Source organism: Mesonia sp. HuA40 (assembly GCF_008017835.1).
In the GTDB taxonomy this organism is placed as follows: Bacteria; Bacteroidota; Bacteroidia; order Flavobacteriales; family Flavobacteriaceae; genus Mesonia.
In genome coordinates this window covers 115,343-173,013 of sequence record NZ_VRLT01000029.1, presented here as the reverse complement: position 1 = coordinate 173,013, position 57,671 = coordinate 115,343, and the positions used below count along the sequence as shown (strand labels likewise).

Here is a 57,671-nt window from a genome sequence, read left to right as displayed (position 1 = left end):
TCTAATAATTTAGAACGAATGGCCATTTCTTCTTTTACAATTTTGTTTAAATGAACATAATCTACGGTATCGCTAAGTTCATCGCTTAAAGCGGATGGAGCTAAATCTGCTTTCACTTTTAAATCTACTCTATAATCGCTCCCTATTTTACCTTCTTCTGTTAAACACCCGTGATGTGCGTAAACGCGAATGTTATTTAATTTTATAATCCCCACAATATTTTTTTTACGAAGATACAAGCATTTATTTTTTCAACTTATTTTTAAATGAAATTATTCTTTTAAAGAATGTTCTTCCAGTTAGGATGATGTTTTTTTTAGAATATTTGTATTTTAAATTATTTTGGATAATAAATTAGAAGCCATTTTATGAAAATTAATGAGGCGTTAGATAAATTACTTTTTAATAAATTCACATTTATATTTTATTTAATTTAATTATAACACCATTTAATTTATATGGATTATATGTTTTTATAAAAGATCAAGAATATAGTCATTACCATATAATCGATTGGATAATATTTACAATAGTAATGCTTATATTAATACTATATCCAATAGCCTATTACAAAAGATCTAAAACAATCGAATAGCTTACCTCAATATCTTTGGGTTTAATTAAACTATCAACTACCAATAGGTAATCTACAAGTAATTTAGTTCCAAAATATAATCGGTCTAAAACAAGTGAAGGCATTAAAGACTAAATTTTTAAAATACTTTCATGAGAACAATCTAGTACGTTTTAATTTTTGATAACTTTGCTACTTATCATTTTAAAGATTATGACAGAAGAAAAAAAATCATTGAATTTCATAGAGCAAATCATAGAAGAAGATCTTCAAAACGGATATAAAAAGGAGGAGTTAAAATTTCGTTTTCCACCTGAGCCAAATGGTTATCTTCACATAGGTCATGCCTCATCCATCAATCTAAATTTTGGGTTAGGTTTACGTTACAATGCACCCGTAAATCTACGGTTTGATGATACCAATCCCATTAAAGAAGAAAGCGCTTATGTAAATGCCATAAGAAAAGATGTAGAGTGGTTGGGTTTTAAATGGGAAAAGGAATGCTATGCATCAGACTATTTTCAGCAATTGTATGATTGGGCGGTAAAGCTTATTAAGGCCGGTAAAGCTTATGTAGATAGTCAGACATCTGAAGCTATGGCGCAACAAAAAGGAACCCCAACCCAAGCGGGTACTGCGAGTCCATATAGGGAGCGTAGTGTAGAGGAGAATTTAGAACTTTTTGAAGCCATGAAAAATGGTAAAACCAAAGAGGGCGAGCACGTATTACGCGCTAAAATAGATATGGCTAGTCCAAATATGCTTATGCGCGATCCCGTTATGTACAGAACACTACATAAACCACACCACCGTACTGGAGATGCTTGGAAGATTTATCCTATGTACGATTGGGCGCATGGTGAAAGCGATTTTATAGAAGAAATTTCGCATTCTTTTTGTACGCTTGAGTTTCTTCCGCACAGAGAATTATACAATTGGTTCTTACAACAAATCAGTACAACCAATGATTTTGTACCAAAGCAGAGAGAATTTGCTCGTAGAAATTTAAGTCATACAGTAGTAAGTAAGCGTAAATTAGCCCAATTGGTAGAAAAGGGTATTGTTACGGCCTGGGATGATCCTCGTATGCCTACTATTTCTGGTTTGCGTCGTCGCGGATATACACCTAACTCCATTCGAAAATTTGCCGAAACTATAGGAGTAGGTAAGCGCGAAAATGTAATTGATATGAGCCATTTAGAATTTTGCGCTCGAGAAGATCTTAACAAAACCGCAACTCGTGTAATGGGTGTTCTAGATCCTTTGAAATTAGTTATTACCAACTATGATGAAGCGAAAGAAGAATGGTTAGAAACAGAGAATAATCCAGAAGATGAACAAGCAGGAACACGTACTATACCTTTTTCTCGTGAAATTTACATCGAAAAGGAAGATTTTAGAGAAGAAGCTAACCGTAAATTCTTTAGGTTAAAATTGGGCAAAGAAGTGCGTTTAAAAAGTGCTTACATCATTCAGGCCAACGAAGCAATTAAAGACGAGAATGGAGAAATTGTAGAGGTGCATTGTACGTATGATCCAAAAAGTAGAAGCGGTAGCGGTACGCCAGAATCAAAACGAAAGGTTAAAGGTACTTTACATTGGGTTTCTATAGAACATGCGGTACCAGCCGAAATTCGATTGTATGATAGACTTTTTACCGATGCCACTCCAGATGCTCATAAAGAAAAAGACTTTTTAGAATTTATAAATCCTAAGTCTTTAGAGAAAATTACGGGATATGTAGAGCCGGCGCTTCAAAAGGCAAAAGAACTAGAGCATTATCAATTTCAACGCATAGGTTATTTTTGTGTTGATCAAGATAGTTCAGAAAACCAATTGATTTTTAATAAAACGGTTGGTTTACGAGACTCTTGGGCTAAGATTGATAAGTAAATAATTTATAATAAATTTTAAACTATTAACCCATCATTAACACATAAATGATGGGTTTTCTGTTAAATTTGAGCAATTATAAATTTTAAATCTAATCATCATGGCAAATACAGGAAATACCATTTTAGCATTACTTACAGGAGCAGCGATAGGAGCAGGCTTAGGTTTACTTTACGCACCAGATAAAGGGGTAAACACCCGTAAAAAGATAAATAAAGAGGCCAAAAAAGCTAAAGCAAAACTAGATAAGCAATTAGAGGAAACTTCTAAGAATTTAAGTGAATCTGCTCAAAAAGCTAAAACTAATTTTGAAACTCGCCTAGAAGAAACATTGTCTTCTGCTAGTTATAAAGCCGATGATATTTTGGTTGCTATGGAAGCTAAATTAGAAGAATTGCGCAAAAAAAATGCTCAGCTTCAAAAAGAAGTAGGAGGTAAAAAAGCCAACGCCTAATTATGGGGGTAAACCATTTATCTGATCATATTAATGAACTCAACGAAAATATTAAGAATTATATAGAGAGCCAGATTGCTTACTATAAATTAGATATTTTTAAAAAAATGAGTAGAACATCCGCTATGCTGGTTAAATTGCTGGTGGTAGGTGGTATTGGTCTACTTTTTTTATCTTTTTTCTCTGTGGCTGTAGCTATACTAATTGGAGAAAGTATGGGTGCTCTAAGTCTTGGTTATTTTATTGTTGCGGCTTTTTACGCCCTTGTGGTACTTTATTTTCTAACCCTAGGAAAAAACCTCTTTGATAAATTGATTCTTAAAAAATTATCTAAAGAGTTTTTTAATGACGATAATTTAAAACAAACAGTTGATCAAGCATTAGAAAAGGAATTGAGTCAAACTAACGAAAAAGAGCTATGAGAATTTATACCGATTATAATCAAATAGACGAGGATCTTAAAATTTTAAAATTACAGACACAGATTGATAAAGAAAAAGTTAAGCTCAGTGTCAACGAAATTAAAGAAGATCTTTCACCCGTATCTTTGGTTACTTCTTTATTCTCTGCGGTAGTTAAAAGAGCTTTTATTATAAAGGCGGCTAGTAAACTTTTAGGTAGATAGGCTGATCCGTTAAAATAAGAAAAAACCGATTGAAAATTTTCAATCGGTTTTTTTTTGAGATTTAATTTTCGTTGTCTTGATTTTTATCTCGTTTTTTATTGGTAATCCCTTTGGCTTTATTCTGTTCCTTCATTTTTTCACCAATTTGGTTCGAGGCTACAAAAGAAGCAATCATATTATTTAACATATCGCTACCTGCTTGAGGTGAATTAGGTAATAAAATCAAGTTGGTATTGGTTTCACCACCTATAGATTGTAAGGTATCATAATGTTGAGTAACCACAATCAAAGCCGAAGCTTCTTGCGAATTTATTCCTACATTATTTAGCACGTCTACAGACTCCTCTAAACCACGTGCTATCTCTCTTCTTTGATCGGCTATACCTTGACCTTGCAAACGTTTACTTTCGGCCTCTGCGCGTGCCTTAGCAACAATTTTAATTCTATCAGCTTCAGCTTCATACTCAGCTGCTACCTTTTCGCGTTCAGAAGCGTTAATACGGTTCATAGCCTCTTTTACTTTAACATCAGGATCAATATCGGTTACTAAGGTTTTAATGATATCATAACCATATTCAACCATAGCATCATTTAGTTCACCTTTTACGGCAATGGCAATATCATCTTTTCTTTCAAAAACATCGTCTAACTTCATCTTTGGTACCTCTGCACGCACTACATCAAAAACATAAGAAGTGATTTGATTTTGCGGATTTTCTAACTTATAGAAGGCATCATAAACTCTATCGCGTATAACTTGAAATTGTACCGATATTTTTAATAATACAAAAACATCATCTTTTGTTTTGGTTTCTACAATTACATCTAGCTGCTGTATTTTTAAATTAATTCTTCCTGCAATTCTATCAATTACAGGTATTTTTATTTGTAAACCAGAGTTTCTTACGCTCAAAAATTTACCAAAACGTTCAACAATTGCAGCGCTTTGTTGTTTTACGGTGAATATTCCGGAAATAAGAATTATTAATCCGAAAAAGAATAAAAAGCCTAGTAAAAATGTTCCCATTGTAATAATTTTTTAATTTAGTTAAATATAAGTTTATTTTCTTTTACTTTAACCTATGAAAAAATTTTTATTTGCCTTTTTCTTGTTTTCTTCAGCAGTGTTTTATAGTCAAGAAAACATAGAAAAACCAAAAGATTCAATCTCCCAATCTACCGATAAATTAGGACTTAAAATTGGTTTAAATTACTTTGGTTTACAGGGAAATCAATTTGAAACCCAAGACGAGCTCGGCTTTAATGTAGGACTTATTTTTAAAACTGATCTAAGTGAACATGCAGGATTTCTTTATGGAATTGATATTTACAAACAATATTTTTCTGTAGAAGCTATTGATCTTTTAGGAAGGAAAGAAAACGTAAAAAACGAATTTTTAGCAGGTCAAATACATTTTTCTTTTAACTACAGTTTAATAGCCAACCACTTAAGTATTTTTGCAGGTCCAGCAGTACAGTTCAACTCAAAATTAGATTATGACAACCGCTACAAAAATCATCAATTGGTTGCTCAACCCAGCTTAAGTATTACAGAATTTAAAGAAGTTAATCGTTTTAATTTTATCGCTCAAGGCGGAATTATGATGGGATTAAAAAACATACAAGTGTTTCTCAATTACCAATATGGTCTTTCCAATTTTATGGCTCCAAGCAAAGACCAACAAAACCCTGATAAGGATTTTAAAGCCAACGGGAGTACTATTACTGCAGGCTTAGTATTTTTCATTAATTAAATAGCTCCTTTAAAAAACTTGATTCAGTTTTTTAAAAGAGCTATGAGAATAGAGTAGTAGGAATTTATTTTAGTTGTTGAATAGCAAATTGAATGCGATCAATAGCTTCTTCTTTTCCTATAAAAGCCAAAATATGGAATACTTCTGGACCCATCATATCTCCCACTAGGCTTAAGCGTAAAGGTTGCATAATCTTTCCAAAGCCAATGCCTTTATCAGTAATGAATGCCTTTATTTCAGTTTGTAATTCTTCTTGTTTTTCTGCCTCTGTTCTTTTCAATAACTCAATAAGCTCTTGCATCAAAACAGGTGTATCTTGTTTCCAAGCCTTTTTAGAAGCTTTTGCGTTAAATTCGACTGGAGCCTGAAAATAATAATGACTTAAGTCCCAAAAATCTTGAACAAAAGTAGCGCGTTCTTTTACTTCATTGACTACATTTTCAATCGTAGACAAATCGGCTTCAATTCCTTTTTGCAAGAGTATTCTTTGAAAATCTTCAGCTAATTTTTCAGTAGTTTGTTTTTGTAAGTAATGATGCTGAAACCATTTGGCTTTATCTGGATCAAATTTGGCACCAGACTTAGATACGTGAGATAAACTAAAGGCTTTAACCAATTCTTCTAGTTGGTATAATTCTTTTTCAGAACCTTCACCTTCATTCCAACCTAAAAAGGCCAGCATATTTATTACCGCTTCTGGTAAATAACCATCTTCACGATAGCCATTAAAATACTCACCGGTTTTAGGGTCTTTCCAACGTAACGGAAATACGGGGAATCCCATTTTGTCTCCATCGCGTTTACTCAATTTCCCCTTACCTGTAGGTTTTAAAATTAAAGGTAAATGAGCAAATTTAGGAGCTTTCCAACCAAAAGCTCGGTATAATAATACGTGAAGCGCTAAAGACGGTAACCATTCTTCACCACGAATTACATGTGTAATTTGCATTAAATAATCATCTACAATATTGGCGAGATGGTAGGTGGGCATGCCATCACTTTTAAAAAGTACTTTATCGTCTAATACTTTTGTATTTACTTGTATCTCTCCGCGAATTTCATCGGTTAGCTGTAAGGTTTCATCCTCTGGTGTTTTAAACCGAATTACATAAGGATCGCCCGCTTCTAATTTTTGCCGAACTTCGTCGGCTGGCATAGAAAGCGAATTTTTGAGTGATTGTCTATTGCTCCAATTATAAATGAAGGTTTCTTTTTTTGACTCGGCTATCGCTCTCGCTTCGGTTAATTCTTCGGCAGTGTCAAAAGCGTAATACGCCTTATTTTGTTGTATTAAAAGCTCGGCATATTCCTTGTACATCGATTTGCGTTCGCTTTGGCGGTAGGGACCAACATTTTTTTCTTTTTTAGGCCCTTCGTCATAAGGAATGTTGAGCCAATTCAATGCCTCAATAATATAGTCTTCTGCGCCAGGTACAAATCTATTTTGATCGGTATCTTCTATGCGTAATATGAATTCACCTTGGTGTTTTTTAGCAAATAAATAGTTATATAGTGCCGTTCGCACACCGCCAATATGTAAAGGGCCTGTTGGGCTGGGTGCAAATCTTACTCTTACGTGGTTTGACATAGCTTTTATTTTTTGGCAAAGATACAACCTATATTGATTTTAAGAAATGCTCGAGCATACTTGTGCGTTAAAAGCCTAGTGCATGTCATGAAAAAAATATATTTTTATACGTTATAAGTATAGGTAACAATGGAGCACTTTAGGGTAATTGAAAAGAAACTGACTCAATTTATTAGGCGGTATTATACCAATGAATTGATAAAGGGAATTTTATTGTTCTTTAGTATTGGAATCCTTTATTTTTTAGGTGTTGTTTTTTTAGAATATACACTTTGGTTAAATCCGTTTATACGGAAGTTTTTATTTTGGATTTTTATAGGTGTCGAAGCTATTTTATTGTTTAAATTAGTAGGTATTCCTTTACTTCAACTATTTAGGATTCGTCAAGGAATTAGCTACGAAGAGGCTTCTCGATTAATAGGAAAACACTTTACCGAAGTAGATGATAAACTGCTCAATCTTCTGCAGTTACAAAATAAATTAAGCAAAGAGGACTCTAAGTTATTGATTGCTAGTATAGAGCAAAAAGCAATTGAACTTAAGCCAATACCATTTCAACAGGCTATTAGTTTTAAAAGTAGTTTAAGTTACGCTAAGTGGGCTATTTTGCCCGCCCTTATTTTTACAATAATCTATGTTACAGATTCTCTAGATTCATTCAATCAAAGCTATGCCAGGGTAGTGCAGTATAACCAAGAATTTACCCCACCAGCACCTTTTGAATTTAGCATAGATAAAAATCAGTTACAACATTTTGAAAAAGAGAGTTTTACTTTAGAAGTTAAAGTGCACGGTAAGTTTTTGCCAGAATCAGTTCATTTATTAGTTAAAGATAAAAAACAACTACTAAAAAAAATAGATCAAAATACCTTTACATTTCATTTTGATAATCTTACAGAGAATTTATCGTTTAAACTCGGAGCCAATGGTTTTTATTCAAAAACTTATGACTTGCTGGTGCGTCCGGTACCCAAGTTAATCGATTTTAAAATGCAGTTGCAATACCCTGCATATTTAAATAGATTGGATGAAACGATAAATGGAACGGGAAATGCTAAAGTACCAGAAGGTACTAACGTAAAATGGCTGCTAAAAACGGAGAATACAGAAAATGTTGGTTTAAAGACCAAAGATACTGTTGTTTCTTTGGCTAATGATGCTCATCTTTTTCATTTTAATAAAAGAAATATTAAAGCGGCTTTATCTTATGAGGTCTTTACCAGTAATGCTTTTATAGAGGCATATGAAAGAATGAATTATAAGATTGAGGTTGTCAAAGATGAGCTTCCGCGGATTAAGATGCAACGACAAATAGACAGTTTAGAAACAGATATTTGGTATTTTAAAGGCAGTATTCAAGATGATCATGGTTTGACCCAATTGGCGCTGGTTATATATCCTATAAGCCAAAGAGAAGAGATAAAAGCTATTCCTATTGCCTTTACCGGAGAGAACTTTGCCGAGTTCTATTATGACTTCCCTAATGGATTGGACTTAACACCTGGAACGGCTTATCAATTTTATTTTGAAGTTAAAGATAACGATGAAGTAAACGGTTTTAAAAGAGCAAGGAGTGAAGTTTATAACTATAGGGTACAATCTGATAAAGAGAAGGAAAAACAGTCCTTAACGGAACAAAAGCAAGCGATATCGGGAATGAGTGAATCCTTAAACGAAATGCAAAAACAGCAAGTTAATTTGAATAATCTGAAAGATGATCAAAGAGAAAAAGCTCAATTAAGCTATCAAGATAAGCAAAGATTGAAGGATTTAGCGGAAAGGGAAAAACAACAAAATGAAATGATGGAGAAGTTTGCTAAATCACTTGAAAAAGAATTGAATAAAAATGAAAAAAATTCCTTGCTAAAAGAAGCCTTAAAAGAGCGCTTAAACGAAGTGAATAAAGACCGTGAGAAGGATGATAAGTTATTGAAAGAATTAGAAAAATACCAAGATAAAATCCGTAAAGACCGTTTAGATGAAAAGATGGAAAAATTGGGTCAAAACAACCTGACTCAACAAAAAAAGCTAGCGGAGTTATTGGAATTAACCAAACGCTTTTACGTAGAGCAAAAAGCCGAACAATTAGCTGCCGATTTGAAGGAATTAGCCGATAAACAAAATGAATTAAGCTATAAAAAAGAAGAGAATACAGGCGAGAGGCAAGAGGAGTTAAATGTTGAATTTGAAGAATGGCAGAAAAACATTGATCAATTGCATAAAGAGAATAAGGCCTTGATTAAGCCATTAAAATTAGAACGTTCTGAAGTGTTAGAACGATCTATTAAAAAAGATCAAGAAGAAGCCAAGAATATTTTAGAAGAACAGAAAGAGAATAAAGAAAATCAGGAGCAATCCCAACAGAATAGTAATCAAAGTAAAGCCCAAAAGAAACAACGTGAGGCCGCCCAAAAAATGCAAAGAATGGGTCAGAAAATGCAGCAAATGATGCAGAGTGGTGCTCAGGAGCAAATGCAGGAAGATGCAGCAATGTTAGAAAGGCTATTGCATAATTTATTACGGTTTAGTTTTAGTCAAGAGGAATTAATACAGCAATCTGAAGAATTTAATGTTCAAAACGCCTTATTAAAGGGAATTAGAACACAGCAGAAGCTAAAAGAAAATTTTAAACATATAGACGATAGTTTATTTGCATTGGCCAGCAGAAACCCCATGATTTCACCTAAAATAGATGAAGTGATAACGAGTATAAATTCTAATATAGATATAGCTTTATCTCGTTTGGCCGAAAATGAGGTGAATTATGCTACTGCGAACCAGCAATACGTGTTTAAGGGAGCAAATGATTTGGCTAATATGTTAGCTCAAAGTTTAGACCAAATGCAGTCGGCTATGCAAATGATGGGTCAGGGTAAATCGGGTCAAGGAAAACCGAAACCTGGACAAGGCAAGGGTCAAGACGGAGAATTTCAATTAGAAACCATTATTAAAAAACAAGGAGAACTAGGTAATAAAGAAGGAAACAAACCCGGTTCCAAGCAAATAGGTAAACAGGGGCAGAACGGGCAAGAGGGTCAAAAAGGTGAACAAGAAGGAGCAGGCGCACAGGGCGAGTCCGGACAATCTAATACTAAGCAGGGAAAAGACGGAAAGTCTGGAATTATGGGCGATTCTGAAGAAATGAGTAAGGAAATTTTCGAAATTTACAAACAACAACAAGCACTGCGTTTTCAATTACAAGATGTTCTAGAGTCTTTTAATATGGGTAAAGAGACGAATCAATTACTAAGGAAAATGCAAGAAGTTGAGAAGAAGATTTTAACTCAAGGCTATACCGAGGAAACCGGAAAAAGAATGCGCGATATTCAACATCAATTAATACAAATTAAAGGAGCTTTGTTAGAACAAGAACAAGAGAATAGGCGAACGGCTAAAACGAATAAAAAGGAATTTGTTAATGACCAAAGCAGGCTTCCCTTAAAGGCCAAAGAATATTTTCAAATGGATGATATTTTAAATCGACAAAGCTTACCTTTGCAACCAAAATACGAAGAAAAAGTACGTACTTATTTTAAGAATACCAATGATTCATTTTAATAACGAAAACGATTTTCAGCTTCCCGCACCACAGGAATATGAACGCTGGATAAATCAAATTATTCTATCCGAAAAGCATCGCCTAGGCGAAATCAATTATGTTTTTTGCGATGACGAATTTTTACTTAAAATTAATCAGGAATATCTTAGTCATGATACCTATACCGATATTATTACCTTTGATTATAAGGTGGGTAGAGAGTTGTTTTCAGATATATATATTTCTACCGATCGAGTAAAAGAGAATGCTGAAAAATTTGGGGTTAGTTTTGAAAATGAACTTAAACGGGTTATGGCTCACGGGATTTTACATTTATGTGGTTATAGTGATGCGACCGATGCTGAAAAGAGAATAATGCGTGAAAAAGAGAATGAAAAAATTGACATGTTCCACGTGGAACATTAAAAGCGTTTAAGATGTTTGATAAAGAATATGATGTGATTGTTGTAGGTGGAGGTCATGCAGGTAGCGAAGCCGCTGCGGCATCGGCTAACATGGGATGTAAAACACTTTTAATTACTATGAATTTGCAAAATATCGCTCAAATGTCGTGTAATCCGGCAATGGGGGGTATAGCTAAAGGTCAAATTGTACGGGAGATTGATGCAATGGGTGGTTATAGCGGTATTGTAAGTGATACCAGTGCTATACAATTTAAAATGCTTAATAAAAGTAAGGGTCCAGCAATGTGGAGTCCCCGAGTGCAAAGTGATAGAATGCGTTTTGCAGAAGATTGGCGGCTTATGCTAGAACAAACACCAAACCTAGATTTTTATCAAGATATGGTTGAAGGGATTTGGTTAGAAAAAGATAAATTAAAGGGGGTTAAAACTGGCTTAGGATTGCAAATAAAAGCCAAATCTGTTATCTTAACTAACGGAACTTTCCTAAATGGTCTTATTCATATTGGTGAAAAGAACTTTGGGGGAGGTAGAGCAGGAGAAAGAGCTGCTACTGGCATTACTTCAGACTTAATGGAATTGGGGTTCGAAGCCGGTAGAATGAAAACCGGTACACCTCCGAGAGTGGATGGCCGTTCTTTAGATTTTTCTAAAATGATTGAACAACCTGGTGATGAGGATCCAGCTAAATTCTCTTATTTAGATGTAACTCAACCTTTAAAAAATCAGCGTAGTTGCCATATGACTTATACTTCTACCTTGGTTCACGATCTGCTACGCGAAGGTTTTGATCGCTCACCTATGTTTAACGGACGTATTGAAAGTGTCGGACCGCGTTATTGTCCGAGTATCGAGGATAAAATAAACCGTTTTGCAGATAAGGATAGGCACCAACTTTTTGTAGAACCAGAGGGCTGGAATACTGTTGAATATTATGTAAATGGCTTCTCTACTTCCTTGCCAGAAGAGGTACAATACAACGCACTTAAATCAGTAAAAGGATTTGAAAACGTAAAATTTTTCAGACCCGGATACGCAATTGAATATGATTATTTTCCGCCAACACAATTAAAGCATACGCTTGAAACTAAATTGGTTGATCACTTGTATTTCGCTGGTCAAATTAATGGTACTACAGGTTATGAAGAAGCTGCCAGTCAAGGATTAATGGCAGGAATTAATGCAGCACTTAAAATTCAAGAAAGAGAAGAGTTTATTTTAAAAAGAGATGAGGCTTATATTGGTGTTTTAATCGATGATTTGATTACTAAAGGTACAGAAGAGCCTTATAGAATGTTTACCAGTAGAGCCGAATATAGAACGCTTCTACGTCAAGATAATGCCGATTTTAGACTTACAAAAAAGAGTTTTGATATTGGTTTAGCCAGTGAAGCTCGCTTAAAGCGGATGAATTACAAGCAGGAAGAAGCTGATAAAATGGTTCAGTTTTTTAAAGATACTAGCGTCGCGCCAGAAGAGATGAATCCTATTTTGGAAGCGCACAATTCTGCACCTGTGAAACAAGCTGGTAAGATGTTTAAAATCTTCGCAAGACCTAAAATGACTTTAGAGACTATGCGTTCGGTAAAAGTTGTTGAGGATTACATTGAGACACACAAACTTGATGATGAAATTTTAGAGCAAGTAGAAATACAGGTTAAATATTCGGGTTATATCGAGAAAGAGAAAAACAATGCAGATAAATTGAATCGCTTAGAAATCTTAAAGATTCCTGATAATTTTGATTACTTTAAATTGCAATCCATGTCGATGGAGGCAAGGCAGAAACTTTCGGAGATTAAACCTACAACGGTTTCTCAAGCTTCTAGGGTGAGTGGCGTTAGTCCTGCAGATATTTCGGTTTTATTGGTTTATATGGGTAGATAAATAGTATTGTTTCACGTGGAACAATTAAGGCAGTGTTATGAAAAGACTAATATTTTTACTGTTTTTATCGCTAAATTTAAATGCTTGTTTTTACCTGAAAAAAGCACGGGAAATAGAATTTTATGAGTTGGAATCTCCAGAGAAAAGCGTTTTTAATTTAACAGGTTATGTTTTTGAAACCAATGGCAACCTTCAGAATCAAAGACAAGAAATAGCCAATCATTTTGAAAAAAGTGCAACCGATAATTTAAATTATTTTACAACTAACAGGCTTGTTCCAGATCAATCGATAAACGTTTACTTACATTACACAACAGACTATGATGCCACGGTTAATCTATTAAATCCAATGGTAGATAAATTATTGTATGATGACAATAGAGACACTTGGGAGGGAGAGCAAGATTATCAAAGGCGAGTAGACAGAAGAAGAAGACGTGCACGTGCTAACAATACTCATTATTATATGAGTATTTATTTGATGGATGATAATGGGAATGATGTTTTAGGTCAAGAAGGTCTAAGTAAAGAAATAGCGATCAAAAATTTAGATCGATTGAGGAAAAAATTAAGCCGATAAAATTATGAACTTGCTAGACCCTCATAGAAAAATTTTAGAAACTAGAGATTTTACCGTTTCTAATGAAATATTTGATTTGTATGCTAATGCCAACGAGAATATCTTAATTACCCAACCTCAACCTGCCTTAGATAAATTACCCAACTATTATAGTAGCGAAGACTATATTTCTCACACCGATGCATCTTTTAGTGTATTTGACAAATTGTACCAAATGGTAAAACGCTATATGCTCAAAAAGAAAGCTAAGTGGATTGAAAATCTAAATCTATCGGGAAACCGCATATTAGATATCGGCGCAGGCACAGGGTCTTTTTTACAATTTATGTCTACGCGTGGTTGGGATATCGATGGGGTGGAGCCTAATCAAAAAGCACGAGCCTTGGCAAACGATAAAGGAATTAAGTTACAGAACGATTTATCTGCAATTAAAAGGCAATTTGATGTTATAAGCCTATGGCACGTATTAGAGCATTTGCCTGCATTACCCGAACAACTTGAACAGATAAAAAAATTATTACATAAAAATGGTAAACTGGTAATTGCTGTACCAAATTATACCAGTTATGATGCCCAATTCTACCAATCTTTTTGGGCTGCTTATGACGTACCTAGGCACTTGTGGCATTTCTCGCCAGATGGATTAATTTCGCTTCTAAAACAATTTGATCTAAAGTTGGTAAAAATTCATCCTTTAAAATTTGACGCTTATTATGTAAGTTGGCTTTCTGAAAAAAATAGAACGACCAAGAATCCTTTTAAAGCATTTTGGGTAGCTACTAAAAGTAATTACAAGGCAAAACGAACTAACGCCTATTCAAGTCTGGTATATATCTTCGAAAGTATATAAATTTTAATAATTAACCTATATAAGCCAATTTAAGAGTACTTTTTGTTAAATGTATCTATTACCTTATATTTTAAATTTAATCCGCTTAAATCGCTTTATATTAAGCTTATTTTTATAGAGATACATTATAGGAGAAAGTTAATAAATAAGATTTTATTATACTTTATTTTTTTTACTATGACAAGTAAATACTTATTACATTTGCTAAAAATAAAATTAAATATGAAGAAAATAGTTTTTGCTGTCATTGGGGTTTTCGCACTGGTATCTTGTAATCAAGAAAAAACAGCTTATGTAGATAACACTGTGCTAATTCAAGATTTTTCACAGATGAAAGAAACCGAAAAACGTTTCAATAAAAAATCTGAAAAACTAAAACGTACACTAGATTCCACCGCGATGGCTTTTAGACAAGAAGTTGAATCTTATCAAAACAATATGCAATCACTATCCGCGCAAGCTAGACAAGAACAAGAGGCGGATTTGATGCAGAAACAACAGCAATTGCAACAGAGCCAGCAAATGCAAAGCCAAGCTTTAAGACAAGAAAGCGATGAAGTAATCGATTCTCTCATTACTAAGGTAAAAGATTTTGTGGCTACCTACGGAGAGAAAAATAATTATACCTATATCTTCGGTTCGAATGAATCGGCTAATATTATGTACGCAAAGGAAGGAAAAGATATTACGCAAGAAGTTTTAAAGGCTTTGAATGAGTCAGTAAAATAAACCTATTATTGCATAATTTTATAAAAAGGTTGCCTAATCGGCAGCCTTTTTTATTAATTTTTGTTCTTTCTTGTGAATTAGGCGCGTAAGTTGAATGGATAAATCGGTTAAAACTAATTTATCATTTCCATTACGTTCAATATGGTAAAGCGCTTTTTCTATTTCTATTTGAATAGGTATTATGTTACCCCCGTGAATAAAAGGGGCGAAATTTTTTAATTTAAAACCAGCAGTTTTGGGTTGAAGATGTACTAAATCGTTTGCCGAATAATTAAGCAATAAGGCTTGTCTAAAAAAGTTTAGACAATATAATAAAAATTGCTTTTGGGTTTCTCTACCGGTTTGAGCAACCTCTGTACTCCAATTAATGAGATCTTTTATAGCCGTTTTATTGCCTTTAGCTCTAAAGGCAGCACGTACCCAGGTGATAAACCATTTTTCAAATAGTTCTTCGGTTTCAGATTGGTTGATTAATTTTAATGCCTTTTGAAAATCACCCTCGGCTTGTTGTGCAATTTGCAATGCTAAATTGGGCTCAATTTGCTTTTCAATTAAAGCCTCGCTTAAAACCGCTTCTCCTAAAGGAGGAAAATGTAAAACTTGACACCTAGATTTGATGGTTGATATAATGCGGTCTTCGTGAGCAGTAAGTAAAAGCAATACAGTTTTTGCGGGTGGCTCTTCAACTAATTTTAATAGCTTGTTCGCACAATCGTTATTCATTTTGTCTGCACCCCAAATAATAAAGACTTTATATCCGCCAGAGAAAGATTTTAACGATGCGTCTTTTAAGATATTTTCGGCATCTCTAACGTTGATAATCCCTTGCTTTTTCTCCTCATCAAGGTATTGGTTCCACGCATATTCGTCTGCATAAAGATTTTCCTGTATGAAATTTTTCCATTCGTTTTGGTAATCCTTGCTAGATTGCTTTTTATGGGTTTTTCTTATAATAGAAGGAAACACAAAATGTAAATCGGGATGCGATAAATCGCTTACATATTTTTTTGCTTGGGTTTTATTTTTCTCAGGGCCAAGTTCGCTTAAAATGTACTGTGCATAAGCTAAAGCCATTGGTAAAGTACCAAATCCGGTTGAACCCACAAAGAGTTGAGCGTGGGGAATAATATGCCGACTTGCGGTTTTTTGCAAGTGATTTTTAATATGATCTAAGCCGATTATAGAAGAAAAATCCATAAAGCGAAAGTACATAAATTTTTGTAATTTCATCCCGATTTAAAAATTGCCATAAGTGTTAGGACTTTGGGCTGTTTTTATATTTTTACAAACTTAAATTAATGCTAAAATAGAATGCGATGAAGACTATAGATCAGTTTAACTTTAAAGATAAAAAGGCGCTTATTAGAGTTGATTTTAATGTACCCTTAAACGAGGATTTTGAGGTTACCGATACCACTCGAATATTAGCAGCAAAACCAAGTATAGATAAAATACTCAACCAAGGAGGAGCTGCCATACTAATGTCTCACTTAGGTAGACCCGAAAACCAAGAACAAAAATATTCTTTAAAGCATATTGTACCAACATTATCAGAAATTTTGGGAGTTGAAGTTAAGTTTGTAGAAAATTGTGTAGGCAGTAAAGCCGAAGAAGCTGCAAATCAGCTTAAAGCCGGTGAAGTATTATTACTCGAGAACTTACGCTATCATAAAGAAGAAAAACAAGGTGATTCTGAGTTCGCAAAAGCATTAGCTAGTTTGGGAGATATTTATGTGAATGATGCTTTTGGTACGGCGCATCGCGCACACGCCTCAACAACGGTAGTGGCTCAATTTTTTGAACAAAAATGCTTCGGATATCTTTTGGCAAAAGAGATTGAGAGTATTAATAAAGTTTTTCAAGCGGAAGAAAAACCAGTAACCGCTATCTTAGGCGGAGCAAAAGTGTCTTCAAAAATAACTGTAATCAGTCATATTTTAGATAAAATAGATCATTTAATAATTGGAGGGGGAATGACCTTCACTTTTATAAAAGCATTAGGTGGTGAGGTAGGTAGTTCTTTAGTAGAAGATGATAAATTAGCTTTAGCCTTACAGATTTTAGAAAAAGCTAAAGCTAAAAAAGTACAAGTACATTTACCTGTAGATGCGGTCATAGCCGATGCTTTTAAAGATGATGCAAAAATTAAACTGAGTGCGATTGATAATATACCCGAAAATTGGATGGGCTTAGACGTAGGGCCAGAAACCAGTAAGCTTTTTGAGCAAATAATTCAACAAAGCCAGATTATTTTATGGAATGGACCTGTAGGGGTTTTTGAAATGTCTTCTTTCGCTAAAGGAACTTTAAATTTAGGAAACGCAATTGCAAAAGCAACAAAAGAAGGGGCTTTCTCGTTAGTAGGAGGAGGAGATAGCGTAGCAGCCGTGAAACAATTTGGTTTAGCCGACCAAGTTAGCTATGTTTCTACTGGAGGTGGTGCTATGCTCGAAATGTTAGAGGGCAAAGAATTGCCGGGAATAGTAGCCATAAACAAAGATTAATTTAAACCTATCACATGAAATTTAAACTTATTGCATTATTCTGTTTTTGTAGTGTGAGCTTCTTTGGTGTAGCTCAAGATAGTGCAAACATAACCGATCTACCAGTAACAGATAGTTTAAGCAAAGAAGCCAGTGCAAAAGAGTTGCACAACATGCTTGAAAAAGCTGTTTTAACTTATTTAAAAGATTATAAAGAGCTCAAGCAAGTCGATTCGATCTGGCAACAGGAATTAATGAACTCAGACTTGTATGCAGAAATGAATCAAGCCATTCAAGAAGGCGAATCATTAGAAAATGTACCTAGGCAAATAAATCGGGATACTTTAATTGCACGTCTTGATCGGTTAAATGCCAAAACTCCATTTAAAATAAGTTATAATACCTCATTAGAAAAAGTAATTAATTACTATTTAAAATGGCGTAAAGAAAGTGTGCAACGCTTAATGAGTTTAAGTCATTACTATTTTCCTTTATTTGAAGAGAAATTAGATCAGTACAATATACCGCTTGAGATGAAATACTTGGCTATTGTAGAATCGGCATTAAATCCGCGTGCAAAATCTCGAGTGGGCGCAACAGGATTATGGCAATTTATGTACCCAACAGGTAAAATGCACGGTTTAGAAGTGACGAGTTACGTAGATGCTAGAATGAGTCCAGAACGCTCAACAGAGGCTGCAGCTCAATACTTATCTACCTTATACGGTATGTTTAATGATTGGGACTTAGCTCTTGCAGCTTATAATTCGGGCCCAGGAAATGTTTCTAAGGCAATAAGAAGAAGTGGCGGTCAAACCGACTATTGGAAATTACGCAACTATCTCCCTAGAGAAACAGCTGGCTATGTGCCTTCTTTTATCGCTACCATGTACTTGTTTGAATATGCGTCTGAGCACGGATTTAAGTCTGCTAAACCACAAATCACTTATTTTGAAACCGATACTATTCAAGTTAAACAAGCGCTTAACTTTGAGATGATTGAAGATATAACTGGAGTTGATCAAGATTTGCTTGAATTTTTAAATCCAAGTTTTAAATTAGGGGTTATACCGCAAATAGAGGGTAAGCAATACCATTTAAGATTACCCAGAAAAGAGGCTGGTTTGTTTGTGGCAAATGAAGATCTAATTTATAAATATGTAGCACAAAAACACAAAGAAGCGAATATGCCCACAAAAGAAGAACTTCTTGAACCCGTTCGATATAGAGTAAGAAGTGGAGATTTTTTGGGTAAAATAGCAGCTCGATATGGGGTGCGTGTTAGTCAAATTAAACAATGGAATAACTTACGCAGCAATAATTTACGTATAGGACAATATTTAAGTATTTTCCCTAAAAATTCTTATGCAAGTCGTTCAAAATCAAACACAAACAAACACTATATCGTAAGACAAGGAGATTCTTTATGGAGTATTTCGCGAAAGTTTCCTGGAGTTAGCGTACAAGAAATTCAAAAATGGAACGATATTAGCGGTAGTCGTTTAAAACCAGGAATGAAATTAAAAATTTCAAATGGTTAAACTCTTGTAGATTATGATAAATAAGATTTTCGGGCTATTGTTAGCTAGTTTTTTGGTTTTTGGTTGTGAGGAGCAACCCAAGGATGCTAAAGCTAATTTACCCGATTCAAATGGTCGTATTAATAATGTATCGGTAGTAATAGATCATGCCTTATGGGAAGGCAAAATAGGAGAGGAAATACGCTCTATTTTGGCAGCAACTGTAGATGGCTTAACCCACCAAGAGCCTCTTTTTACCATGAATCAAATACCGCCAAGCGCTTTTGATGGCTTTGTACGTAGTAACCGTACTTTTTTAAAAATAGGTAAATCGGCGCAAGCGTATTTTGAAATTGTGCAAGATACTTTTGCTAGGCCACAAACTGGGGTATTTGTTTATGCGCCTACACAAGAGAAGTTAATTGAATTGTTAGATAATAACAAAGAGGCTATTGTTTCTTCGTTTAAAAAAACCGAGCTAAAGGAACAGCAAAACCGAATTGCTAAATCTTTAAAACCAGACCAAGTGATTCGTGAAAAGTTAGGGGTTTCCTTAAATTTCCCTACGGCCTATCGTTATGCTAAACAGGAAGACAATTTTTTCTGGATTCGTAAAGACATTCCAAAAGGTACCATGGAAATTTTGCTTTATGAAGTTCCTTTTCATACTATCGAAAAAGATACCAATATAGTAGGCAATATTATTAAAATGCGTGATAGTATAGGTAAGAAACATATACCGGGCCCCAGAGAAGGAAGTTATCTTGTTACCGAAGATGCCTATGCTCCGTATTTATTCGATACACAAATAGACGCTAAGTTTGCCTACGAAAGTAGAGGGGTTTGGGAAGTAAAAAATGCCTTTATGGCTGGCCCATTTATCAATTTTGCGGTAAGAGATGAAAAAAACAAACGCTATGTAATTTTAGAAGGTTTTGTATTTAGGCCTTCAACCAATAAGCGTGATCATGTTTTTGAACTAGAAGCAATTTTAAGATCGGCAAAAATAAATTAAATTAAAAATGCGCATTCTAGCAAAGAATGCGCATTTAATATAAGTTTTAAGTAAAATAAAATTTACTTTTCTGTTTGCTGAGTGTCAGTTTTTGAATTCTCTTCTTTTGAAGCATCTTTGAATTCTTTTATACCACTGCCCAATCCTTTCATTAATTCGGGTATTTTCTTACCGCCGAATATCAATAATACAACCACGACAATTAAGATGATTTGCGGTGTACCTATGGCTAAAAAATGGTTTGCCAACATAACTTTAATTTTTTAAGATAATACAAAAATACGAATTAAAATTGAATTCAAAATCGATAGCTTGATTTATTCAAGATAAACCTGTAATAATATTTTATATTTGTATAGTAAATTGGCGCCCTATGAGTAAACCCAAGAAGAGTAAAAGAATAAAAAAAAAATTACTTTATAAGTACCGGCTAGTTGTTCTCAACGAAGATACCTTTGAAGAGCAATTTGCTCTGCGATTAAACAGGTTAAACATCTTTGTAGGCGTTGGTATTTCTACTATTTTAATCATAGCCTTTACTACGGTTTTAATCGCTTTTACACCCTTGCGGGAATACATACCCGGTTATGCCAGTACAAAATTGCGTAAACAAGCAACAAGCTTGGCATACAAAACCGATTCACTACAAATTGCACTCGATCAAAAAAACAGGTATTTAGAAAGCATTCGGCGTGTGTTGGCGGGAGAGGCGAGTCCGTTAGATTTTGAAGAGGAAACCTTAGACAGCGTCAATCAAATTGTTGCAGATACAGTAAATTTCAATGCCTCAGAAACCGACTCGCTATTGCGTAAAGAGGTGGCCGAGGAGGAACGCTTTAATATTCAAAAACAATTGGATTCTAAAGTGGAATTTTCATTGTTTTCACCGCTTAAAGGTGAAATCTCAGAAAGCTTTAATCCGCAAACAAAACATTATGCAGTCGATGTGGTAGCTCAAGAGAATACACCTGTTAAGAGTATTGCCGATGGTACGGTGATTTTTGCAGAATGGAGTGCTGCTACTGGTTATGTGATTATTTTGGAACATAACCACGGACTGTTATCTGTTTATAAACACAATAAATCTTTAACCAAGGCACAAGGCGAATTGGTGGTGGCAGGAGAGGTGATTGCTAAGGTGGGTAATACAGGTGAATTAACCACAGGACCCCACTTGCATTTTGAACTTTGGAGTAACGGTTACCCGGTAAATCCACAAGAATTTATAGAATTTTAAACCTAAGCTATGTCCATTAAATCATTTGCAGCCAAAATATTTGCTAAAGTGGTGAAGGCACAGATTGATAGCTGGGCCAACAATCCGTTGAAAGCTCAAGAAAAAGTGTTTAATCAATTAATTAAACAAGCTCAGCATACTCAATTTGGTCAAGATCATCAGTTTTCAAAAATTAAAAATCAGCAAGATTTTTCCAATTTGGTTCCCGTAAAAGACTACGAAGCCTTAAAACCTTATATAGAACGCGTAAAACAAGGTGAGCAGGATATTTTGTGGCCTGGTAGGCCTATTTATTTTGCCAAAACATCGGGTACCACCAGTGGTGCAAAATATATTCCCATTACTAAAGAATCTATGCCCAGTCATATTAAGGGGGCGCGTAATGCTATATTAAGCTACATCAATGAAACTGGCAACAGCGATTTTGTAAACGGTAAAATGATCTTCCTGCAAGGTAGCCCAGTGCTCCAAGAAGAAAACGGTATAAAAGTGGGTAGGCTATCGGGTATAGTGGCTCATTTTGTACCCCGCTACTTACAAAAAAACCGAATGCCCAGTTGGGAGGTAAATTGTATTGAAGATTGGGAAACCAAAGTAGAAGCTATCATTAATGAAACCATTAGCGCAGATATGCGCGTCTTTAGCGGAATACCGTCTTGGTTACAAATGTACTTTGAACGCTTGCAAGAACGTACTGGTAAAACCATAACTGAGATTTTTCCTAATTTTAATTTACTGATTTATGGTGGCGTAAATTTTGAACCTTATAGACCCAAATTTGAGTCGCTTATTGGTAAACCTATAAATAGCATAGAACTTTTCCCAGCATCAGAAGGTTTTTTTGCCTACCAAGACAGTCAAAACGAAAAAGGGATGTTGTTGCGATTAGACGCGGGAATTTACTATGAGTTTATTGAAGCCGATTCTTTTTTTGAAGAAAATCCCGAGCGTATTGGTATTGCAGATGTTGCTTTAGGCGTTAATTATGTTATGATAATATCGACCAATGCTGGATTATGGGCATATAATCTAGGCGATACAGTGATTTTTACCAGTTTAAAACCATACCGCGTTTTGGTTTCAGGAAGAATTAAACACTTTACTTCGGCCTTTGGTGAACACGTAATTGCCAAAGAGGTTGAAGAGGCACTGCAGCAAGCGGTAGCAAAGCATAGAGTGGAGGTAAGCGAGTTTAGTGTGGCGCCGCAAACAAATCCGGAAACGGGCTTACCCTATCACGAATGGTTTATTGAGTTTAACAAACAACCTGATAATTTGACTACCTTTGCGCAAAGCATTGATGAGGCATTGCAAAATCAAAATAGCTATTACCAAGATTTAATTCAAGGTAAGATTTTGAAAACATTGGTCATTAGCCCAGTAGTCGAGAACGGATTTCAAAGGTATATGAAAGCCATAGATAAATTAGGAGGACAAAATAAACTCCCCAGACTTACCAATGACCGTCTATTGGCCGATAAATTATATGAATTAAAACTATTAGAAACGAATGATGAATAAAATTAAATCGCAAGGAAGGTCTAGAGCTCAAGAAAGCTCTAATGCTATTGAAAGGCTATATATTACCATGCGGCATTTGTTTAACCGAGGTTTTTATAAACCTATGGGAGTGTCGGGAGAAACGCTTCGAGAGGCATTGCTGACCCTTAGACCTGAGATTTATGGTACTATAGCTTCAGAAAAGGTGGAGTTAAACGGTCTTATGTATGTGATGGATCGTTTGCCAGTTGGTATAGAGGAGTGCCGTTTTATAAACCTTACCAGCGATGAAGGTTATGCCAATTCTCATTTCAAACCTATTGTTCCACCTAAGCGAAGAAGAAATTGTTACCGCATAGACGAGGAGCAAATGAATATAGAGGTAACCCGCGGGAGGTCTGAAATTTATGATATTCTTACACACCTTACTTTCTTATTTATCGAGTCGCATAAGATTATGAAACGGGTGGTTATCAATGAAGACGGGAGTGTAAATCGCGATTGGAAAAAGCTAGAAGCCGCCATCAAAAAATCAGATTTAGACCAAACAGAAATCGAAGTGGCTTTAAGTCATACCGCCAATATTTTAGGACGTACATTTGACGAGGTACGCCGTGTACACCCGTTATTTAGTACAGCGGCTCACCCTAACCGCTTTTTTCAAATTATTTATTTTTTGGGTAAATTAGCCATAGATGAGGCAGTAAACAATAACAAGCGTATAGTAACCTTTAGTCCGGTTTTACGCGAGCGTTTAGGACATCACATCCACGGTGAAATTTGGGCCAATCGCATCAAAAATTGTTTGATTGAACATAATCTATACCACAGAGATTTGCATATTATTAGTGCAAATATGCATAGCGTTATGAATACCCTATACGCACCCATAGCTTTAGCTGATGCTTGCAAAGAGAAAAGCATGTTTAAAGTGTATGAAGAGCTTAGTGATACCAAAAATAAAGCCCTTCGAGCAAAAGTAGAGCAAACCGCCTTGGAAAATGGCATGCTATTTTTACCCGATGAAAGCGGAACCAATATTGATGTTCAGATTTTTGATACGGCAAAAATACAAGACATCAACAGTAAAATATCGGCAAATAAAGATCATGCACCAGTGATTATCGTTATGGATTACGCTTTTGGTGAACAGGCTTATGAAACTATGGATGAGCTTTTAAAGCCCTTTAAAAAAGAGGATTCCTTGCATTATATGCCCGTAAAATCCATTTCTATAATGGGTAAAGCCGGTATACTTGAAGGAGGTAAAGGCGATATAATGATTCCTAAAGCTCATTTATTTGAGGGCACCGCCGATAATTATCCATTTCATAATGAACTTACTCGATCCGATTTAGAAGGTAATGATATTGCCATAGTAGATGGAGCTATGATCACCGTACTGGGTACTTCTTTACAGAATAAAGATATCTTAAAGTTCTTTTATGATTCTACTTGGAATGTGGTAGGACTAGAAATGGAAGGCGCACATTACCAAAAAGCCATCCAAGCCGCCTCTAAGTTGAGGGGTAATATTAGTGAAGAGGTAAAAGTGCGGTATGCTTATTATGCCAGCGATAACCCCCTAGAAACAGGAAGTACTTTAGCTTCTGGCGGATTAGGCACTACTGGAGTTAAACCTACTTATTTGATCACCGAGAAAATTATTGAGCAAATTTTTAAATAATGAATAAAGATAATTTAGACAGCCAAAAACAAAATGAGGAAATAGATATTTTTGATTTATTTCGCTTAATAAAAAATGCTTTTAAAAACATTTATCATCGTTTTTTGCTTTTGGTTCATTTTTTACTGCGAAACGCTCTGCTTTTACTGGCAGTGATTGTTATTGGTGTCATTTTGGGATACTTTTGGAAAACCTTTAGTCAAGAATACCACCAAACTCAAGCTACACTTAGCGTTAATGAAGAAGGAACCGATTATTTGTATAATAAAATTGATGAGGTTAATTTTTTATTGCAAAAAGGCAATACCAAATGGGCAGCACTTCTAGGAGATGAAGAATTAAAAGGCCTTTCGCTTAAAGTTAAACCGGTGTACCTCACCCAATTGCTATCTAACGAAGAAGAAAATTATTTAGATTATATAGAGGAATCTAAATTACTAGAAGAGGAACAGAAAAAAGAACTTTTGCAGAATAAAATACGGGTGCATAAAGTAATTTTAAAACATCCGGCAGATAAAGAAGGTAGTTTAATTTTAGAGAAAATAATAAATCAGCTAAAAGATAATGCTTACTTCAAAAAGTTATACCAAGAAAAGTCTAGCTTTTTAGCCGATCAAGTGCAAGCGAATAAAGAGTTTATCGCTTCTCTAGATCGTTTAATAGCCAATTACGCTAAATCTAAAGATTCACCTGCCGATGCCAAGATAGTAGTAAATGGCGCGAATTTTGACTTTGACGGACTTATTTCGCAGCGAACGGAGCTACAATTAGAAACTCAAAACTTAATTAAAGAGAAAATACAACAAGAAGAGTTTTTAAGGATTATTGATTTGAGCTTGCCTCAACCATTAAAGCAGAAGTCAATCTTACAAAAAAACAAAATGCTGCTTACCCCTATAATTTTGCTGGTAATCTTGTTTTTAGGCTATCTTTTCTTCAAAATTATTGCGCAAGCTAAATCTTTGAAACCTAAATCATGAAAACAATATTAGTAACAGGAGGAGCTGGGTTTATCGGGTCTAATTATATCAATTATATTCTTAGAGCCAAGAAAGAAATTCGGGTTGTAAATTTAGATAAACTCACCTATGCGGCCAATTTAGATAATATTGAACAGCCAAATCATCCCAACTATCAATTCGTTAAAGGTGATATTTGCGATGCGCAATTGGTGAATAATCTTTTTGAGGAATATCAATTTCAAGAAGTGGTTCACTTTGCCGCCGAATCTCACGTAGATAACTCAATTGCCAATCCTGCTGTATTTGTAGAAACCAATGTAAACGGAACCTTTAACCTCTTACAAGCTGCTTATAAATTATGGATGACTGCTCCCTTCGAGCATAAAACTACTTTTGCAAAAGCCCGATTTTTGCACGTTTCTACCGATGAGGTTTACGGCACTTTGGGAGAAGAAGGTTTATTTACAGAAGAGACGCCATACGCACCCAACAGCCCTTACAGCGCTTCAAAAGCAGCTTCAGATATGTTGGTAAGAAGTTACTTTCATACCTATGGTATGCCTGTGGTAACCACCAATTGCTCCAATAATTATGGCCCTTATCAACACGATGAAAAATTAATTCCAACCATAATTCGTAAAGCTTTAAAAGGAGAGCCGATTCCTATTTATGGTCAAGGAACCAATATCAGAGATTGGTTATATGTAGAAGATCACTGTAAAGGGATTCAGAAAGCTTTAGAAAGCGGAAAATTAGGCGAAACCTATAACATTGGCGGTAAAAATGAACGACAAAATTTATATATCGCTCAATACATCTGTAAAATCCTAGATCAGCAGCACCCACGGGCCGCTAAAGATTCCTATCTAGAACTTATCACCTTTGTTAAAGACAGACCTGGACACGATTTTAGATATGCCATAGATGCCCAAAAAATAGAAAAAGAACTAGGTTGGCAAGCCCAAGAAAATTTTGAAACAGGAATAGAGAAAACCATAAACTGGTACTTAAAAAAATATTTACAATGAAAGGAATTATTCTAGCCGGAGGTTCAGGAACGCGTTTGCACCCCTTAACCCTTGCCGTAAGCAAGCAATTGTTGCCAGTGTACGATAAACCCATGATTTATTATCCGCTTTCTACTTTGATGTTAGCGGGTATCCGAGAAATCTTAATTATAAGTACACCACACGATTTGCCTTTGTTTAAAAAGCTTTTAGGCGATGGCAAACAGTTGGGCTGCCGATTTGAGTACAAAGTACAAGAGCAACCCAATGGCTTGGCAGAAGCTTTTATCATTGGTGAAGAGTTTATAGGTAAAGATAAAGTAGCTTTAATACTAGGGGACAATATTTTTTATGGCTCTGGACTAGAAAATTTACTCAAACAAAATAACAATCCAGATGGTGGGGTGGTATATGCCTACCATGTACATGACCCTGAACGCTATGGAGTGGTAGAGTTTGATGAAAATGGCAAAGTGATTTCTATAGAGGAAAAACCCAGTCAACCCAAGTCTAAATATGCCGTACCAGGAATTTATTTTTATGATAACGAAGTGGTGCAAATCGCCAAATCTATTCAACCCAGCGCACGTGGCGAATTAGAAATTACCGATGTAAACAACGCCTACCTTAAAAAGGGTAAATTACAAGTAGGTATTTTAGACAAAGGCACCGCCTGGTTAGACACCGGCACCTTTAAGTCACTCATGCAGGCTTCTAATTTTGTAGAAGCAATAGAAGAACGACAAGGATTAAAAGTGGGAGCTCTAGAAGAAGCGGCCTATAATATGGGATATATCACCCAATCGCAATATAAAAAGTTACTCGAGCCTTTAACAAAAAGCGGTTACAGCAAAAATTTACAATAAATGCAGATAGAAAAAACCAATTTAGACGGATGTTTTCTCTTAAAACCCCGTGTTTTTGAAGATGAACGCGGTAGTTTTTTTGAAACCTTTAATCAACAGGTTTTTGAGCAAACTACTGGCTTAAACGTCAATTTTGTGCAAGACAATCAATCTATTTCTAAATATGGCGCTTTACGCGGAATTCATTTGCAAATAGGAGACCATAGTCAAGCAAAACTCGTACGGGTTATTCAAGGCGAAGTACTCGATGTGGCAGTAGACCTAAGAAAAGACTCGCCAAGCTTTGGAAAATCCTATCAAGTAAAACTCAACCACAAAAACAATTATCAGTTATTCATCCCTAAAGGATTTGGCCACGGATTTGTAACCTTATCTAAGCAAGCTATTTTTGCCTATAAATGTGATGCCTATTACCATAAAACATCAGAAGCCGGTATTATTTATAATGACCCTACTTTAAATATAGATTGGCAAATACCTTCAGAAGAGCTTTTACTTTCTCCTAAAGATCAAGTATTACCTACACTCAAAAAAGCCATTTGGTTATGAAAATTTTAGTTACCGGGTCAGCTGGGCAATTGGGGCAATGTCTTCAGGTTGCAGCCAAAAAATATACGACTTTAAATTTTTGTTTTACCGACTCAAAAGAATTGAATATCGCTTCCGCGGAAGCGATTCAAAACTATTTTGAAAAGCACAACTTTGATTACTGCATAAACGCAGCGGCTTATACCAATGTTGAGCAAGCAGAGACCGATCAAGTTAAAGCTTTTTTAATCAATGCAGAGGGGGTAAAGCACTTGGCCGAAGCCTGCCAAAAACACCAAACTAAACTGATTCATATTTCTACAGACTATGTTTTTGACGGTGAAAAAAAATCGGCTTACACCGAAGAAGATGAGGTAAACCCAATAAACGTCTATGGCGCTTCTAAATTAAAGGGAGAGCAGTACATTCAAGAAATAGTAAAAGAATACTATATTGTGAGAACATCTTGGTTGTACTCACAATTCGGAAATAATTTTTTTAAAACCATTTCACAAAAAGCAGCATCAGGCGAAAGCCTAAAAATTACCACTCAGCAAAAAGGAAATCCTACCAATGCTAATGATTTGGCGGCAGCGGTCCTTCAAATAATCCTATCGCAAAAGAAAAACTATGGTATTTATCATTACAGTAACTTGGGCGAGGCCACTTGGTATGATTTTGCAAAAGCTATTGTAGATAGACAAGATAAAAAGACAATGGTGCAAGCTTCAAATGCCTATAAAACTAAAGCCAAAAGACCAATAAATAGCTGTTTAGATAAAGGTAAAATCATTGAAACTTTTGATTTAACAATACCTCAATGGGAAGCGAGTCTTACAAATTTAATAGACAACGAGGATCAAAATTGCAAGTAGAATTCACTAAAAATAAAAGTGTAATCTTACCTTAAACTAATTTTTGCGCTCTACCTTTAGGTTTTCTTGGCTAGGTATTAACAAGAATGTAACGCTAGACAAGGTATTTTTCTGCTATTTTAGACAAAACATAAGTAAAAAGATGTGCAAAAATCTTTTGTTTATGGATTAACCCTTACTTACAATTTTAAAATGGAATTAAAAGAATACCTCCCCTTAATGATCGATGCGGCGCGAGATGCGGGCATACAGATATTAGAAGTGTACAACGGAAAAGATTTTCAAATCCAAGAAAAAGAAGATTTAAGTCCGATAACCTTGGCAGACCAAAGAGCGCATAAAGCAATTGTAAAGGCGTTAGAAGCAACTGATTTTCCTATTTTGTCTGAAGAAGGTTCCGAAATTCCTTATGAAACCAGAAAAGATTGGGAATATTTCTGGATGGTCGATCCGTTAGACGGTACCAAAGAATTTATCAAAAAAAATGGTGAATTTACAGTCAATATTGCACTCATACATCGGCAAAAACCTGTACTGGGCGTGGTATTTACACCAGTATCAGACCAATTGTACTTTGGTGGGGAGCAAATAGGAGCCTATAAATCTGAAAATACAGACCCCGAAACCGAATTGGAATTGATTACCAACGAGAGCGGAACTATTAAGATTGTAGCCTCACGTTCGCATACCAACCAAGAGACTAATGATTTTATAGCTGAATATAAAGATGCCGAAATCCTGAGTATGGGAAGCTCTTTAAAGTTTATGTTGATTGCCGAAAGTAAAGCTGATATTTATCCAAGGTTTTCACCAACAATGGAGTGGGATACCGCTGCTGCACATGCGATCTTAAGAGGCTTAGACCTTGAGGTGATAAGTTTAGAAGATGAACAACCACTGCGCTATAACAAAGAAAATTTGCGCAACCCTAATTTTTTGGTAGAGCGATGAAAAAGCACCAATAAATCTATTTGCCAAAACCATTAATACCAAATATAAAAAATTAGTTGGTCCCACTTTTGGCTAACTTTGAGTACATTTGCTGGGTAAAAACCTCTACAATAGTATTTTGAAAAAGCAACTCATCAAAAAGCTAAAAAACACCAATCCAGATCAAAAGGATGTACTTAAGAAAGGTTTCTATTTTTTGATATTTAGAGGCATTGGCATCATAGCTGGTTATCTTTTTACGCTTTATATTACCAATGTGTTTGGAGCCAAAGTAAACGGACTCATAAGCTTGAGTTTTAGTGTTTTTATGTTTGCTAGTATCATAGGCAGGTTGGGTATTGACGTTAATTTTTTGCGCTTTTATGCCAAGCCAGAAAACTGGAAAAAAGACCCTGGATTATTTTACCGCGTGGTAAGCAAGTCTTTTTTAGTAAGCTTGGTACTTATGGGGGTGCTTCTGTGGGCACAAGACTTTTTTATTTTGCATATTTTTAAAAAGGACCAATTAGCACCCTATTATTTTTGGAGTGTTCTAGGAATTCCTTTTTGGACCGTCACCATGCTTTGTGCAGGAGCTTTGCGGGCCAAAGGATTAAACAACTGGTTTGCATTTTTCAATAATACAGGCCGTTTTTTGCTTACTATTTTACTTTTAGCTGTGGTTTATCTTTTTTATACCGTAGCTCCCGTTATGCTTATTCAAATACATTTTTGGGCCCTAGTGGTATTGGCACTCATTGCATTTTGGGTAGTAAGTAGAGAGTTAAACCAATTAACATTAAAATCGGGAACCAACTCATGGCGTTTTTTAAGGGAATCTTTCCCTATGTTACTCTCCTCAACCATTATGGTATTTTTGGGTTGGTTAGATACCTTTATCCTAGGTATCTATGAAACCGATGAAAATATAGGTATTTATAATGCAGCACTAAAACTGGCGCTGGTTACCAATTTTTCTATTGAAGCCATCAATTCTAGCCTAGCACCAAAAATAGCGAGTGCCTTTGCCGAACAGGCACACGAAAAATTTAAAGGTTTGGTAAAATTTTCTACTCGAATCAATTTTGTAGCTACTGCTGGGATAGTAGCTGTTTTGCTGATCTTTAATCAGTTTTTTTTAGGCATATTTGGCGAAGAGTTTCTAGTAGGAAAATACGTTCTAATTATATTATGCAGTATTCATTTATTAAATAGTACCACAGGCTCGGTAGGCATTATAATGCAAATGATTGGCAGACAAAAGCAATACCAAAATATAGCGCTCATTGCTTTAGGCCTAAATCTAATATTAAATTTTGCTTTAATTCCGTTATACGGCATTGAAGGGGCAGCAGCAGCAACCGCAATAAGTTTATCTTTCTGGAATATTGCCGGAACGGTTTACCTTAAGCGTAAAGAAAACATTAGAACATACTTATAATTTTAATCTATGGCAGGGATTTACGGTGTTTTATTAAAGAAAAATCAGCAAAGAAAAATATATAACAATTTTTACAATAGTAAATTTGATAATATTCTTCAGGAAGAGGTTGAGAGTAGCAATTTTTGTTTTGGAAGATCAGTATTAGATAAATTTAATGACGATCGTTTTCTATTTGAAGATGATAACTATGTCATTTGTTTTGAAGGAATCAATTATTCTACGATTAATAGTCCACAAAAAATTATTAAAGCCTATGTAGAGAAGGGAAGTGATTTTATCTCGTTATTAAAAGGAAGTTTTGCTGGCTTTCTTTTTTCAAAGAAAGAAGAAAAGTTAATACTTTTTAATGACCATTTAGCTACAAAGGCTATTTATTATTTTTATGATAAAGAATTAGGATTTGCTTTTTCTTCTGAAATGCACGTGCTTTCTAAATTACTTCGTGAAAATCAAATTTCACTTAGTTACGATTATGATGGAATCTATTCTTTAGCTCTTTACGGCCAAATGTTTAATGATTTTACTTTAGTAAAAGAAATAAAGAAATTACATTATGGATCAATTTTAACTTTCAAAATTCCAGAAAATAATATAAGCACCAAATCATATTACAAATTTGAAAAAAAAGAAGATTCGCAGTCTTTGAAAGATGTAATAGAATCTATAGATAATTTAGTATTAAAATCTATTAAAGAAGAATGGCAAAAAGATATAGATAATGGATATAACCAGCATTTTGGTCTTATTAGCGGAGGAATGGATTCTCGTGTAAATACACTTATTGCTAAAAAAATAGGCTTTGAAAAAATAAACTCTTATACGTATGGAAATCCAAAGTCTAGTGATATAAAGATAGCTAATAAAATTGCTAAAGAAAATTTCTATTCTCATTTACAATACAATCTCCATAAGGGTGATTTTCTTGTAGATAATATAATAAACAATTATATAAAAGCCACCGATGGTTTAACTCATTTTACAGCTAATGCTATAATCTATAATGCTATGTCTAGAGTAGATTGTAGTTCTTATGGCTTGGTTCATTCAGGCCAATTAGGAGATACAGTTTCAGGTTCTTTTTTAAAACCAAATTTTGATTTTAAATCCAATAAAGACAAAATTGGTTTAACTGGTTTTGTGAAACAGCCAGAGCTATTAAATAAAATGAGCTTTCTTGAAGAGCTTACCAACAGGTATCAGCATACAGATTATGAACTTTTTGCTTATGAACAACGTCAAGTAAATGGTACATTAATGGGAGATAAAGTATTTAATAACTTTATAGATTTAAGTTCTCCATTTTACAATAAACAATTTTTAAATTTTATATTGTCTGTACCTAATAAATATAAATTAAACCAGCGTATTTATTTTGAGTGGTTAAAAGAAAAACATCCAGAAATTTTACAATATACTTGGGAAAAAATAGGCTTAAAGCCCAATACCAATTTTAATATTAACTATGGACGGCTCATTAAAAAATATGTGAATGGTGGTAAAAAATATTTTGGGCTTAAGTACGATAGTATGAACCCTATTACCAATTGGTTTAAAGCAAATCCTAACCTTTTAAAACAATTTGATCTTATATTTGAAGAAAATATTGTAAATATTGATAATGAAGAACTTAAAGTAGATTTAAAAAATATTTATAAAGACAATATTTTTGAATATCGTAATAAATTTGCTGTAATTACAGTTTTATTAGCTATTAAGCTTCATTTTTATAGTTAAAATAATGAATTCTAATAATAAAATTTCTATATCTCCATTCCCAACAGTTAGGGTGTTCTTACTTATTTATTTATTAATTAATTTAATTGGAATTATAAACTTCCCCATCTATAATGACAATTTAGATGATACTAAAGTTATTTACTTATTTCTAATAGGTTTATTTTTCTTTTTTTTTTCGGCAATATTTTTTAGAACTATAAAGTTCAGAATTTCTGATAAAAGTTTGAATTATGATAAACATAAAATTATCAAAGTATTATTTATTATAATTAATTCAATAACTGTAATTTCAATTATTTATACCAATATTAGAAACGGACAAATAATAATTTTTTCGGAAGATGCTCGGTTTAATCCTGCAGTAATTACAGGTTTATTTGTTTATATCTCTATAGTAATTACTCTTGCGTATTATGCGAGTATTTTATTGGAAAACAAAAAAATAAAAAAAAGGCATTTCTTTTTTTTGGCATTTCAAGCTCTTTTATTTTTATCCTTAGGTTATAGGTCGCCATTAGTAACCTTACTAGGTGGTTTTTTTATGGTTTTTTATACTGTTAGAAACGATTATCAAGATAATTTAAAAAAAATATTTTCTTTTAAAATTTTTTTAGGAGCATTTTTATTTTTAGCTCTTATGTCCTCTATTGCTACCTTTAGAGTCAGTAGAAAATATGATGTGAGTAAATACTATAGGAGTATTGATAAGGAAGTTTTAGATAATAATAGTTATTTAAAACCTATAGTTCCAACTATGGCTCTTTTTAGATATGATCAGCAAATAGTTAGTATTTTAATTAAGGAAAAAGAAGGGGATCCTATGTATTTAGGTTTGGCCGCAGCAAATGTTTTAACTCTACTACCAGGGACACAGTGGGCAGCTAGGAATATTATAGGAGATATTGTTGGTGCAAGAGAAAGACCAGATGGAGTGCCATGGAGTATTACTCCTACCTTACAAGGAGCTTTATTTGTAGATGGAGGATATCTCTTTGTTGGACTTGGATTTTTCTTGGCTGCACTTTTAATGGAAACCTTGCGAAAGCTAATCATAAAACGAAAAAACCCTTTTATAATTGCACTTTACGGAATTGTAGCAGTTGCATTATTAAAATGCATTCATACAGGTTATGTAGATATACCTTTTTTCTTTATTGTAACCTCACTATTTATTCTTAAATTTTTTGTTTATAATGTAAGTTTTAAAAAGCTAAAAGAGTCCTCTAAGCGCTTTATTTAATACTAAAAATGAAAATTAAGCTAATTTCCAATATGTACCCAGCAGCAACAGATAAGTTGTTTGGGGTATTTGTCAAAAAAACGGTCTTTGCACTCCAAGAAAATGGAGCTACATTTACGCAAAAAATACTTATTCAAGGAAAACGCAGCTCAACAATTCAAAAACTGCTTACTTATGCTAAGTACTATATAAAAGCTATTTTTAGTGTTTTTCATCGACAACACAATTTGGTGTATGTTCATTTTTTAACTCATAATTTACCTTTAATTTTCTGGTATAAACAGATGCAAAAAAAGCCCATGGTGCTTAACCTACACGGCTCTGATGTAAGTGCTATAAAACCCAATTCAATTTTAGACCAATGGCAAAATAGAACCTTAAAAAATATAGACGCTTTGGTAGTACCTTCTTTCTATTTTAAACAAGTAGTACAAAATAGATACCCAAGCCTTAATATCCCTTTTTTTGTATACCCGTCTGGCGGAATTAATACCGGTTTGTTTTATCCGGATCTTTCAAAACGAAAAGCATTACAAATGGCTTATGTGTCCCGAATAGACGAAGGAAAGGGATGGCAAGATTTTTTAGCCATTTATACCCAATTAAATAAAGCAGGTATAAACATTAGGGCGGTTATTGCAGGAGATGGAAATCAGAAAAAAATGCTGCTCGATGCTATTGCAGAAAATCCTTTTAAAGAAGATATTGACTTTAGAGGCTTTCAGGAAAAGGAAAAATTAGCCGAGATTTATCAACAATCAGAACTTTTTATTTTCCCTACAGAACTTCCAGAAAGCTTAGGCTTGGTAGGTTTAGAAGCCATGGCTTGTAAAAGTATCTTATTTGCCAGAAATATAGGAGGAGCTACGGGTTATGTACAACCTGGAGTAAATGGTTTTTTATTTAATTCTGTGCCAGAGGTGGTGCAACAAATTAAAAATTACTTAGCTTTACCCATAGATAAACAAAACCAAATTCAGGAAAAAGCTTATGCTACTGCACAAACCTATGAAACTAAGCAGGTGGCAGCCAATTTATATGCTAACTTTAAAGAATTATGCTCCAAAAAATAAAGTTAATTTTTTATTACGCTTTTATACAGCATTTACCTCATTCTAGGTTAATTGGGTTTTGTAATAAAATTAGGGTAGCTTACGTTGCCAAAGTACTAAAGCTTATGCCATACGATAGCAGAACTAAATTAGAGCCCAATGTTTATCTTTCAAACACCTTAGGTACTCGAATAGGGGTGAATTGCAGAATTAACGAACATGTTTTTATACAGCAAGCGATTATTGAAGACGAGGTCTTAATTGCTCCGCATGTGGCTATATTAAGTACTTCGCATCAACACCAAAAAACCGATATAAGTATTGTAAATCAAGGAGATACCAAGCCTCAACCACCAACTATAAGAAAAGGAGCTTGGTTAGGAAGAAATGTAGTTATTATGCCTGGTGTTGAGATAGGCGAGGGCGCCATTGTAGGGGCAGGAGCGGTAGTAACCAAAGATGTAGATGCTTTTACGGTGGTAGGTGGTGTACCAGCAAAATTGATAAAGAAAAGATGAGTTTTGAATTAAACAAAAATAAAATATTAAAAGGCTTAACATTAATTTGTATCGTCGTAGCCACATTTTTTCTACCTATTAAAACCTCTATAAGTAATATTGGTTTAATTGGTTTGGTGGTCACCACCTTATTGTCGTTTGCATTGCATGGCTTTCAGTTAAAGGGCAAGTTGATCTATTTCTTCTTGTTTTCTCCTATGGTGTTTTTTATACCGCTTTTATGGGGAGTAACTTATAGTCCGTTAAAACAAGAAGCTTTTCAAGAAATAAGCAAATATATATTCTTAGGCCTAACACCTTTGTTTTTGTTTAGAAAAGATATACCCCCAAAATTATTCAGAAATTTTGCGGCTTATGGTTTACTTGCCGGTGCTTTTATATCAGCTTTTGCTTTAATAGCGATTAATATATATCATTATAGTCAGTCAGATTATCCTTTACACTGGTTGCTCAACCATACTTTTACCAACTTCAATTTTACCAAGCCTCTTCCTGATATGCATCCTATTTATATGGGTATGTATATGGCTATGGCCCTGAGTATCTTACTTTTTTCTAAAATCAAAATACCGCGCTTACTCAAATTCTTGGGCTTTTTGGTTTTTAGTTTGTGTATAGTTTTTTTGGCTTCGCGTATTATTTATGGTGTATATGCCCTGCTAATTCTTTTGTATCTTATTCATAGTCTTTCTTTTAAAACCTTTGCTGTGCTCATTACAGCGGCTGTTATTTTGTTAGCTTTTAGCTTTAGCTTACTGCAAAAAACCTACATCTATCATAAAACAGTTGACGGAACTTTCTGGGAACTTCAAGAAAACGTAGGTACTTTTAACACTAACAATAAACAAAGGGTAGATTCTCGTTTTTCTAGATGGAAGGTGGCCCTTGAGCTTATACAGGATAAACCAATTTTGGGTTATGGTGGGGGTACAGAAAATGAAGTTTTAATAGAGCAGTACACCAAATACAATATGAATAATTCTTTAGAGCGAGGTTACAACGCTCACAATCAATACATAGGCTATGTGTTGCGTTTCGGAATTTTTAGTGTGCTTTTATTGCTTTTATATTTCTTTAAAAACGGTGTATCTGCTTTTAAACATCAAAACCTTTTATTTTTATGCTTTCTCACCATATTGTTTTGGTGCTTTATGGTCGAAAATATTTTAGATAGAAATATGGGTATTAATTTTGTCGCCCTTTTCGGGACACTCTTCTATGCAGAATTTTTGGCTAAAGCCGATAAAAAAGAAACGCATGAAAAAGTGGCTTAACCCAGATAAAAGCCAAGTGTTTTTTTGGTTCCTCTTACTTTTTTTAGGAATTGAGGCGCTAAACAAATTGTATTATCATATTATCGAGGCTGAGTTTTATCTTCAGAAGCTGGTCAAGTTATTGGCTTTTGCTTTTATGTTTACGAGTTTATTATTTACCCGTACCCAACAACTTTTGGGTATTTTTTTACTGGTGCTATGGTTTGTTTTGGGGCAATATTTTTTACCTCAAGCTTTCACTACAATGGCTATAATTGGTTTTGCTCGCTATTTGTTTTTCTTGATTTTATTGCTCTATTTTAAAGATTTAAGGTCTTTTGATAAACATAAAACCCGAAAAATAACAAGCTTCTGGGAGTTCTTTTTATGGTTGAACAACAGTCTTATAGTACTAGGGGCCCTTTTTCAATTAGAATGGTTTAAATCTTATGAAGGCGAGCGTTGGGGCTACAATGGTTTGGTTTGGGCTTCGGCAAATTCAACCTACCTGTATTTAAGCGCTTTGCTTTACTTTGTGTTTTATTATAAAAAGAAATTTTATTACCAAACTCTGTTTTGGTTTACCTTGGCTGCTTCATTATTAATTGGCACCAAATCGGTTTACTTGGCCGTTTTTTTATTCAGCTTGGTGCTTTTGGTAAACGCAAAGATTAGTAAAAAATGGGTTTTAGGGAGTTTAAGTCTTATCAGTACGTTTTTTTTGGTTGGAGTATACGTTTTATTTAACCATAGTTTGTTTGCCGAAATCAGCAAAGAAGAGGGCTGGTTAACGGCAGTACTTTCTTATAGAGATGATTTATTACTTACAGAAACCATTCCGTACATTCAAGAAAACTGGCGAAGCCTTCATTATTTTATTGGCGGACTTTCTAATCCGTTGCTGCGACCACAATTAGAATTGATAGACTTATGGCTGTATTTTGGTATTCTAGGAGCGCCCTTATATTTGTATCTCTTTTTAAGGTATTACTTCAATTTTAAACTAGCCCACCAAGATAAACTATGGTTTGCGGTGCTTTTAGCGGTTCCTTTAATAACAGGTAATTTTTTCTATAATGCCTCTGTACCTATATATTTGTTGCTAATCAAGTTAGCTTATTTAAAAACACCCGATAAATTTTCGAATACTGGAGATAAGCCCTAATTTTGACGCTTTTATTTGCATATACCCTATGGCCCAACGCATTCAAATACTCAACACCAAGATAGACAACTTAAGCATGGCAGAAACCTTGCAACGTATAGAGCTGGCTATCGCACAAAATAATCCCCTGCATCACACGGTGGTAAATGCAGGTAAAATTGTGGCCATGCAAAAGAATGAGCAGCTGCGAAAAAGCGTAAACGAAGCCGATCTCATCAATGCCGATGGTCAAGCGGTTATCTGGGCAGCAAAACTTTTAAATCAGCCGTTAAAAGAGCGGGTGGCGGGCATAGATTTGTTTGATAATCTGGTTAAAATGGCACACCAAAAGGCTTATAGTGTTTACTTATTGGGCGCCCAAGAAGAGGTGGTATCCGCTTTAAGCGAAAAATTTAAACAAACCTACAATGCAAACGTGATTGCGGGATATAGAAATGGTTATTTTTCTCAAGAGCAAGAAAAACAAATTGTAAAAGATATCGTTAGCACTAAAGCAAAAATGCTGTTTGTTGCCATTAGCTCTCCCAAAAAAGAGATATTTTTGCATACCCATCGTGAGGCTTTAAAACAAATTCCCTTTATTATGGGGGTAGGCGGTAGTTTTGATGTATTGGCCGGTAAAACCAAAAGAGCTCCTAAATGGATGCAAAAAAGCGGTTTAGAGTGGTTTTACAGGTTTTTGCAAGAGCCCAAACGTATGTGGAAACGCTATTTAATTGGCAATTCTAAATTTATTGGCCTGGTGGTAAAGGCTAAATTTAACTTTAATAAAAAGAATACTTAAGATATGAAGATAAAAAATATTTGCTGTATAGGTGCGGGTTATGTTGGAGGGCCAACTATGGCCGTAATTGCACAAAAATGTCCAGCTATAAAGGTTACCGTAGTAGATATCAATGAACAAAGAATAGCCGCTTGGAATGATGAAGACTTGAGCAAATTGCCGGTATACGAGCCAGGATTAGATGAAATTGTAGCCCAAGCTAGAGGCAAAAACCTCTTTTTTTCTACTCAGGTAGATGAAGCCATCGCTGCCGCGGATATGATTTTTATTTCGGTAAATACACCTACCAAAACTTATGGTAAAGGTAAAGGTATGGCAGCCGATTTAAAATATATCGAGCTTTGTGCACGCCAAATTGCTCGCGTAGCTACATCAGATAAAATTGTGGTAGAAAAATCAACCTTACCGGTGAGAACAGCATCGGCTATAAAAAGCATTTTAGATAATACGGGTAACGGTAGCTCGGTTAAGTTTCAAATTTTATCCAACCCAGAATTTTTAGCCGAAGGTACCGCTGTAAGCGATTTATTAAACCCAGATCGTGTGCTCATTGGTGGAGATAATACCACCGATGCAGGTAAAGAAGCCATCGAAGCTTTGGTTAGTGTTTACGGGCAGTGGGTGCCTCAAGAGCGCATCTTAACCACCAACGTATGGTCGTCTGAGCTTTCTAAACTTACCGCCAATGCGTTCTTGGCGCAACGCGTTTCTTCTATCAATGCCATGTCTGAGCTTTGCGAAAAGACCGAAGCCGATGTTAATGAAGTAGCACGTGCCATTGGTATGGATTCTCGCATTGGTGCAAAATTCTTAAAAGCCTCGGTAGGTTTTGGCGGGTCTTGCTTTCAAAAAGATATTTTAAACTTGGTTTATATTGCAAAAACCTACGGCCTTAACGAAGTAGCCGATTACTGGGAGCAAGTAATTCTTATGAACGATCATCAAAAAAGAAGGTTTGCCCACAATATCATCAGTACATTATTCAATACGGTATCGGGTAAAAAGATAGCTTTTTTGGGCTGGGCATTTAAAAAAGACACCAACGATACCAGAGAGTCTGCCGCCATCTATGTGGCCGATGAGCTTCTTAATGAGCAGGCACAAATTGCAGTGTACGACCCCAAGGTACAAGCCCAGCAAATGTATACCGATTTAGATTACTTAAATACAAGACCTAGTGCCGCTAATCAAGCCGGTCTAACAGTTCATCAAAATCCGTATGAGGCTTGTAAAGACGCCCATGCTATTGCTATTTTAACCGAGTGGGACGAATTTAAAACATACGATTGGCAAAAAATTTATGACCAAATGCAAAAACCTGCTTTTGTATTTGACGGTAGAGGAATTTTAAACCTTGAAGAATTAGAAAAAATTGGTTTTGTATGCTACCAGATAGGGAGTAGCGCCAAACAATTATAAAATAGACCTTTAAGCAAACAATTATGCCAAAGCAAAGAGTATTAATTACCGGTGCAGCCGGATTTTTAGGTTCGCATTTATGCGATAAGTTTATCCAAGAAGGCTTTCACGTCATAGCAATGGATAACCTGATTACTGGCGACCTAAAGAATATAGAACACCTTTTTCATTTAGAGCAATTTGAGTTTTATCATCACGATGTTACCAAGTTTGTGCACGTACCGGGAAACTTAGATTATATTTTACACTTTGCTAGTCCGGCTAGCCCCATAGATTACCTTAAAATTCCCATACAAACCCTTAAAGTAGGTTCTTTGGGTACGCATAATTTATTAGGCTTAGCAAAAGAGAAAAAAGCAAGAATATTAATTGCCAGTACCTCAGAAGTTTATGGCGACCCGTTGGTGCATCCGCAAAATGAGTCTTATTATGGTAATGTTAGCACCATTGGTCCGCGTGGGGTTTATGACGAAGCCAAGCGTTTTCAAGAGTCAATCACAATGGCTTATCACCGTTTTCACGGACTAGAAACGCGTATTGTAAGAATATTTAATACCTATGGTCCGCGAATGCGACTCAACGATGGTAGAGTAATTCCTGCTTTTATTGGTCAAGCCCTACGAGGAGAAGATCTCACTGTTTTTGGCGATGGTTCGCAAACGCGTTCTTTTTGCTATGTAAGCGATCAAATAGAAGGAATTTATAGGTTGTTGCTAAGCGATTATGTGTATCCGGTTAATATTGGTAACCCGCACGAAATAAGCATTAAAGATTTTGCCGAAGAGATTATAAAACTCACAGGCACTAAACAAAAGGTAATTTATAAAGAATTACCTCAAGATGATCCCATGCAACGCCAACCCGATATAAGCTGTGCGAAGAAAATATTAGGTTGGGAACCACAGGTAAACCGAGCCGAAGGAATGAAGATTACCTATGATTTCTTCAAAGGTTTGTCGCAAGATGAACTCACCAAAAAAGAACACAAAGATTTTGCTAAACATATTCGTAAATAAAGGCATAAAAAATGAATAAAAGGCAAGGCAGATATTCACCTTATTTAAGGCCACTAACCTATATTATCGATGTGGGGTTTATTTTGGTCTTTGCCTTGATTTTTAAATTTCAAGCGATTGATTTTTTAAACTTTACGCTTTTTGTTTCGGTGGGGTGGCTACTATTATCTGTAAATACAGGTTTTTATGAAGTCTACCGTTTTACAAAGGGTTTTCGAATACTCTCCAAATCATTGGTGCAAATTGGTTTATTTTCTCTAATTGTTTTTTCCTTTTTTGGTTTTTTTGAAGACCTATCCAGACCAAGAACGATAATTTTTGAGTATCTAGCTTGCTTATATCTTAGTATCATTAGCGTAAAATTACTGGTTTTTTACTTGCTTAAACGTTACCGAAAATTTTTAGGTGGCAATTATAGAACCACTGTAATTCTTGGTGAAAATAAGCATACACAAGCCTTAAAGAAATTCTTTACCTCCAATCCTTCTTATGGCTACCATTGTAAAGGGCTTCTAGCTATTCAAGAAAAAGACAGCTCGTTTGAAAAATGCTTAAAATTCATTATCGACAATAAGATCGATGAGATTTACTGTTCGGTAACCTCTTTGAGTAACCAACAAATCAATGAGTTGATAGATTTTGCCGATAACAATTTAAAACAGCTAAAATTTTTACCCGATAATAAAGACGTTTATACCCGTCAATTAAAAATGGATTATTATGGGTATTTGCCCATCTTGTCGTTACGTGACATTCCATTACAAGAGCCTTTTAACCAGCTTTTAAAACGTATTTTCGATATTGTTTTTTCTCTTTTCGTAATTGTTTTTTTACTGTCTTGGTTAACACCTATTTTAGCCATTTTTATCAAGTTAGGCTCAAAAGGGCCAGTGTTTTTTAGGCAAAAACGCAACGGACTTAACTATAAAGAGTTTAACTGTTATAAATTCAGGTCGATGCGCGAAAATCCGCAAGCCGATTTACATCAGGTAAAACGCGGTGATAAACGCATTACGAAAATAGGTAAGTTTTTACGAAAAACCAGTATGGATGAATTGCCCCAGTTCTACAATGTGCTTTTAGGCGATATGTCTGTAGTGGGACCACGTCCGCACATGGTAAGCCATACGCATATGTATGCAGAACGAATAGACAAGTTTATGGTGAGACACTTTATAAAACCAGGAATAACAGGCTTGGCCCAAACCAGTGGTTTTAGAGGTGAAGTAGAAACCGAGAACGATATCATTAACCGTGTGAGATATGATATTTTTTATCTAGAAAATTGGTCACTTTTATTAGATCTTAAGATTATTTTTCAAACGGTATATAACGCTATTCGGGGGGAAGATAAAGCCTACTAAATAATCTTATAATAGTTGAACTAGCGCATCTAGTTGAAGGTCTAGGTTAAAATGCTGAGCGGCGCTTTCGCGGATTTTTTCACTCATTTGTTTAAGCTCATTCTTTTTTAAATCTACAAGTAAGCGATTTAATGCTTGAAAGTCTCCCGGCTCAACCACATAACCCAATTCATAGTCTTGCATCACCTGCTCTCCTTCGCCACCTGCAAAATAAAGCATAGGTAGACCGCCTAATGCCATTTCATAAATTTTACTAGGCGTAGAGCCATAAATGGCACGGGTAAGCGGCACAATGGCTAAATCATAACTGCCAAGTTGCTTTAACAAATGCTTGCGAGATACTTCACCGTGGTAAAAGATAGGTTTCTCGCTATTTTTTAAATAATCTTGCAAGGCCTGCTGCTCTGCACCTCCACCATAAATATGCAATTCGTGATTACCCAGCTCTATATTTTCGCAAAGTTTTACAATGCCTTGTGCAATTCCTAACAATCCCGCATAAACAAGTTTTATGGGTTGTTCGACATCCGATTCATCGCTATCAAAATTCAACCGACTAGCTTGTGGTAAATTGCGGTACAAAAAGGTTTGCTGTTTTGGGTTTACTTCAAGCACTCGCGCAATAATTTCTTTTGATTGCCCTAAAACCAGGTGCGCTTTCTTGTAAATATAGCGCTCTAAACGCTCTAATAACGCATACATGCGGCCTTTCTGTAGTGCACCCAATTCTAGACCTGCACTAGGCCAAAGATCAGAAACATTTAAAATCAATTTGCGTTTGTTACGGTTAAAGAAAAACAATGCCGATGCCGATAGAATCAGCGGCGGACTTTGAATAATAATCTTTTCTGCAAACTTTCTTGAATGTAGAAGCCTATAAACCCCTAAGCTAAATGAAAAAGAAAGCATAGCGAAAAGCCGTTTAAACTTTTGGTTGGAATTGCTCGGGAAAATATACAATCGGGTAACTGGGATACCTTCAAAATGCTCGATGTGCATTAATTTTCCTCTATAACCTTCGAAGATTCTGCCTTTTGGATAATTAGGAAGCGGACAAATAACCCGTACCGAATAGCCTCTTTTTTGAAGCCCGAGAGCCAGTTGAGCTATCCGATTGGAAGCCGCGCCAGTTTCTGGCGGAAAATAATTGGTAATAAGGGTTATTGCTTTCATACCAAAGATTCAAATTGCTTTAATTTGCCGCTTTTTTTTCGTTTTAAGAATGGTACGCGTTTTAAATTAAGGCGCAGTCCTTTTTCCAAGTATTTTTCGACGGCTTTCTTGATTTGATTTTGTTTCTCAATAGAAATATCCGCAACAGCGGCATAGGTAATTTCAAAGGTGTCGGGCTGGGTTTGTTGTATAACAAATTCTTTTACATTGGTATCGTCTTCAATTATACTTTTGGTTACGTAATAAAATGTGAGTCCAGGTACCACTTTACCACTTGGCAAACGGGCAATATCATTTGTTCGTCCTACTAGACGTTCTAAATAAGCTTTTTTAGCATTGCTATTTGGTGAAAGCACACCAATATCGCCTAAATCGTACCTGATGAACGGATGGGCCTTATTGAATAATGAACTTACAATAATGCGTCCTTCTTGGCCTGGAGGTAAAATGGCACCATTTTCATCTACAATTTCAACATACAGCGTTTCGGTGTTTAACACCCATTGTGTCTGCTGGTTTTGAAAAGCTATTAAATCGAGTTCGCTAGCACCATATTCGTTCACTACGGGTACACCAAATTGATTCTCCAGTAATTGCTTGGTTTCGGGAAAAAGCATTTCACTGGTAACAATGCACACTTTTAAACTGGGACAAACCTTTTTTAATACGATATTTTTTTTTGCTAGGTATTTTGCAAAAAGCTCGATAGAGCTGGTATAACCGTTAATATAATCAAATGCTTTGTTGTAAAACTTTGCAAGAAATTCAGCAAGCTTTTCATCGTTTAAATCGAAAATAGTAAAGCGGTACCGATTGGCAAACTTGTCTTTAATACGCTCTTTATAATATCCCATTTTCTCTAAAGGTATACCATAAAAACGTGCTTGTAACGAAGTATTAAAATCTAGACCAAACCAACCAAAACGATTAAAAATAATTGCCCAAGTCATAGCATGACAAAATTTATCTTTAGCAAAAACAAAGGGATGGCCACTAGATCCTGAGGTTTTATTGATATACACGTTTTTAGTAGTATAGGCTGTGCTAAGTCGTTCTTTTAGTGGGCGCTGTAAATCGGCTTTGGTTAAAATAGGTATGTCTTCCCATCGATTTATCTTGTGCCTAGCAGTGTGTTCTTGATAAAAAGGAGTATGTTGTAAATGATGCTTTAAAATAGCTTGTTTTTGCTTTTCAAGGAATGATTCGTACTTTTCTTCTGGTATAGACTGAATATAATTTAAGTGTTTTTGAGCTTGCTCAATTGGAAATCCTTTAACTTTTAATATGGTGTCAAACCAGTTCAAACTACTTATTTTTTAGAAAAACATTAGGGCGTCAATTTACAAACAATTATTTTTGATGCCACACACAAAAACAAACAAAATGAATATTTTAATAATTGGTTCTGGAGGAAGAGAGCACGCGTTTGCATATCAAATAGCAAAAAGCAAATTATGCGATAAACTATACGTGGCACCAGGAAATGCCGGAACAGCCGAAATTGCTACCAATGTTGCCTTAAATGTAAATGATTTTGAGGCAGTTAAAGATTTGGTTTTAAGCAAAGACATTCAGTTGGTCGTTGTTGGACCAGAAGACCCATTGGTAAATGGTATTTATGACTTCTTTAAAGAAGATGCGGCTTTGAGCAATATTCTTTTTGTGGGGCCGTCAAAAAAAGGAGCTCTATTGGAGGGGAGTAAAGAGCGAGCCAAAGAGTTTATGGCTATGCATAATATACCCACCGCAGCTTACCAAAGCTTTACAAGTGAAAGCCTGGAAGCAGGGAAGCAGTTTTTAACCGAATTAGATGCGCCCTATGTTTTAAAAGCAGATGGATTAGCGGCTGGTAAAGGAGTATTGATTTTAGACGATTTGCAAGACGCTCAAGATGAACTAGAGCACATGTTAAGTGGTAAGTTTGGGCAAGCCAGTGAAACCGTGGTTATCGAAGAATTTCTGTCGGGAATAGAGTTAAGTGTGTTTGTTTTGACTGATGGTAAAGATTATAAAATATTGCCTACTGCAAAAGACTATAAGCGTATTGGAGAAGGAGACACCGGTCTTAATACCGGAGGCATGGGAGCTATTTCTCCTGTTCCTTTTGCCGATGATACTTTTATGCAAAAAATAGAAGAGCGTATCGTAAAACCAACGGTAGAAGGAATTAAGAAAGAAGATATAGCCTATACGGGCTTTATTTTTATAGGATTAATTAAAGTAGGAGATGAGCCTTTTGTAATTGAATATAATGTGCGTATGGGTGATCCCGAAACCGAAGTGGTACTCCCCCGAATAAACACAGATCTTGTTGAGTTGTTGGAGGCTGCCGCTAAGCAAGAATTAAAAGATATTGAATTAGAGGTGAACCCAGATACAGCAGCTACGGTTATGCTAGTTTCAGGTGGGTACCCCGAAGCTTATGAAAAAGGTAAAGTAATTACAGGAATTGATGAGGTAAAAGAATCAATTGTATTTCACGCCGGCACTAAAATGAGCAAAGATGAACTGCAAACCAATGGTGGTCGCGTGATCGCTTTAACCTCATTTGGAGAGAACTTTGATGCAGCACTAAAAAAATCTTACCAAAGTGCACAAAAAATACACTTTGATAAGATGTACTATAGAAAAGATTTAGGGAAAGACCTCAATTAATATTGAGCGTCTTTTCCTAAAAAGGAATGCGCTTTAACGCTGCGGTCTTCGGTATCATTTTGGTTAAATTTCTTTAATTGTACCATCCAGTAACCAAAGGCCATGGCGGCTATAAGCACAAATAACCAGTTTACTCCATTCGCTAAAAACCAATTTTCTAATTCTAAATCGGCTAAAGCATAAAAAGGAAGAAACAATACGTCTTCAAATAAAGAAGCTATAAATTGAAAAAAATCTTTCATCGTAAAAATTGTTGTATTACTTTATACAAAAGTACTAAAATTAGCCATGTTAACAAGCTTTTTTAAAAATTCTAAACCTATAAACTTTCTGGTTTTATTGGTGTTGCTTTTGGTGCAATATTTGGCAGTACAAAAAATTGAAGTAGAGGGAAGCCAAACCTGGCTGAACTATTTATTGCCAGTAGTTGGTTTTTTAGGGTTGGTAGTTGCTTTTTTATACCTGAATGCAGTGGTGAAAACCAAAGCATTTGCACAAAAGAACACCTACGCCGTGCTTATTTTTGTACTTGGTATAATCTGTTTTTATCCCATCTTTAACGATCATCAAGCTTTACTGGCTTATGGTTTTTGGATGATTGCTTTACGTATTTTATTTGGCATGCAAGATGTGCAGCATTTTGGTAAAAAGCTATTTGACCTTTCATTTTTTCTAGTTATTGCGGCAACTTTTAATCCACAGCTTTATATTTATTTACTTTTTGCTTATTTGAGTATTCTGTTTTTTAGTCCCAACCAAATTACCCATTATTTTATTCCAATCTTGGCTTGCTTAGCAGTCTGGCTAATTGTAATGGCCATTTCTTTATTGGGGTATGATGATACCCGATTGCTATTGTGGCCTGAATGGACTATCAATTTTGATTGGAATAATGATTTAAACTTTATCTTCCCACTAGGTTTGATGGGTTTTTTACTATTGCTAGGATTTTTTGGTCTGCTGGCTGCCATACAGAAGAGTCAGAGTAGTCAAAAAATATATTATCGATTGGTCTTATTGCTTTTGATGTTTGGTGGATTTATGGCGGTTTTCCAAGAGCAATTTCTTATCCAGAATTTTATCTATTTGTTTTTACCCTTGGTTTTAATGGCATCAATTTGGGTTACCCAAACAAAAACCAAGTGGAAAAGTGAAAGTGTGCTCCTTTTTTTAACTATATTAGGCTTGGCTTATAATTTCTTAATATGATCGACGAGGCTTTCGTTGCCGAGCAGTTAAAAAATCGATGGGATTACCCCTACCAGTGGTTACGCAAACAAAATGACCAGTGGGACGCCATGACCAATTTTATTTATAAAACACCAGTTTGGCAGGAGCTTATAGAGCTTATAAAACTTAGTGTAGACGCTTATGAGGTGGATAAGCGCGAGTTGTTTTACTACGCCGCTAATCGCTGGTATAATTTCTGGAGTGCAATGCTAGTAGAACGCTTATTTTGCCAATCAGAATTTGTAGTTCCAGCATTAAATCACAAAAACAGATTGGTCGATTTTAGCCTTTACGGAATAGATTTTGACCACAAAACCAGTATTTTTCCTAAAAAATACAAATCAACCTTGTATTACGCCCAAAAGCATAAAGCAGATTTAATTTATTGGCTGTACCAAAATCAAAGTCAGCAACAGCGAAAACATCTTGCCAACCGATTGTTTATAGTAGTGCATAATCAAGATGGTGAACACTGGAAACTCAAAGCTGATTTACCTAAACTTAAAAAAGCAGTTTTTAAGTACTTAAGTACATTCTCAAAAGAGAACTTAGTATTGGTAGAGCTGGAAAATCATAAAGCTTGGTCAGATATTATTTGGGTTACGGCATAAACTATCCAATAGGCTATAGCTCAATGGATAGATAGAGTGTAGCGCTTACCGAATTTGGTTTTACAGCGAGTAACCTGCCAACCCTTACCATAGTAATGCTGTTTTCTTACTAACAAAAAAATATCTGAAGCATCTGTATTACTACTTTAGTGTTTAAATATACATACTCCCAGTCAAACCAATACTAAAGCGTACTGGCGCAAGCCTCATTCTATATTGAATCTATGGCGAATGTACCTTTCTCCACTATTTAGTGGACTCATGGTAGACTCACTGTGGACTCAGTACGGGTTTTCTTAGTAGTTGGTATGTTGTCTGCTGGCTTTAAATATCCAACAAAATAGCAATCATACCATTATTTGGTAATTCAAGCAGTTTCCTCAAACAAAAAATGGAAAAAATTCAATTTGAAGAAAATAGTTCAGCTACAATTAGTTATATAATTAGATTCTGAATTTGAACTAGGTTGGGCATTAAATTAAGATTAAACAAAACAAATTTTGGTTTAAACCCAAGTTTTAGAATTGATCGGGTATTTTTGCATTTAAATTTTTGATGCGTGAATTACATCGGTTCTAAAAATAGACTCTCAGCCTGGATTGTAGAGCAGGTTAAAAATACAGTTGAAGGAGCAATAGATGATATGATACTCTGCGATTTGTTTGCGGGTACAGGAAGGGTAGGACGTAGCTTTAAACCTTTGGTAAAACAAATTATTGCCAATGATGTAGAATATTACAGCTATGTTTTGTTGCAAAATTATATTGGCAACCATCAAGAAATTCCGCGAAAGCGTGAACTAATTGAAAGCTTACAGCAGGCGACTCCAGTAAATGGATTTATTGCCGAAGAATATGGAGAAAATGGTTCGGGTAATCGGTTGTTTTTTACGCAGGCAAACGCACAAAAAATAGATGGTATGCGGCTGCAACTTCAGCAATTAGAGTCGCAATTAGATGCCTCTACCTATTTCTTTTTACTAGCGAGTTTGCTAGAAAGTGCAGATAAAGTAGCCAATACGGCATCGGTGTATGGTGCTTTTCTCAAAAAAATTAAAAAATCGGCTGCCAAGCCTTTGGTTCTAGAACCAGCAGATTTTGATAAAACAACCCGGCAACATCAGGTATTTCAAGAAGATGCCAATGTTTTGATTAAGCGAATTTCTGGCGATATTTTGTATTTAGATCCGCCTTATAATGCGCGGCAATATGGGGCCAATTACCACTTGCTTAACACCATTGCTCGCTATGATCGCTTTGAGCCGAAAGGCAAGACCGGGCTACGAGAATACTACAAATCGAATTACTGTAAGAAATCAAAGGTAGCGCAAGAGTTTGAAGCCTTAATAGCACAAGCCAACTTTAACTACATCTTTTTAAGTTATAATAATGAAGGCCTTATGCCCAGCGATCAGGTAAAAGAGATTATGCAGAAGTACGGCACATATCGTTTGGTTGCCAAACAATACCAACGCTTTAAAGCCGATAAAACGCAAAACAGAAATCATAAAGCTACCGCAACAGAAGAATATCTGCATATTTTGGTAAAATAAATTCTTATAAAATTGGCGATAGGGGCTTTTCATTAAAATTGCAGTAGGTTTGTTAAATATTGCGTATTTTTGCGCTTTTAATAAAAGTAAAAACTTAGAATATGTTTTCAGACAAAGCCAACGCTATTTTTCAGGAAGTTATAGAAAAATACCACGAGATAAATACTGTAGATCAACCATTTACCAACCCGTATGATGAAAAAGATGATTTGCTAGCGCACTTGTTATACCGCAAATGTTGGATAGATACGGTACAGTGGCATTATGAAGACATTATTCGCGATCCAGAAATTGATCCCGTTTCTGCCTTAAAACTAAAAAGGCAAATTGATGCCTCTAACCAAGATCGTACCGATATGGTAGAGTATATTGATTCTTACTTCTTAGAAAAATACAAAGAAGTAACCCCTAAACCAGATGCCACGATTAATACCGAGAGCCCGGCTTGGGGTGTAGATCGCTTGTCTATTTTAGCCTTAAAAATATACCATATGAACGAGGAAGCCAATCGTACAGACGCTTCACAAGAGCATCAAATGGCTTGTAAGGCAAAATTAGATGTGCTTTTAGAGCAACGCGTAGATTTGTCTACAGCCATTAACCAACTTTTGTCTGATATTGAAAAAGGCGACAAGTATATGAAGGTATACAAGCAGATGAAAATGTACAATGACGAGGAGTTAAATCCGGTCTTGCGCGGTAAAAAGTAAAGCTGCAATGCCGTTTTCACGGATTTATTCAGTTCCACAAAGAATATTTTGAGCAAAGAAAAGCACATATTGGTTTTGCGGCTGTCGGCCATGGGAGATGTTGCTATGAGCGTGCCGGTTTTGGGTAGATTGCTGCAGCAATACCCAGAAGTAAGGCTTAGCGTGGTTACTAAAAGCTTTTTTGCCCCAATTTTTAATCAGCTGCCGCATACACAAGTTATTGCGGCAAAAGTTAAGCAAGAGCACAAAGGAATTTTAGGTTTGAGACGTTTGGCTAAGCAGTTAAAAGAGCTTAAGCCTTATGCTGTAGCCGATTTACACCAAGTATTGCGAACGCAGATTATAGATTTTTTTTTAAAAACTTACGGAATAAAAGTAGCTAGAATTGATAAAGGCAGGGCAGAGAAGAAAAAGCTAATCCAACACCAAAAAAAACAGATTAAGCCCCTAAAAACAACGCATCAGCGTTATGCCGATGTATTTGCTGATTTGGGTTTTCCTATCGACTTAAATACCGATTTACCAGTAATAAAACCAAGTCTATCTGCTGCTGCACAAGAATATTTCAGCGAAAGCGATAAAAAGGTGATTGGTGTGGCTCCATTTGCAGCTCACGAGGCCAAGATGTACCCTATACATTTAATGCGTGAATTATTGCTGAAAATAGCAAAAACCAATCGGTTTAGCGTATTGCTTTTTGGAGGAGGTAAAAAGGAAATTGAGCAACTTGACCAATGGGAAAAAGAAATACCAAACACCATAAATTTGGCAGGAAAACAGGTTTTTAGCGAAGAATTAGCCATTATAGCGCATTTAGATGCTATGCTTGCGATGGATAGTGGTAATGGTCATTTAGCAGCGCTTTATGAAGTGCCGGTGATCACGCTATGGGGCGCTACTCATCCTTTCGCAGGATTTGCACCATTTAAACAAACTGAGCAACTTCAGTTTACCCCTAGCTTAGAAAAGTATCCGCTCTTGCCTACCTCTATTTACGGAAATAAAATATTGCCGGGCTATGAGCAAGTCATGCATGATATTGATCAAAACCAATTAATTAAAACACTGCTACAAGTGGTAAAGCTAAACTAATGGATTTTTCAAACCCGATTTTAACCTATCTAATACTTGGCATTTCTGTACTTTATATCGCCATTAATCTTTGGCGTTATAAAGAATTAGATGCCAATCAAAAACGACGCTTGGCCATCATAAGCGTAGTATTTGTTATCTATGTAATTGCGAAATTTTATCGTGTTTTACTCTAATAATGTATGTTGATATTTTAAAATAAACAATGATGAATATAATTTCTTCAACAACAATTTCACTTTTTTTACTTTTCTATGTACTCTGTCTTGGAGTTAGTTTATTTTTTATTCTTAAAAACGAAAAGAATAGTATTGCTAAAGTACTTTGGGTTTTGGTGGCGCTGATGTTTGCTATTTTAGGAAGCCTTATTTATTTTGGTAATATGGCTTTAAATAAGAAGGCTAAACCCCTTGAAGCGTAGAAGCGGTAAGATGAACACCGAACACCAATTTGAATCATAAAAAATAGGCTACCTAAAAGAAGGTAGCCTATTTTTTATGATTTAATTACCACTATTAAACATCATCAAAATCTATAATGATTTTGGCTGTGGTAGGGTGGGCTTGACAAGTTAAGGTAAGGCCTTCTTCGATTTCTTCATCGGTAAGAATTTGATTTTTCATCATTTCTGCCTTTCCTTCTTTTATACGAGCGATGCAGCTACTACAAATTCCACCTTGACAAGAATAAGGCGCATCGATATCTTCATCTAATGCGGCATCGAGAATACTTTCTTTTTGGTCCATTTCAAACTCAAACTCCTCATCATCTACAATAACCTTTATTTTGGTTTTACCGTCTAAGTTGGCCTCAATTTCTCCGGTTTCGGTAGAGGTAAAGAGTTCAAAATGAATGCGTTCTTCTTCAATTTCATGCTCTAGCAATACGCCTTTAACCAAATCGATCATGGGCTCGGGACCGCACAAATAAATATCTTTAAACTGGTGGTTTTTAAATTTGTTATTCAGCACGAAATTAACGGTACTGCGTTCTATTCGCCCAAAAAATGAATCTTTGTCTTTGGCTTGACTGTAAACAAACTCGATAAAAACCCGATCGGGGAACTCTTGCTGAATGGCCAACAGCTCTTTGAAATAGATGGTTTCTTGAGGGGTTTTATTCCCGTAAACCAACACAAACTTACTGTGCGCTTCTTTTTTAAGTACACTTTTTAAAATAGAAATAACGGGAGTAATTCCGCTTCCAGCGACAAAAGCAGCATACTCGTTAGGTTTATCATCGGTGGGGGGATGGTAGACAAATTTACCTTCTGGCGGAAAAACATCTAACACATCACCTTCTTGAAGTTCTCTGTTGGCATAGGTAGAAAATAAACCGCCGGCTACTTCTTTAACACTCACCTTAATATAATCTCTTCCGGGCACAGATGCAATAGAGTAGGACCTTCTTATTTCTTGCCCATCAAACTCTTTTTTTATGGTGATGTATTGCCCCGATTCAAAGTAAAAAACATTTTTTAAGGCTTCGGGAATCTCAAAAACAAGACTCACGGCTCGGGGTGTTTCTCTAATGATTTCTTTTACAGGTAGCGAATGAAAGTTTTTCACGGTATTCTATTTTTTCCGTAAAAATACAATATACATTGGCTTAATAAACCTAAAGCAATCAAAATTTTATACCTAAGTTACTTATGTATGTAATAATTTTATATTTTTGTTATTCAAGTTAATTGGTTTTATGAGTAACTCTAAGCTATATAAAGGCAGTTTGTCAACCATCATTCTAAAGCTCTTAGCCGATGAAGGCAAGATGTATGGGTATGAAATTACTCAAAAAGTAAAACAACTTACACAAGATGAATTGCAAATTAAAGAAGGGGCGCTTTACCCGGCTTTGCATAAGTTGGAAGCAGATGGTTTACTTGATATAGAGGTGAAAAAGGTAGATAATCGTTTGCGAAAATACTATAAACTCACCGAAAAAGGAACTCAAGAAAGTATTGGCAAATTAGCCGAATTAGAACGATACTTATCAACCATGCAGGCTTTACTATTGCCCAAAACCAAATTGAGTTCTTAATGCCTTTAAATTTAGAGCAAATACAATTTATAGACCGCTACCTCAAGAATTCTGGGGTGCTTTATGATGATGTACGTGCAGAGTATGTAGATCATATCGCCAGTTCGCTTGAAGCGGAAAAAGAAAGCGGTTCATTCGATTTTTATAACCACTTTAAAAATTACATGATCAAACATAAAACTGATTTGCTTAAGCGTTACGAAAAATCTGAAACCCGTGCATTTTGGTTAGTCTTAAGCCAGTTATTAAAAAAGGCATTTAACGTAAGGGTCATTTTCGTGAGCGCAGTAGTTTATGCGTTTAGTTATTTTGGGATACATTACACCATAAAACAGTATCTGATTCTCCCGATATTACTGTTGGCTTTATTTTCTGTTTTTTGGATGGTCTGGGGTAGAAAAAACATCGGTAAAAAAACATTGTATCAGTATAAGTTAATGATGCTTATCTTCGCTTTTGATTATTTTTCGCTTCAATTTTTCAACCCTAATGCCAGTAATTGGAACCTTTACTTATTGGGCTTTTACATTTGGTTTAATGTTTCGGGACTATATCTCTACTACCAACAAACGCAACGTATGAAATTTATAGAAAGCGTATCATGAAAAAGCTAAGTGCCGCACATATTGAGCAGCTTTATGCCTTTACCCGAGCACATTTTGTCGATTATTACGATGTACAAACCGAGCTCGTTGATCATTTGGCCAATGGCATAGAAGCACAATGGACAGCAAATCCTGACTTAGATTTTGAGCAGGCTTTAAATATAGAGTTTAAGAAATTTGGGGTGATGGGTTTTGCCGAAATTGTACAGGAAACCCAGAATCATTATACGCAAAAATTCAAAAAGCTACAGCAACAAGGTTTTTTAAAATTTATGCAAATCAGGGGTGTACTACTGCTTAACATTATGCTAAGTGGTTTTGCTTTTATTTTTATAAACTGGTTAGATTATATATTGTTATTAATGCTAGTACCTATAGTACTATTGTTCACTTTTTTGGGGTTTTTGTACAATCAAAATAAAATCTTTCAACATAAAAAACTAGTTAAGCAACAAGATAAATTAGCCTGTTTACAAATGCTTTTAACCCATCGTGTAAGCGCATTCAGTTGGTTGCATAGTTTATTATTCGGAATCATAGGGGCCTATAATTTTTTCTCTGGTCTATGGGTGGCACAATTAGGGTGGATTGTTAGTATACAGCTCTTTTTTTGGTTGTGTTATCGTCATTATTACTGGTATCAAATAGCGAAAAAACATACGCTTGAACTAAGTTCATTTTTAAATTTGAAAAAGGTATGAAAAAGCTAAGAGCAACACATATCGAACAGCTTTATGCGTTTACCCGAGCACATTTTGTCGATTATTACGATGTACAAACCGAGCTCGTTGATCATTTGGCCAATGGCATAGAAGCGCAATGGGCAGCAAATCCTGACTTAGATTTCGAGCAGGCTTTAGATATAGAGTTTAAGAAATTTGGGGTTTTTGGCTTTCTAGAGGTGGTAGAAGAACGCGAAAAACAAATGACCAAACGATATTGGAAATTGATCAGGAATGAAGTTTATCAATTTTGTAAAATTCCAAAGGTTTGGTTTAGTATGGCGTTTTTCCTCTTTATATTCACCATGCTTTTTCAATTGCCTTATGGTTTCTACGGGGTAGCCACCTTTTTAGTTATAGAATTCTTTTTATATGTTTTTCTGCTAGGAAAACGCTCACGTCAATTAAAGAAAAATCAATCCGCTAAGCAACCATTGCTTCTAGAGGTGATTATTAATAGAAGCGGACAAATAGGGTCTTTTAGTTACATATGGTTTTATCAATTTCTGATTGTAGATGCTCAGGTTTTTTCTAACTTATATGTGGCTCTGGCTACATCGCTAATTATAAGTCTTGTATCCTTAGTGCATTATATTGTTCTGGTGATAATCCCCAAGCAGAAAAATAAAATTTTACGCGAAGTTTATCCAGAAATCGTTTAGAAAATTGTAACATTATCACAAATTTTATACTAATACTGTAAATCATTCACTATGCGGTATTCACAATTTTTATCTTTTGAATGGAAGCAGTTTAAACGCTCGTCTTCTTTTCAAAAAGGCATTGGTATTAAAATAGTACTCCTTTTAGCAGCTCTTTATTTTATAGCTGCTTTTACCAGTTTAGGATTGGTTGCTTATTATTTAATACAAAAGTCATTTCCTCAGTTAGACCCTATAGTCGTTGTAAACAATTATCTAATTTTTTGGTTTTTATTAGATTTAACCTATCGCTTTTTTTTACAACAATTACCGGTAATGAATATTAAACCCTTTATGCTTGTTCCGGTTAAAAGGTCTACCATAATACATTATTTATTGGCCAAAACCAGTTGGTCGTTCTTTAATTGGTTGCCGCTCTTCTTTTTTATTCCTTTTGCCATAATTTTACTAGTAGAAGCTTACCCGTTAATACAAGTGATGGGCTGGTTGGTAGCTATGATTCTTTTCACGCTTTCGCTGAATTATTTAAACTTTCTCATCAATAAAAACAACACTTATTTTTATGGCTTAGTGAGTATTATCTTCAGTTTTGCTGCGCTGCGTTATTTTAATATTTATGACATCACCGTTTTGGCAGGAGAGTTTTTTAATAAAATGTACAGCCTATGGTATGCCTTTCTTATCCCCTTACTGTTGTTAGTGCTCTTATACCGCAGAAACTATGCATTTGTACGAAAAAGTTTTTATTTAGATGATGCAATCCGTAAAGAAAAGAAATTGGTGAAAACCCAAGAATTCTCCTTTTTAAATCGGTTCGGAAAAATGGCACCATTTTTAAAAAACGACCTCAAACTCATCCTTCGTAACGCACGACCAAAGCAAGTTTTATTTATGTCTTTTCTGTTTTTGTTTTATGGTCTTATTTTTTACACACAAGAAACATATAGCGATAGTCCCGCCTTTTTAGTATTTGCTTCTGTGTTTATTACGGGTGGCTTTTTACTCTCTTACGGGCAATTGGTACCTTCTTGGGACAGCGAATATTATAAGCTACTTATGAGTCAAAATATACCTTACCGTCAATACCTCGAGTCTAAATGGTACCTTATGCTGGTAGCTGTAATTATTTCATTTATTCTTGCTACGCCGTACATTTATTTTGGCTGGGATATTTATGCGATGATAGCAGCAGGGGCAATTTTTAATATTGGTTTAAATTCGTTTATTACGCTTTTTGGAGGTGCTTTAAACCGAGTACCAGTAGAGCTAAATGTTAAAGCAAAAGCCTTTGGTAATACACAAGGCTTTAACCCGACTCAATTGCTTATTGCACTACCTAAAATGCTTGGCCCAATGCTTATTTTTTACATACCTTATAAACTGATAAATTTTAATGCAGGTTTATTGGCTTTAGCTTTAAGCGGATTGATTGGCTTGATGCTTAAATCATTTTTCTTAAACAAAATAGAATCCATATACCAAAAAGGAAAATACAAAACCATTGCGGCTTTTAATGAAAAAAAATAAACTATGATTCGCGTAGAAAACTTATCCAAAAAATACAATCAAGATGAGGTGTTGCATATTGAGCATCTAGAAATTCCTAAAGGTCAAAGCTTTGGTTTGGTAGGAAATAATGGCGCTGGTAAAACCACTTTTTTTAGCCTTTTGCTCGATTTGATACAACCTACCACTGGGCATATTGTAAGCAATACGATACGCATAGATGCCAGTGAAGATTGGAAACCCTTTACTGCTGCTTTTATAGACGAGTCTTTTTTAATAGGCTACCTAACCGCTGAAGAATACTTTTACTTTATAGGAGAGTTGCGCGGCCAAAGTAAAACGGCGGTAGATGCGCTATTAGCTGAGTTTGAAGATTTTTTTCAGGATGAAATTCTACAAAAAAAGAAATATTTGCGCGACCTATCTAAAGGGAACCAGAAGAAAGTTGGCATCATCGCTGCACTTATTGGTCAACCAGATGTGGTGATTTTAGATGAACCTTTTGCCAATTTAGATCCCACTACACAAATACGCTTAAAGAAGATTATAAAAGATTTAGATGAAAACACCGAAACCACCATTTTAATTTCGAGTCACGATTTGATTCATGTAACCGA

Annotated in this window: 57 protein-coding genes and 1 pseudogene (2 of these 58 running past the window's edge); 48 read left to right on the top strand and 10 right to left on the bottom strand. The window is 35.2% G+C overall.

Annotated features, from left to right (window positions below):
• Positions 1-215: the 5' portion of a dihydroneopterin aldolase gene (folB, locus tag FT993_RS07060; protein WP_147861840.1), read on the bottom strand. The gene continues 142 nt to the left of window position 1, outside the view; only the first 215 of its 357 coding nucleotides appear in the window; the start codon lies at positions 213-215; its stop codon lies off the left edge, out of view.
• Between the two features lie 352 nt (positions 216-567).
• A complete protein-coding gene (locus FT993_RS12510; RefSeq protein WP_255504442.1) occupies positions 568-699 on the bottom strand; it encodes a hypothetical protein in 132 nt (43 codons plus the stop codon).
• Positions 700-787: 88 nt separating this feature from the next.
• On the opposite strand from FT993_RS12510, the gene FT993_RS07055 reads away from it, so the two are divergent.
• From FT993_RS07055 to FT993_RS07040, 4 genes are all read left to right on the top strand, one after another.
• Complete coding sequence (locus tag FT993_RS07055) at positions 788-2,467, top strand: glutamine--tRNA ligase/YqeY domain fusion protein (protein ID WP_147861839.1); 1,680 nt, start codon at positions 788-790, stop codon at positions 2,465-2,467.
• Positions 2,468-2,567: 100 nt separating this feature from the next.
• Positions 2,568-2,921 carry a YtxH domain-containing protein gene (locus tag FT993_RS07050; protein ID WP_147861838.1) on the top strand — a complete coding sequence of 118 codons (354 nt, stop codon included), beginning with the start codon at positions 2,568-2,570 and terminating at the stop codon, positions 2,919-2,921.
• A gap of 2 nt (positions 2,922-2,923) precedes the next feature.
• A complete protein-coding gene (locus FT993_RS07045) occupies positions 2,924-3,343 on the top strand; it encodes a phage holin family protein (RefSeq protein WP_147861837.1) in 420 nt (139 codons plus the stop codon).
• Positions 3,340-3,546 carry a DUF6327 family protein gene (locus FT993_RS07040; protein WP_147861836.1) on the top strand — a complete coding sequence of 69 codons (207 nt, stop codon included), beginning with the start codon at positions 3,340-3,342 and terminating at the stop codon, positions 3,544-3,546. Before FT993_RS07045 ends, FT993_RS07040 begins: the two co-directional genes overlap by 4 nt.
• A 61-nt stretch (positions 3,547-3,607) precedes the next feature.
• Here FT993_RS07040 and FT993_RS07035 read toward each other — a convergent pair whose 3' ends face one another.
• Complete coding sequence (locus tag FT993_RS07035) at positions 3,608-4,573, bottom strand: SPFH domain-containing protein (protein ID WP_147861835.1); 966 nt, start codon at positions 4,571-4,573, stop codon at positions 3,608-3,610.
• A gap of 55 nt (positions 4,574-4,628) precedes the next feature.
• On the opposite strand from FT993_RS07035, the gene FT993_RS07030 reads away from it, so the two are divergent.
• On the top strand, positions 4,629-5,300 hold the full coding sequence (locus FT993_RS07030) for a hypothetical protein (protein WP_147861834.1): 672 nt from the start codon (positions 4,629-4,631) through the stop codon (positions 5,298-5,300).
• Positions 5,301-5,364: 64 nt separating this feature from the next.
• Here the strand turns inward: FT993_RS07030 and gltX are convergent, their stop codons facing one another.
• Positions 5,365-6,888 carry a glutamate--tRNA ligase gene (gene gltX / locus FT993_RS07025; RefSeq protein ID WP_147861833.1) on the bottom strand — a complete coding sequence of 508 codons (1,524 nt, stop codon included), beginning with the start codon at positions 6,886-6,888 and terminating at the stop codon, positions 5,365-5,367.
• A 129-nt stretch (positions 6,889-7,017) separates the two neighbouring features.
• On the opposite strand from gltX, the gene FT993_RS07020 reads away from it, so the two are divergent.
• The 6 genes from FT993_RS07020 (at position 7,018) to FT993_RS06995 (ending at position 14,894) form a co-directional block, all read left to right on the top strand.
• A complete protein-coding gene (locus tag FT993_RS07020; protein ID WP_147861832.1) occupies positions 7,018-10,446 on the top strand; it encodes a hypothetical protein in 3,429 nt (1,142 codons plus the stop codon).
• Positions 10,433-10,852 carry an rRNA maturation RNase YbeY gene (ybeY, locus tag FT993_RS07015; RefSeq protein ID WP_147861831.1) on the top strand — a complete coding sequence of 140 codons (420 nt, stop codon included), beginning with the start codon at positions 10,433-10,435 and terminating at the stop codon, positions 10,850-10,852. Before FT993_RS07020 ends, ybeY begins: the two co-directional genes overlap by 14 nt.
• An 11-nt stretch (positions 10,853-10,863) precedes the next feature.
• A complete protein-coding gene (gene mnmG / locus FT993_RS07010; protein WP_147861830.1) occupies positions 10,864-12,735 on the top strand; it encodes a tRNA uridine-5-carboxymethylaminomethyl(34) synthesis enzyme MnmG in 1,872 nt (623 codons plus the stop codon).
• A 37-nt stretch (positions 12,736-12,772) separates the two neighbouring features.
• On the top strand, positions 12,773-13,315 hold the full coding sequence (locus FT993_RS07005) for a hypothetical protein (RefSeq protein ID WP_147861829.1): 543 nt from the start codon (positions 12,773-12,775) through the stop codon (positions 13,313-13,315).
• 4 nt (positions 13,316-13,319) lie between these two features.
• A complete protein-coding gene (locus FT993_RS07000; RefSeq protein WP_147861828.1) occupies positions 13,320-14,165 on the top strand; it encodes a class I SAM-dependent methyltransferase in 846 nt (281 codons plus the stop codon).
• 222 nt (positions 14,166-14,387) lie between these two features.
• Positions 14,388-14,894: an OmpH family outer membrane protein gene (locus FT993_RS06995; RefSeq protein WP_147861827.1), complete on the top strand. Its 507-nt coding sequence runs from the start codon at positions 14,388-14,390 to the stop codon at positions 14,892-14,894.
• A gap of 33 nt (positions 14,895-14,927) precedes the next feature.
• Here the strand turns inward: FT993_RS06995 and FT993_RS06990 are convergent, their stop codons facing one another.
• On the bottom strand, positions 14,928-16,124 hold the full coding sequence (locus tag FT993_RS06990; protein ID WP_255504441.1) for a DNA polymerase III subunit delta': 1,197 nt from the start codon (positions 16,122-16,124) through the stop codon (positions 14,928-14,930).
• Positions 16,125-16,210: 86 nt separating this feature from the next.
• Here FT993_RS06990 and pgk point away from each other — a divergent pair, with 86 nt between their 5' ends.
• From pgk to FT993_RS06975, 3 genes are read left to right on the top strand one after another with little or no spacing between them, the layout of a single operon-like run.
• Positions 16,211-17,398 carry a phosphoglycerate kinase gene (gene pgk / locus FT993_RS06985; RefSeq protein ID WP_147861826.1) on the top strand — a complete coding sequence of 396 codons (1,188 nt, stop codon included), beginning with the start codon at positions 16,211-16,213 and terminating at the stop codon, positions 17,396-17,398.
• 14 nt (positions 17,399-17,412) lie between these two features.
• Complete coding sequence (locus FT993_RS06980; RefSeq protein WP_147861825.1) at positions 17,413-18,918, top strand: LysM peptidoglycan-binding domain-containing protein; 1,506 nt, start codon at positions 17,413-17,415, stop codon at positions 18,916-18,918.
• 13 nt (positions 18,919-18,931) lie between these two features.
• Positions 18,932-19,912 (top strand): DUF4837 family protein, encoded by a 981-nt coding sequence (locus FT993_RS06975; RefSeq protein ID WP_147861824.1) that lies wholly within the window; start codon positions 18,932-18,934, stop codon positions 19,910-19,912.
• Positions 19,913-19,974: 62 nt separating this feature from the next.
• On the opposite strand, the gene tatA is transcribed toward FT993_RS06975, so the two are convergent.
• Positions 19,975-20,163, bottom strand: coding sequence for a twin-arginine translocase TatA/TatE family subunit (gene tatA / locus FT993_RS06970; protein WP_147861823.1), 189 nt, complete (start codon positions 20,161-20,163; stop codon positions 19,975-19,977).
• Between the two features lie 122 nt (positions 20,164-20,285).
• Between tatA and FT993_RS06965 the strand changes: the two genes are divergently transcribed.
• The 20 genes and pseudogenes from FT993_RS06965 to FT993_RS06870 all read left to right on the top strand — a co-directional run bounded on the left by FT993_RS06965 (position 20,286) and on the right by FT993_RS06870 (position 42,496).
• Complete coding sequence (locus tag FT993_RS06965) at positions 20,286-21,149, top strand: M23 family metallopeptidase (protein WP_147861822.1); 864 nt, start codon at positions 20,286-20,288, stop codon at positions 21,147-21,149.
• A gap of 9 nt (positions 21,150-21,158) precedes the next feature.
• Complete coding sequence (locus FT993_RS06960) at positions 21,159-22,670, top strand: GH3 auxin-responsive promoter family protein (protein ID WP_147861821.1); 1,512 nt, start codon at positions 21,159-21,161, stop codon at positions 22,668-22,670.
• Positions 22,663-24,336 carry a hypothetical protein gene (locus tag FT993_RS06955; protein WP_147862015.1) on the top strand — a complete coding sequence of 558 codons (1,674 nt, stop codon included), beginning with the start codon at positions 22,663-22,665 and terminating at the stop codon, positions 24,334-24,336. The genes FT993_RS06960 and FT993_RS06955 overlap by 8 nt, the downstream gene beginning before the upstream one ends.
• On the top strand, positions 24,336-25,316 hold the full coding sequence (locus FT993_RS06950; RefSeq protein ID WP_147861820.1) for a hypothetical protein: 981 nt from the start codon (positions 24,336-24,338) through the stop codon (positions 25,314-25,316). The genes FT993_RS06955 and FT993_RS06950 overlap by 1 nt, the downstream gene beginning before the upstream one ends.
• Positions 25,313-26,326: a dTDP-glucose 4,6-dehydratase gene (gene rfbB, locus FT993_RS06945; RefSeq protein WP_147861819.1), complete on the top strand. Its 1,014-nt coding sequence runs from the start codon at positions 25,313-25,315 to the stop codon at positions 26,324-26,326. Before FT993_RS06950 ends, rfbB begins: the two co-directional genes overlap by 4 nt.
• A complete protein-coding gene (gene rfbA, locus FT993_RS06940; protein WP_147861818.1) occupies positions 26,323-27,171 on the top strand; it encodes a glucose-1-phosphate thymidylyltransferase RfbA in 849 nt (282 codons plus the stop codon). The genes rfbB and rfbA overlap by 4 nt, the downstream gene beginning before the upstream one ends.
• The gene (rfbC, locus tag FT993_RS06935; RefSeq protein WP_147861817.1) at positions 27,172-27,720 is read left to right on the top strand and encodes a dTDP-4-dehydrorhamnose 3,5-epimerase; all 549 of its coding nucleotides are present in this window, start codon (positions 27,172-27,174) and stop codon (positions 27,718-27,720) included.
• Positions 27,717-28,574 (top strand): dTDP-4-dehydrorhamnose reductase, encoded by an 858-nt coding sequence (rfbD, locus tag FT993_RS06930; protein WP_147861816.1) that lies wholly within the window; start codon positions 27,717-27,719, stop codon positions 28,572-28,574. The genes rfbC and rfbD overlap by 4 nt, the downstream gene beginning before the upstream one ends.
• A gap of 144 nt (positions 28,575-28,718) precedes the next feature.
• Positions 28,719-29,525, top strand: coding sequence for a 3'(2'),5'-bisphosphate nucleotidase CysQ (gene cysQ / locus FT993_RS06925; protein WP_255504440.1), 807 nt, complete (start codon positions 28,719-28,721; stop codon positions 29,523-29,525).
• A gap of 118 nt (positions 29,526-29,643) precedes the next feature.
• The gene (locus FT993_RS06920) at positions 29,644-30,945 is read left to right on the top strand and encodes a flippase (RefSeq protein ID WP_187240774.1); all 1,302 of its coding nucleotides are present in this window, start codon (positions 29,644-29,646) and stop codon (positions 30,943-30,945) included.
• Between the two features lie 9 nt (positions 30,946-30,954).
• Positions 30,955-32,682, top strand: coding sequence for an asparagine synthase-related protein (locus FT993_RS06915; RefSeq protein WP_147861814.1), 1,728 nt, complete (start codon positions 30,955-30,957; stop codon positions 32,680-32,682).
• Between the two features lie 4 nt (positions 32,683-32,686).
• On the top strand, positions 32,687-33,925 hold the full coding sequence (locus FT993_RS06910) for an oligosaccharide repeat unit polymerase (protein WP_147861813.1): 1,239 nt from the start codon (positions 32,687-32,689) through the stop codon (positions 33,923-33,925).
• A gap of 8 nt (positions 33,926-33,933) precedes the next feature.
• Entirely contained in the window at positions 33,934-34,998 is a 1,065-nt protein-coding gene (locus FT993_RS06905) for a glycosyltransferase family 4 protein (RefSeq protein WP_147861812.1), read from the top strand.
• Positions 34,983-35,492 (top strand): annotated as a pseudogene (locus FT993_RS06900) (DapH/DapD/GlmU-related protein); the annotation flags it as partial. The gene FT993_RS06905 and the pseudogene FT993_RS06900, both read left to right, overlap by 16 nt.
• Complete coding sequence (locus FT993_RS06895) at positions 35,492-36,769, top strand: O-antigen ligase family protein (RefSeq protein ID WP_147861810.1); 1,278 nt, start codon at positions 35,492-35,494, stop codon at positions 36,767-36,769. The pseudogene FT993_RS06900 and the gene FT993_RS06895, both read left to right, overlap by 1 nt.
• Positions 36,753-37,913 carry a hypothetical protein gene (locus FT993_RS06890; protein ID WP_147861809.1) on the top strand — a complete coding sequence of 387 codons (1,161 nt, stop codon included), beginning with the start codon at positions 36,753-36,755 and terminating at the stop codon, positions 37,911-37,913. Before FT993_RS06895 ends, FT993_RS06890 begins: the two co-directional genes overlap by 17 nt.
• Positions 37,914-37,941: 28 nt before the next feature.
• Positions 37,942-38,697, top strand: a complete 756-nt coding sequence (locus FT993_RS06885) for a WecB/TagA/CpsF family glycosyltransferase (RefSeq protein WP_147861808.1) — start codon at positions 37,942-37,944, stop codon at positions 38,695-38,697.
• 3 nt (positions 38,698-38,700) lie between these two features.
• A complete protein-coding gene (locus tag FT993_RS06880; protein WP_147861807.1) occupies positions 38,701-40,116 on the top strand; it encodes a UDP-glucose 6-dehydrogenase in 1,416 nt (471 codons plus the stop codon).
• A 23-nt stretch (positions 40,117-40,139) separates the two neighbouring features.
• Entirely contained in the window at positions 40,140-41,132 is a 993-nt protein-coding gene (locus FT993_RS06875; protein ID WP_147861806.1) for a UDP-glucuronic acid decarboxylase family protein, read from the top strand.
• An 11-nt stretch (positions 41,133-41,143) separates the two neighbouring features.
• On the top strand, positions 41,144-42,496 hold the full coding sequence (locus tag FT993_RS06870) for an undecaprenyl-phosphate glucose phosphotransferase (RefSeq protein ID WP_147861805.1): 1,353 nt from the start codon (positions 41,144-41,146) through the stop codon (positions 42,494-42,496).
• Between the two features lie 6 nt (positions 42,497-42,502).
• Here FT993_RS06870 and FT993_RS06865 read toward each other — a convergent pair whose 3' ends face one another.
• Positions 42,503-43,669, bottom strand: a complete 1,167-nt coding sequence (locus FT993_RS06865; protein ID WP_147861804.1) for a glycosyltransferase family 4 protein — start codon at positions 43,667-43,669, stop codon at positions 42,503-42,505.
• Entirely contained in the window at positions 43,666-44,973 is a 1,308-nt protein-coding gene (locus FT993_RS06860) for a phenylacetate--CoA ligase family protein (RefSeq protein WP_147861803.1), read from the bottom strand. Before FT993_RS06860 ends, FT993_RS06865 begins: the two co-directional genes overlap by 4 nt.
• 79 nt (positions 44,974-45,052) lie before the next feature.
• Between FT993_RS06860 and purD the strand changes: the two genes are divergently transcribed.
• Positions 45,053-46,324: a phosphoribosylamine--glycine ligase gene (purD, locus tag FT993_RS06855; RefSeq protein WP_147861802.1), complete on the top strand. Its 1,272-nt coding sequence runs from the start codon at positions 45,053-45,055 to the stop codon at positions 46,322-46,324.
• On the opposite strand, the gene FT993_RS06850 is transcribed toward purD, so the two are convergent.
• Entirely contained in the window at positions 46,321-46,566 is a 246-nt protein-coding gene (locus FT993_RS06850; RefSeq protein ID WP_147861801.1) for a uracil phosphoribosyltransferase, read from the bottom strand. The two genes, purD and FT993_RS06850, sit on opposite strands and share 4 nt — an antisense overlap.
• 46 nt (positions 46,567-46,612) lie before the next feature.
• Here FT993_RS06850 and FT993_RS06845 point away from each other — a divergent pair, with 46 nt between their 5' ends.
• The 7 genes from FT993_RS06845 (at position 46,613) to FT993_RS06820 (ending at position 51,940) form a co-directional block, all read left to right on the top strand.
• Entirely contained in the window at positions 46,613-47,533 is a 921-nt protein-coding gene (locus FT993_RS06845; RefSeq protein ID WP_147861800.1) for a DUF6427 family protein, read from the top strand.
• Entirely contained in the window at positions 47,530-48,165 is a 636-nt protein-coding gene (locus tag FT993_RS06840) for a hypothetical protein (RefSeq protein ID WP_147861799.1), read from the top strand. Before FT993_RS06845 ends, FT993_RS06840 begins: the two co-directional genes overlap by 4 nt.
• Positions 48,166-48,724: 559 nt before the next feature.
• Positions 48,725-49,717: a DNA adenine methylase gene (locus FT993_RS06835; protein ID WP_147861798.1), complete on the top strand. Its 993-nt coding sequence runs from the start codon at positions 48,725-48,727 to the stop codon at positions 49,715-49,717.
• A 101-nt stretch (positions 49,718-49,818) separates the two neighbouring features.
• Entirely contained in the window at positions 49,819-50,427 is a 609-nt protein-coding gene (locus FT993_RS06830) for a DUF4254 domain-containing protein (protein ID WP_147861797.1), read from the top strand.
• A gap of 48 nt (positions 50,428-50,475) precedes the next feature.
• Positions 50,476-51,519 (top strand): glycosyltransferase family 9 protein, encoded by a 1,044-nt coding sequence (locus FT993_RS06825; protein ID WP_255504439.1) that lies wholly within the window; start codon positions 50,476-50,478, stop codon positions 51,517-51,519.
• Positions 51,519-51,695: a hypothetical protein gene (locus FT993_RS12295; RefSeq protein WP_187240773.1), complete on the top strand. Its 177-nt coding sequence runs from the start codon at positions 51,519-51,521 to the stop codon at positions 51,693-51,695. The genes FT993_RS06825 and FT993_RS12295 overlap by 1 nt, the downstream gene beginning before the upstream one ends.
• A 29-nt stretch (positions 51,696-51,724) precedes the next feature.
• Positions 51,725-51,940 carry a PLDc N-terminal domain-containing protein gene (locus FT993_RS06820; RefSeq protein ID WP_147861796.1) on the top strand — a complete coding sequence of 72 codons (216 nt, stop codon included), beginning with the start codon at positions 51,725-51,727 and terminating at the stop codon, positions 51,938-51,940.
• A gap of 94 nt (positions 51,941-52,034) precedes the next feature.
• Here the strand turns inward: FT993_RS06820 and FT993_RS06815 are convergent, their stop codons facing one another.
• Positions 52,035-53,087, bottom strand: coding sequence for a ferredoxin--NADP reductase (locus FT993_RS06815; protein ID WP_147861795.1), 1,053 nt, complete (start codon positions 53,085-53,087; stop codon positions 52,035-52,037).
• 130 nt (positions 53,088-53,217) lie between these two features.
• Here FT993_RS06815 and FT993_RS06810 point away from each other — a divergent pair, with 130 nt between their 5' ends.
• The 6 genes in view from FT993_RS06810 to FT993_RS06785 are tightly spaced (at most 51 nt apart) and all read left to right on the top strand, a layout consistent with a single transcriptional unit that may run on beyond the window.
• Positions 53,218-53,559, top strand: a complete 342-nt coding sequence (locus FT993_RS06810; protein ID WP_147861794.1) for a PadR family transcriptional regulator — start codon at positions 53,218-53,220, stop codon at positions 53,557-53,559.
• Complete coding sequence (locus FT993_RS06805) at positions 53,559-54,164, top strand: hypothetical protein (RefSeq protein WP_147861793.1); 606 nt, start codon at positions 53,559-53,561, stop codon at positions 54,162-54,164. The genes FT993_RS06810 and FT993_RS06805 overlap by 1 nt, the downstream gene beginning before the upstream one ends.
• Positions 54,161-54,865, top strand: coding sequence for a hypothetical protein (locus tag FT993_RS06800; RefSeq protein WP_147861792.1), 705 nt, complete (start codon positions 54,161-54,163; stop codon positions 54,863-54,865). Before FT993_RS06805 ends, FT993_RS06800 begins: the two co-directional genes overlap by 4 nt.
• Positions 54,862-55,548, top strand: coding sequence for a hypothetical protein (locus tag FT993_RS06795; RefSeq protein WP_147861791.1), 687 nt, complete (start codon positions 54,862-54,864; stop codon positions 55,546-55,548). Before FT993_RS06800 ends, FT993_RS06795 begins: the two co-directional genes overlap by 4 nt.
• A 51-nt stretch (positions 55,549-55,599) precedes the next feature.
• A complete protein-coding gene (locus FT993_RS06790; protein ID WP_147861790.1) occupies positions 55,600-57,075 on the top strand; it encodes a DUF5687 family protein in 1,476 nt (491 codons plus the stop codon).
• A 3-nt stretch (positions 57,076-57,078) separates the two neighbouring features.
• Positions 57,079-57,671, top strand: partial view of an ABC transporter ATP-binding protein gene (locus tag FT993_RS06785; protein ID WP_147861789.1) — the 5' portion only. The gene runs 103 nt beyond the window's last position; the window shows 593 of its 696 coding nt (coding positions 1-593); it begins with the start codon at positions 57,079-57,081; its stop codon lies off the right edge, out of view.

Coding starts and splice junctions, on each gene's coding strand:
- FT993_RS12510 (WP_255504442.1), bottom strand. CDS start 699: ATGCCTTCACTTGTTTTAGACCGATTATATTTTGGAACTAAATTACTT.
- FT993_RS07055 (WP_147861839.1), top strand. CDS start 788: ATGACAGAAGAAAAAAAATCATTGAATTTCATAGAGCAAATCATAGAA.
- FT993_RS07050 (WP_147861838.1), top strand. CDS start 2,568: ATGGCAAATACAGGAAATACCATTTTAGCATTACTTACAGGAGCAGCG.
- FT993_RS07045 (WP_147861837.1), top strand. CDS start 2,924: ATGGGGGTAAACCATTTATCTGATCATATTAATGAACTCAACGAAAAT.
- FT993_RS07040 (WP_147861836.1), top strand. CDS start 3,340: ATGAGAATTTATACCGATTATAATCAAATAGACGAGGATCTTAAAATT.
- FT993_RS07035 (WP_147861835.1), bottom strand. CDS start 4,573: ATGGGAACATTTTTACTAGGCTTTTTATTCTTTTTCGGATTAATAATT.
- FT993_RS07030 (WP_147861834.1), top strand. CDS start 4,629: ATGAAAAAATTTTTATTTGCCTTTTTCTTGTTTTCTTCAGCAGTGTTT.
- gltX (WP_147861833.1), bottom strand. CDS start 6,888: ATGTCAAACCACGTAAGAGTAAGATTTGCACCCAGCCCAACAGGCCCT.
- FT993_RS07020 (WP_147861832.1), top strand. CDS start 7,018: ATGGAGCACTTTAGGGTAATTGAAAAGAAACTGACTCAATTTATTAGG.
- ybeY (WP_147861831.1), top strand. CDS start 10,433: ATGATTCATTTTAATAACGAAAACGATTTTCAGCTTCCCGCACCACAG.
- mnmG (WP_147861830.1), top strand. CDS start 10,864: ATGTTTGATAAAGAATATGATGTGATTGTTGTAGGTGGAGGTCATGCA.
- FT993_RS07005 (WP_147861829.1), top strand. CDS start 12,773: ATGAAAAGACTAATATTTTTACTGTTTTTATCGCTAAATTTAAATGCT.
- FT993_RS07000 (WP_147861828.1), top strand. CDS start 13,320: ATGAACTTGCTAGACCCTCATAGAAAAATTTTAGAAACTAGAGATTTT.
- FT993_RS06995 (WP_147861827.1), top strand. CDS start 14,388: ATGAAGAAAATAGTTTTTGCTGTCATTGGGGTTTTCGCACTGGTATCT.
- FT993_RS06990 (WP_255504441.1), bottom strand. CDS start 16,124: ATGAAATTACAAAAATTTATGTACTTTCGCTTTATGGATTTTTCTTCT.
- pgk (WP_147861826.1), top strand. CDS start 16,211: ATGAAGACTATAGATCAGTTTAACTTTAAAGATAAAAAGGCGCTTATT.
- FT993_RS06980 (WP_147861825.1), top strand. CDS start 17,413: ATGAAATTTAAACTTATTGCATTATTCTGTTTTTGTAGTGTGAGCTTC.
- FT993_RS06975 (WP_147861824.1), top strand. CDS start 18,932: ATGATAAATAAGATTTTCGGGCTATTGTTAGCTAGTTTTTTGGTTTTT.
- tatA (WP_147861823.1), bottom strand. CDS start 20,163: ATGTTGGCAAACCATTTTTTAGCCATAGGTACACCGCAAATCATCTTA.
- FT993_RS06965 (WP_147861822.1), top strand. CDS start 20,286: ATGAGTAAACCCAAGAAGAGTAAAAGAATAAAAAAAAAATTACTTTAT.
- FT993_RS06960 (WP_147861821.1), top strand. CDS start 21,159: ATGTCCATTAAATCATTTGCAGCCAAAATATTTGCTAAAGTGGTGAAG.
- FT993_RS06955 (WP_147862015.1), top strand. CDS start 22,663: ATGAATAAAATTAAATCGCAAGGAAGGTCTAGAGCTCAAGAAAGCTCT.
- FT993_RS06950 (WP_147861820.1), top strand. CDS start 24,336: ATGAATAAAGATAATTTAGACAGCCAAAAACAAAATGAGGAAATAGAT.
- rfbB (WP_147861819.1), top strand. CDS start 25,313: ATGAAAACAATATTAGTAACAGGAGGAGCTGGGTTTATCGGGTCTAAT.
- rfbA (WP_147861818.1), top strand. CDS start 26,323: ATGAAAGGAATTATTCTAGCCGGAGGTTCAGGAACGCGTTTGCACCCC.
- rfbC (WP_147861817.1), top strand. CDS start 27,172: ATGCAGATAGAAAAAACCAATTTAGACGGATGTTTTCTCTTAAAACCC.
- rfbD (WP_147861816.1), top strand. CDS start 27,717: ATGAAAATTTTAGTTACCGGGTCAGCTGGGCAATTGGGGCAATGTCTT.
- FT993_RS06915 (WP_147861814.1), top strand. CDS start 30,955: ATGGCAGGGATTTACGGTGTTTTATTAAAGAAAAATCAGCAAAGAAAA.
- FT993_RS06910 (WP_147861813.1), top strand. CDS start 32,687: ATGAATTCTAATAATAAAATTTCTATATCTCCATTCCCAACAGTTAGG.
- FT993_RS06905 (WP_147861812.1), top strand. CDS start 33,934: ATGAAAATTAAGCTAATTTCCAATATGTACCCAGCAGCAACAGATAAG.
- FT993_RS06895 (WP_147861810.1), top strand. CDS start 35,492: ATGAGTTTTGAATTAAACAAAAATAAAATATTAAAAGGCTTAACATTA.
- FT993_RS06890 (WP_147861809.1), top strand. CDS start 36,753: ATGAAAAAGTGGCTTAACCCAGATAAAAGCCAAGTGTTTTTTTGGTTC.
- FT993_RS06885 (WP_147861808.1), top strand. CDS start 37,942: ATGGCCCAACGCATTCAAATACTCAACACCAAGATAGACAACTTAAGC.
- FT993_RS06880 (WP_147861807.1), top strand. CDS start 38,701: ATGAAGATAAAAAATATTTGCTGTATAGGTGCGGGTTATGTTGGAGGG.
- FT993_RS06875 (WP_147861806.1), top strand. CDS start 40,140: ATGCCAAAGCAAAGAGTATTAATTACCGGTGCAGCCGGATTTTTAGGT.
- FT993_RS06870 (WP_147861805.1), top strand. CDS start 41,144: ATGAATAAAAGGCAAGGCAGATATTCACCTTATTTAAGGCCACTAACC.
- FT993_RS06865 (WP_147861804.1), bottom strand. CDS start 43,669: ATGAAAGCAATAACCCTTATTACCAATTATTTTCCGCCAGAAACTGGC.
- purD (WP_147861802.1), top strand. CDS start 45,053: ATGAATATTTTAATAATTGGTTCTGGAGGAAGAGAGCACGCGTTTGCA.
- FT993_RS06850 (WP_147861801.1), bottom strand. CDS start 46,566: ATGAAAGATTTTTTTCAATTTATAGCTTCTTTATTTGAAGACGTATTG.
- FT993_RS06845 (WP_147861800.1), top strand. CDS start 46,613: ATGTTAACAAGCTTTTTTAAAAATTCTAAACCTATAAACTTTCTGGTT.
- FT993_RS06840 (WP_147861799.1), top strand. CDS start 47,530: ATGATCGACGAGGCTTTCGTTGCCGAGCAGTTAAAAAATCGATGGGAT.
- FT993_RS06830 (WP_147861797.1), top strand. CDS start 49,819: ATGTTTTCAGACAAAGCCAACGCTATTTTTCAGGAAGTTATAGAAAAA.
- FT993_RS12295 (WP_187240773.1), top strand. CDS start 51,519: ATGGATTTTTCAAACCCGATTTTAACCTATCTAATACTTGGCATTTCT.
- FT993_RS06820 (WP_147861796.1), top strand. CDS start 51,725: ATGATGAATATAATTTCTTCAACAACAATTTCACTTTTTTTACTTTTC.
- FT993_RS06810 (WP_147861794.1), top strand. CDS start 53,218: ATGAGTAACTCTAAGCTATATAAAGGCAGTTTGTCAACCATCATTCTA.
- FT993_RS06805 (WP_147861793.1), top strand. CDS start 53,559: ATGCCTTTAAATTTAGAGCAAATACAATTTATAGACCGCTACCTCAAG.
- FT993_RS06800 (WP_147861792.1), top strand. CDS start 54,161: ATGAAAAAGCTAAGTGCCGCACATATTGAGCAGCTTTATGCCTTTACC.
- FT993_RS06795 (WP_147861791.1), top strand. CDS start 54,862: ATGAAAAAGCTAAGAGCAACACATATCGAACAGCTTTATGCGTTTACC.
- FT993_RS06790 (WP_147861790.1), top strand. CDS start 55,600: ATGCGGTATTCACAATTTTTATCTTTTGAATGGAAGCAGTTTAAACGC.